Annotated in this window: 48 protein-coding genes and 2 pseudogenes (2 of these 50 only partly in view); 32 read left to right on the forward strand and 18 right to left on the reverse strand. The window is 67.0% G+C overall.

The window, feature by feature from the left end:
* On the reverse strand, positions 1-1,137 hold the 5' portion of the coding sequence (locus tag AC57B8_RS18215) for an Ig-like domain-containing protein (RefSeq protein WP_496480338.1). 3,600 nt of this gene lie to the left of the window's left edge; only the first 1,137 of its 4,737 coding nucleotides appear in the window; it begins with the start codon at positions 1,135-1,137; its stop codon lies off the left edge, out of view.
* Between the two features lie 228 nt (positions 1,138-1,365).
* On the opposite strand from AC57B8_RS18215, the gene AC57B8_RS18220 reads away from it, so the two are divergent.
* The 10 genes and pseudogenes from AC57B8_RS18220 (at position 1,366) to AC57B8_RS18265 (ending at position 11,057) form a co-directional block, all read left to right on the forward strand.
* Positions 1,366-2,946, forward strand: coding sequence for an ABC transporter substrate-binding protein (locus AC57B8_RS18220; RefSeq protein WP_496480339.1), 1,581 nt, complete (start codon positions 1,366-1,368; stop codon positions 2,944-2,946).
* 9 nt (positions 2,947-2,955) lie between these two features.
* Positions 2,956-3,174 (forward strand): annotated as a pseudogene (locus tag AC57B8_RS18225) (ABC transporter permease); the annotation flags it as partial.
* A complete protein-coding gene (locus tag AC57B8_RS18230) occupies positions 3,172-4,119 on the forward strand; it encodes an ABC transporter permease (protein WP_496480543.1) in 948 nt (315 codons plus the stop codon). The pseudogene AC57B8_RS18225 and the gene AC57B8_RS18230, both read left to right, overlap by 3 nt.
* 18 nt (positions 4,120-4,137) lie before the next feature.
* Positions 4,138-4,263: pseudogene (locus tag AC57B8_RS18235) on the forward strand (ABC transporter permease); the annotation flags it as partial.
* A gap of 112 nt (positions 4,264-4,375) precedes the next feature.
* Entirely contained in the window at positions 4,376-5,215 is an 840-nt protein-coding gene (locus tag AC57B8_RS18240) for an ABC transporter permease (RefSeq protein WP_095951032.1), read from the forward strand.
* Positions 5,215-6,252: an ABC transporter ATP-binding protein gene (locus tag AC57B8_RS18245; protein ID WP_496480340.1), complete on the forward strand. Its 1,038-nt coding sequence runs from the start codon at positions 5,215-5,217 to the stop codon at positions 6,250-6,252. Before AC57B8_RS18240 ends, AC57B8_RS18245 begins: the two co-directional genes overlap by 1 nt.
* The gene (locus AC57B8_RS18250) at positions 6,252-7,247 is read left to right on the forward strand and encodes an ABC transporter ATP-binding protein (protein WP_496480341.1); all 996 of its coding nucleotides are present in this window, start codon (positions 6,252-6,254) and stop codon (positions 7,245-7,247) included. The genes AC57B8_RS18245 and AC57B8_RS18250 overlap by 1 nt, the downstream gene beginning before the upstream one ends.
* Positions 7,244-8,551: an alanine racemase gene (locus AC57B8_RS18255; RefSeq protein WP_496480342.1), complete on the forward strand. Its 1,308-nt coding sequence runs from the start codon at positions 7,244-7,246 to the stop codon at positions 8,549-8,551. Before AC57B8_RS18250 ends, AC57B8_RS18255 begins: the two co-directional genes overlap by 4 nt.
* A 19-nt stretch (positions 8,552-8,570) precedes the next feature.
* Positions 8,571-10,055, forward strand: a complete 1,485-nt coding sequence (locus AC57B8_RS18260) for an N-acyl-D-amino-acid deacylase family protein (protein WP_496480343.1) — start codon at positions 8,571-8,573, stop codon at positions 10,053-10,055.
* 42 nt (positions 10,056-10,097) lie between these two features.
* Positions 10,098-11,057 carry a LysR family transcriptional regulator gene (locus AC57B8_RS18265; protein WP_062481526.1) on the forward strand — a complete coding sequence of 320 codons (960 nt, stop codon included), beginning with the start codon at positions 10,098-10,100 and terminating at the stop codon, positions 11,055-11,057.
* Between the two features lie 33 nt (positions 11,058-11,090).
* Here AC57B8_RS18265 and AC57B8_RS18270 read toward each other — a convergent pair whose 3' ends face one another.
* The 3 genes from AC57B8_RS18270 to AC57B8_RS18280 are packed head-to-tail and all read right to left on the reverse strand — an operon-like array spanning position 11,091 to position 14,573.
* Positions 11,091-12,533, reverse strand: a complete 1,443-nt coding sequence (locus tag AC57B8_RS18270; RefSeq protein WP_496480344.1) for an aldehyde dehydrogenase family protein — start codon at positions 12,531-12,533, stop codon at positions 11,091-11,093.
* 18 nt (positions 12,534-12,551) lie between these two features.
* The gene (locus AC57B8_RS18275) at positions 12,552-13,748 is read right to left on the reverse strand and encodes an ABC transporter ATP-binding protein (RefSeq protein ID WP_496480345.1); all 1,197 of its coding nucleotides are present in this window, start codon (positions 13,746-13,748) and stop codon (positions 12,552-12,554) included.
* Between the two features lie 36 nt (positions 13,749-13,784).
* A complete protein-coding gene (locus AC57B8_RS18280; protein ID WP_370681988.1) occupies positions 13,785-14,573 on the reverse strand; it encodes an SDR family oxidoreductase in 789 nt (262 codons plus the stop codon).
* Positions 14,574-14,903: 330 nt separating this feature from the next.
* Between AC57B8_RS18280 and AC57B8_RS18285 the strand changes: the two genes are divergently transcribed.
* The 5 genes from AC57B8_RS18285 to AC57B8_RS18305 all read left to right on the forward strand — a co-directional run bounded on the left by AC57B8_RS18285 (position 14,904) and on the right by AC57B8_RS18305 (position 19,167).
* Complete coding sequence (locus tag AC57B8_RS18285; protein ID WP_496480544.1) at positions 14,904-16,127, forward strand: ABC transporter substrate-binding protein; 1,224 nt, start codon at positions 14,904-14,906, stop codon at positions 16,125-16,127.
* Between the two features lie 87 nt (positions 16,128-16,214).
* Positions 16,215-17,105 carry a carbohydrate ABC transporter permease gene (locus tag AC57B8_RS18290; protein WP_062481532.1) on the forward strand — a complete coding sequence of 297 codons (891 nt, stop codon included), beginning with the start codon at positions 16,215-16,217 and terminating at the stop codon, positions 17,103-17,105.
* Positions 17,102-17,956: a carbohydrate ABC transporter permease gene (locus AC57B8_RS18295; protein ID WP_496480346.1), complete on the forward strand. Its 855-nt coding sequence runs from the start codon at positions 17,102-17,104 to the stop codon at positions 17,954-17,956. Before AC57B8_RS18290 ends, AC57B8_RS18295 begins: the two co-directional genes overlap by 4 nt.
* A 134-nt stretch (positions 17,957-18,090) precedes the next feature.
* Positions 18,091-18,669 (forward strand): DJ-1/PfpI family protein, encoded by a 579-nt coding sequence (locus tag AC57B8_RS18300; protein ID WP_070062656.1) that lies wholly within the window; start codon positions 18,091-18,093, stop codon positions 18,667-18,669.
* Between the two features lie 75 nt (positions 18,670-18,744).
* Positions 18,745-19,167 (forward strand): ribbon-helix-helix domain-containing protein, encoded by a 423-nt coding sequence (locus AC57B8_RS18305; RefSeq protein WP_369645131.1) that lies wholly within the window; start codon positions 18,745-18,747, stop codon positions 19,165-19,167.
* 20 nt (positions 19,168-19,187) lie between these two features.
* On the opposite strand, the gene AC57B8_RS18310 is transcribed toward AC57B8_RS18305, so the two are convergent.
* From AC57B8_RS18310 to AC57B8_RS18335, 6 genes are all read right to left on the reverse strand, one after another.
* On the reverse strand, positions 19,188-22,289 hold the full coding sequence (locus AC57B8_RS18310; protein WP_496480347.1) for an autotransporter outer membrane beta-barrel domain-containing protein: 3,102 nt from the start codon (positions 22,287-22,289) through the stop codon (positions 19,188-19,190).
* Positions 22,290-22,641: 352 nt separating this feature from the next.
* Entirely contained in the window at positions 22,642-23,655 is a 1,014-nt protein-coding gene (locus AC57B8_RS18315; protein WP_095948087.1) for a Bug family tripartite tricarboxylate transporter substrate binding protein, read from the reverse strand.
* 56 nt (positions 23,656-23,711) lie between these two features.
* Positions 23,712-24,692: a Bug family tripartite tricarboxylate transporter substrate binding protein gene (locus AC57B8_RS18320; RefSeq protein ID WP_496480348.1), complete on the reverse strand. Its 981-nt coding sequence runs from the start codon at positions 24,690-24,692 to the stop codon at positions 23,712-23,714.
* A complete protein-coding gene (pcaF, locus tag AC57B8_RS18325) occupies positions 24,692-25,897 on the reverse strand; it encodes a 3-oxoadipyl-CoA thiolase (protein WP_062482451.1) in 1,206 nt (401 codons plus the stop codon). The genes AC57B8_RS18320 and pcaF overlap by 1 nt, the downstream gene beginning before the upstream one ends.
* Before the next feature lie 30 nt (positions 25,898-25,927).
* Complete coding sequence (locus tag AC57B8_RS18330; RefSeq protein WP_139704866.1) at positions 25,928-26,575, reverse strand: 3-oxoacid CoA-transferase subunit B; 648 nt, start codon at positions 26,573-26,575, stop codon at positions 25,928-25,930.
* Entirely contained in the window at positions 26,572-27,273 is a 702-nt protein-coding gene (locus tag AC57B8_RS18335) for a 3-oxoacid CoA-transferase subunit A (RefSeq protein WP_496480349.1), read from the reverse strand. Before AC57B8_RS18335 ends, AC57B8_RS18330 begins: the two co-directional genes overlap by 4 nt.
* 137 nt (positions 27,274-27,410) lie before the next feature.
* Here AC57B8_RS18335 and AC57B8_RS18340 point away from each other — a divergent pair, with 137 nt between their 5' ends.
* On the forward strand, positions 27,411-28,208 hold the full coding sequence (locus AC57B8_RS18340) for an IclR family transcriptional regulator domain-containing protein (RefSeq protein ID WP_496480350.1): 798 nt from the start codon (positions 27,411-27,413) through the stop codon (positions 28,206-28,208).
* Between the two features lie 27 nt (positions 28,209-28,235).
* Here the strand turns inward: AC57B8_RS18340 and AC57B8_RS18345 are convergent, their stop codons facing one another.
* The gene (locus AC57B8_RS18345; protein ID WP_307589290.1) at positions 28,236-29,240 is read right to left on the reverse strand and encodes a Bug family tripartite tricarboxylate transporter substrate binding protein; all 1,005 of its coding nucleotides are present in this window, start codon (positions 29,238-29,240) and stop codon (positions 28,236-28,238) included.
* A gap of 205 nt (positions 29,241-29,445) precedes the next feature.
* Here AC57B8_RS18345 and AC57B8_RS18350 point away from each other — a divergent pair, with 205 nt between their 5' ends.
* The 16 genes from AC57B8_RS18350 (at position 29,446) to AC57B8_RS18425 (ending at position 46,255) form a co-directional block, all read left to right on the forward strand.
* Positions 29,446-30,612, forward strand: a complete 1,167-nt coding sequence (locus AC57B8_RS18350; protein WP_496480351.1) for a nuclear transport factor 2 family protein — start codon at positions 29,446-29,448, stop codon at positions 30,610-30,612.
* Complete coding sequence (locus tag AC57B8_RS18355) at positions 30,612-32,084, forward strand: L,D-transpeptidase family protein (protein ID WP_496480352.1); 1,473 nt, start codon at positions 30,612-30,614, stop codon at positions 32,082-32,084. Before AC57B8_RS18350 ends, AC57B8_RS18355 begins: the two co-directional genes overlap by 1 nt.
* A 412-nt stretch (positions 32,085-32,496) precedes the next feature.
* Complete coding sequence (locus AC57B8_RS18360; protein ID WP_390349681.1) at positions 32,497-32,679, forward strand: Flp family type IVb pilin; 183 nt, start codon at positions 32,497-32,499, stop codon at positions 32,677-32,679.
* Positions 32,676-33,179 (forward strand): A24 family peptidase, encoded by a 504-nt coding sequence (locus AC57B8_RS18365; RefSeq protein WP_496480353.1) that lies wholly within the window; start codon positions 32,676-32,678, stop codon positions 33,177-33,179. The genes AC57B8_RS18360 and AC57B8_RS18365 overlap by 4 nt, the downstream gene beginning before the upstream one ends.
* Before the next feature lie 82 nt (positions 33,180-33,261).
* Positions 33,262-34,245, forward strand: a complete 984-nt coding sequence (cpaB, locus tag AC57B8_RS18370; protein WP_496480354.1) for a Flp pilus assembly protein CpaB — start codon at positions 33,262-33,264, stop codon at positions 34,243-34,245.
* Between the two features lie 41 nt (positions 34,246-34,286).
* Positions 34,287-35,651, forward strand: coding sequence for a type II and III secretion system protein family protein (locus tag AC57B8_RS18375; protein ID WP_390348660.1), 1,365 nt, complete (start codon positions 34,287-34,289; stop codon positions 35,649-35,651).
* A complete protein-coding gene (locus AC57B8_RS18380; RefSeq protein ID WP_496480355.1) occupies positions 35,651-36,982 on the forward strand; it encodes a CpaE/TadZ family protein in 1,332 nt (443 codons plus the stop codon). Before AC57B8_RS18375 ends, AC57B8_RS18380 begins: the two co-directional genes overlap by 1 nt.
* A 7-nt stretch (positions 36,983-36,989) precedes the next feature.
* Positions 36,990-38,306 carry a TadA family conjugal transfer-associated ATPase gene (locus AC57B8_RS18385; RefSeq protein WP_369645142.1) on the forward strand — a complete coding sequence of 439 codons (1,317 nt, stop codon included), beginning with the start codon at positions 36,990-36,992 and terminating at the stop codon, positions 38,304-38,306.
* Entirely contained in the window at positions 38,299-39,312 is a 1,014-nt protein-coding gene (locus AC57B8_RS18390) for a type II secretion system F family protein (protein WP_496480356.1), read from the forward strand. The genes AC57B8_RS18385 and AC57B8_RS18390 overlap by 8 nt, the downstream gene beginning before the upstream one ends.
* A complete protein-coding gene (locus AC57B8_RS18395; protein WP_496480357.1) occupies positions 39,309-40,268 on the forward strand; it encodes a type II secretion system F family protein in 960 nt (319 codons plus the stop codon). The genes AC57B8_RS18390 and AC57B8_RS18395 overlap by 4 nt, the downstream gene beginning before the upstream one ends.
* Positions 40,265-41,224, forward strand: a complete 960-nt coding sequence (locus AC57B8_RS18400) for a tetratricopeptide repeat protein (protein ID WP_496480358.1) — start codon at positions 40,265-40,267, stop codon at positions 41,222-41,224. The genes AC57B8_RS18395 and AC57B8_RS18400 overlap by 4 nt, the downstream gene beginning before the upstream one ends.
* Complete coding sequence (locus tag AC57B8_RS18405; RefSeq protein ID WP_496480359.1) at positions 41,221-41,673, forward strand: DUF3613 domain-containing protein; 453 nt, start codon at positions 41,221-41,223, stop codon at positions 41,671-41,673. The genes AC57B8_RS18400 and AC57B8_RS18405 overlap by 4 nt, the downstream gene beginning before the upstream one ends.
* Positions 41,674-41,713: 40 nt before the next feature.
* A complete protein-coding gene (locus AC57B8_RS18410) occupies positions 41,714-42,229 on the forward strand; it encodes a TadE/TadG family type IV pilus assembly protein (RefSeq protein WP_390348649.1) in 516 nt (171 codons plus the stop codon).
* Complete coding sequence (locus tag AC57B8_RS18415) at positions 42,226-42,681, forward strand: TadE/TadG family type IV pilus assembly protein (RefSeq protein WP_390348647.1); 456 nt, start codon at positions 42,226-42,228, stop codon at positions 42,679-42,681. The genes AC57B8_RS18410 and AC57B8_RS18415 overlap by 4 nt, the downstream gene beginning before the upstream one ends.
* Positions 42,682-42,692: 11 nt before the next feature.
* Entirely contained in the window at positions 42,693-44,792 is a 2,100-nt protein-coding gene (locus tag AC57B8_RS18420) for a TadG family pilus assembly protein (protein ID WP_496480360.1), read from the forward strand.
* A gap of 50 nt (positions 44,793-44,842) precedes the next feature.
* On the forward strand, positions 44,843-46,255 hold the full coding sequence (locus tag AC57B8_RS18425) for a sigma 54-interacting transcriptional regulator (RefSeq protein ID WP_062479678.1): 1,413 nt from the start codon (positions 44,843-44,845) through the stop codon (positions 46,253-46,255).
* A 129-nt stretch (positions 46,256-46,384) separates the two neighbouring features.
* Here AC57B8_RS18425 and AC57B8_RS18430 read toward each other — a convergent pair whose 3' ends face one another.
* From AC57B8_RS18430 to AC57B8_RS18460, 7 genes are all read right to left on the reverse strand, one after another.
* Positions 46,385-47,959, reverse strand: coding sequence for a TolC family protein (locus tag AC57B8_RS18430; RefSeq protein ID WP_492697649.1), 1,575 nt, complete (start codon positions 47,957-47,959; stop codon positions 46,385-46,387).
* Positions 47,956-49,272, reverse strand: a complete 1,317-nt coding sequence (locus tag AC57B8_RS18435) for an HlyD family type I secretion periplasmic adaptor subunit (protein ID WP_369630121.1) — start codon at positions 49,270-49,272, stop codon at positions 47,956-47,958. The genes AC57B8_RS18430 and AC57B8_RS18435 overlap by 4 nt, the downstream gene beginning before the upstream one ends.
* A gap of 78 nt (positions 49,273-49,350) precedes the next feature.
* Positions 49,351-51,195, reverse strand: coding sequence for a peptidase domain-containing ABC transporter (locus AC57B8_RS18440; RefSeq protein WP_496480361.1), 1,845 nt, complete (start codon positions 51,193-51,195; stop codon positions 49,351-49,353).
* A 91-nt stretch (positions 51,196-51,286) separates the two neighbouring features.
* The gene (locus AC57B8_RS18445) at positions 51,287-51,580 is read right to left on the reverse strand and encodes a hypothetical protein (protein ID WP_496480362.1); all 294 of its coding nucleotides are present in this window, start codon (positions 51,578-51,580) and stop codon (positions 51,287-51,289) included.
* Positions 51,577-54,672, reverse strand: a complete 3,096-nt coding sequence (locus AC57B8_RS18450; protein ID WP_496480363.1) for a glutamate ligase domain-containing protein — start codon at positions 54,670-54,672, stop codon at positions 51,577-51,579. The genes AC57B8_RS18445 and AC57B8_RS18450 overlap by 4 nt, the downstream gene beginning before the upstream one ends.
* Before the next feature lie 111 nt (positions 54,673-54,783).
* Positions 54,784-55,281 (reverse strand): OmpA family protein, encoded by a 498-nt coding sequence (locus AC57B8_RS18455; protein WP_062479666.1) that lies wholly within the window; start codon positions 55,279-55,281, stop codon positions 54,784-54,786.
* Between the two features lie 89 nt (positions 55,282-55,370).
* Positions 55,371-57,671: the 3' portion of a hypothetical protein gene (locus AC57B8_RS18460; protein ID WP_496480364.1), read on the reverse strand. Its footprint extends 2,199 nt past the window's final position; the window shows 2,301 of its 4,500 coding nt (coding positions 2,200-4,500); its start codon lies off the right edge, out of view; its stop codon occupies positions 55,371-55,373.

Consider the following 57,671-nt stretch of genomic DNA (forward strand, 5'->3'; position numbering starts at 1 on the left):
GTTCTGCGCGCCCTGGAACACGAAGTTGTCCTGCGTGCTGCAGTACAGCTGCTGGTTGATCACCAGCCGGTTATCCTCGGCCACGAAGCGCGAGCGGTCGCTCAGGTCGTAGCCGTACATCTTGCCGCCGCTCTCCTGTGCGGACGCGTAGACCTTCTTGCCGTCGAAGCAGGTGGAGTAGTAGCTGGCGGTGGACCCGGAGACGGTGTCGAGCACCTTGGGATTCAGCGGGTCCGAGATGTCCAGGCTGGCGAAGCCGCTGGTGTTGGTCATGGACGTCAGCACCATGTGGTTGCCCATGGTGAAGATCGGCCCCACGCGAAAGCCGCCGAGCTCGCCCGTCGGTATCGGGTTGGGCTTGCCGGCGCCGCGGTTCGCGAGCACTGCGTTCGCGGGGTCGGTGGCGTCGATGACGAACACGCCCTGCTCCGCCGCCGCCACGTACAGGTAGGGCGCCTGCCACCACAGCTGCCAGCTCACGTTGTTGTAGTCGCCCTTGTTGACGTTGGGCAGCACCAGCTTCTTCACTTGCTTGACGTCGTTGATGTCGGTGAAGTCCCAGAACTCCACGCCGAAGACGCTGGGCACGGCGACGTACTGCTTGCCGCCGATGGTGGCGATGCCGATGGAATGCGGCTCCCTCAGTTCCTTGGTGCGGCCGTCCGGCTCGTAGATGCGCTTGACGAGCCGCAGGTTGCGCGGATCGGAGACGTCGTAGAGCAGGAAGCCGCCAGGGCCCAGCCCGCCATCGGGCGTGAACGTCGTCAGGAAGTAGCCGTTGATCATGAGGCCCACGTTCTGGCCGTAGTGGTACTTGGTGTACCCGGCGGTGGGGTGCGTCACGCTGCCCCCGGGGATCTTCGGCACGTCGGCACCGGTGCCCGCGCCGACGCCGGTGTCGACCTCCTCCTTGATCATCGAGATGGGCTTGAACAGCTCCGCCTGCGTGTAGGTCAGGTTGCCCAGTCCGGGTCCCTGCAGCGGCAAGGGGTCGGCCACCAGGTCAGCGGCCGCGGAGGCCATGCTGGTGGCGGCCTTCCTGATCGTGTCGAGGGGATTCACCCCGGTGATCGCCGCATGCGTCAGCAACGCACAGCCGAACAGAAAACCTACCGCAAGAACTTTCTTGGTGCTCATTTTCATCCTCGCAAATTCGATCGGACGCCATCTTTCGGTGGGAAAAGATTCGACCGGAATCTAGCAGCGGATGCGTGCGCGAACGGCATTGAATTTCGAAGGGAGGATTCGAATATTTAGATCATTGCTCAGGGTAAATGGTGATGTTTTGGCATAGGTTGTGCTTCAAAGTTCGGGCCTGAAAAAAGTGAATTCATTGCCCACCGATCGCCCATGAAGGAACACCCCATGTCTCACGCCGGTCTTGTTGTCCAGCGCCTGCCTCGTCTGTCCAAGCGCAGCCTGCTGGGCGCTTCGCTGCTCGCGGTGCTGTGCGCCACGCTGCCCCACCATCCAGCGCATGCGCAGGGCCCGCGCAACTTCGCCACATTGGCGATGGTGGCCGAGCCGCAGACGCTCGACCCGATGGCCTCCACGGCCGACCTGGTCGGAACCATCATGCAGCACGTGTACGAGACGCTGTACACCTTCGACGCCAAGTGGAATGTGGTGCCGATGCTGGCCGAGGGCATGCCGAAAATTTCGGCCGACGGCAAGACCTACGCGATCACACTGCGCAAGGGCGTGGCGCTGCACAACGGGCGCGAGCTCACGGCGGACGACGTGGTCGCCAGCCTGCAGCGCTGGATGGACCAGTCGCCGCGCGGCAAGGCCGTGGGCAAGGAAATCGAGAGCCTCAAGGCCAAGGGCCCGCTGGGCGTGGAGATCGTGCTGAAGGCGCCGTATGCACCGCTGCTGTCGCAACTGGCTTTGCCCAGCAATGGCACCGCCGCGATGATGGCCAAGGAATCGATGGCCTCGCCGCTGAAGGACTTCGTCGGCACCGGCCCCTACAAGTTCAAGGAACGCCGCCCCGACCAGTTCGTGCTGCTCTCGCGCTTCGACAAGTACGCCGCGCGCAAGGAACCTGCGAGCGGCTACGGCGGCAAGCGCGAAGCGGTCATCGAAGAGCTTCGCTTCGTGCCCGTGCCCAACGCCAGCACGCGCGTCGAAGGTGCACTCGCGGGCCAGTACGACTTTGCCGACCTGCTGCCGGTGGAGGCGCTGCCGCGGCTGGAGAAGGCCGGTGGCAAGACGCTGCCGATCATCACGCCCGCCTTCGGCTTTCCGCTGGTGGTCTTCAACACCAAGGAAGGCCCGCTCGCCAGCCAGGCCGTGCGCCAGGCCCTGCAGACGGCGATGGGCCAGGGCGAGATGCTCGCGGCCGGCTTCGGCGACACGCGCTTCTTCATCGCGGAAGCGAACCACTTCCCCAAGAGTTCGCCGTTCTACTCGGCGGCGGGCACCGACCAGTACAACCAGCGCAACGCCACCAAGGCGAAAGACGCCGCCGCCAAGGCTGGCTACAAGGGCGAGCCGATCCGCGTGCTCACCAGCCGCCAGTACGACTTCCACTACAACATGTCGCTGCTGATGGCCGAGCAGCTCAAGCGCGCCGGCTTCAAGGTCGACCTCAACGTGGTCGACTGGGCCACGCTCACCCAGCGCCGCAACGACCCGCGGCTGTGGGAAATCTTCATCACCCATTCGGGGCTGTTCCCCGAGCCCATGCTGTCGCCGCCGCAACTGGGCGACGGTGCACCAGGCTGGTGGGACTCGCCCGCCAAGAAGGCCTCGCTCAGTGCGTTCAACACCGAGAGCGATCCTGCCAAGCGCGGCGCGCTGTGGGGCAAGGTGCAGCAGGTGGTGTACGACGAGGTGCCGTACATCAGCGTCGGCAAGTTCAACGCCCTCTCGGCCAAGAGCCCGGCACTGGACAACTACCAACCCACGAACTGGCCCTTCTTCTGGAATGTGAAGATCAAGTAGGAGGCGCGCTTGTTCCGTTTCATTGCCTCGCGCTTCGCCGGCATGCTCATCGTGCTGGCGCTGGTGGCCGTGCTGGTCTTCGTGCTCACGCGCGCGGCTTCGGGCGACCCCATCTCCGTGCTGTTGGGCGACCAGGCCACCGCCGCCGACATCGCCCGCGTGCAGAAGGACTACGGCCTGGATAAACCCCTGCCCGTGCAGTTCGGCTACTGGCTGCGCGAAGTGCTGNCATCGCTTCGCTACATCGCCTCGCGCGCGGGCGGCATGCTCATCGTGCTGGCGCTGGTGGCCGTGCTGGTCTTCGTGCTCACGCGCGCGGCTTCGGGCGACCCCATCTCCGTGCTGTTGGGCGACCAGGCCACCGCCGCCGACATCGCCCGCGTGCAGAAGGACTACGGCCTGGATAAACCCCTGCCCGTGCAGTTCGGCTACTGGCTGCGCGAAGTGCTGCAGGGCAACCTGGGCACCTCGATCTTCCTGCAGCGCCCGGTCACGCAGGCGCTGTGGGAGCGCGCCGAGCCCACCACCTTGCTGGCGCTGCTGGCCGTGGCCATCGCGGCGCTCATCGGCGTGCCCTGCGGCATCGTCTCGGCCGTGTTCCGCGGGCGCGTGGTCGACCAGTTCTTCACCGGCATCGCGATGCTGGGCGCCAGCATTCCCAGCTTCTGGCTGGGCATCGTGCTGATCCAGATCTTTGCGGTGTCCTTCGGGTGGTTCCCGGTGTCGGGCTACGGCGCGCCCGATGCACCGTTTGCCGAGAGATTGCACGCGCTGGTGCTGCCGGCCACCGTGCTGGGCCTCTTGAACTCTGCGCTCATCATCCGTTTCACGCGCGCCTCGATGCTCGACGTGCTCGGCGAGGACTACGTGCGCACCGCACGCTCCAAGGGCCTGAGCGAGAAGGTCGTCGTCTTGAAGCACGCACTGCGCAACGCGCTGGTGCCCATCGTCACGGTGATCGGCCTGACGGTCGCGCTCATGATCGGCGGCGCCGTCATCACCGAGACCGTGTTCGGCCTGCCGGGCGTGGGCAACCTCGTGGTCAACGCCGTGCTGCGGCGCGACTACCCCGTCATCCAGGGCGCGCTGCTCGTGATTGCCGCGATCTATGTGCTCATCAATTTCTCGATCGACCTGCTGTATGCCGTCGTCGATCCGCGCGTGAAGGTCTGAACGATGCGCATGCCTCGAATGCTCCGCCAGCTGATGCACCGCCGCATCGTGATGGTCTCTGCCCTGGTGCTGCTGGTGATTGCCGTGCTCGCTGTCGGTGCGCCGTTGTTTGCTTCGGCCGACCCCAACGACACAGNTCATCGAAGATCGCCACCGCGCGCGTCCAGCCCGCCGAGGCGCCGCGATCTATGTGCTCATCAATTTCTCGATCGACCTGCTGTATGCCGTCGTCGATCCGCGCGTGAAGGTCTGAACGATGCGCATGCCTCGAATGCTCCGCCAGCTGATGCACCGCCGCATCGTGATGGTCTCTGCCCTGGTGCTGCTGGTGATTGCCGTGCTCGCTGTCGGTGCGCCGCTGTTCGCGTCGGCCGACCCCAACGACACGGCTGTTTTGCAGCGCCTGAAGGCGCCCAGCGCCGAACACCTGCTCGGAACCGATGAACTCGGGCGCGACATGTACTCGCGCATCGTGCACGGCGCCCGTTACTCGCTGGCCATCGCCGCGCTCACGGCGCTGGGCGCGGTGATCGCCGGCACGGTGCTGGGCCTCATGGCCGGGTTCTTCCGCCGGCTCGATGCACCTTTGATGCGCGTGGTCGACGCCATGATGTCCTTCCCCGACATCCTGCTGGCCATCGCGCTGGTGGCCATCCTCGGGCCGTCGCTGATGAACACCGTGCTCGCGCTGGTGCTGGTGTACACCCCTCGCGTGGCGCGGGTGGTGAGGGCTTCGACGCTGGTGGTGCGCGAACTGCTGTTCGTGGAGGCCGTACGTGCCTTGGGCGTGCGCACCTCGCGCATCCTGTGGCGCCACATCCTGCCGAACCTGATGTCGCCGATCCTCGTGCAGGTGTCGTTCATCTTCGCCTACGCCATCCTGGCGGAAGCGGGCCTGTCGTTCCTCGGTGTCGGCGTGCCCCCCGAGATCCCCACCTGGGGCACCATGGTCGCGGGCAGCCAGCAGTATGCGCACCAGGCCTTCTGGGTCGTGCTGTTCCCGGGCCTGGCGATCATCTTCACGGCGCTGTCGCTGCAATTGCTGGGCGATGGTGTGCGCGACCTGCTCGATCCGAAGCTCAAGAAGACCTCGTGATGACGAACGCGAACAACACCCCACGCCTCACGGTCACCAACCTGAGCACGAGCTTCCCCACCGAAGACGGATTGATCCGTTCGGTGGCCGACGTGAGTTTCTCGATCCAGCCCGGCAAGACCACCGCGCTGGTCGGCGAGTCGGGCTCGGGCAAGTCGGTCACCAGCCTCACGCTGATGCGCCTCTTGCCCAAGACTGCCAACGCGCAGGTCAGCGGCAGCGCCTCGTTCGTCACCCGCGAAGGCAAGACGCTCGACCTGCTGCAGATCGGCGAACGCGAGATGCGCTCGCTGCGCGGCAACCAGCTGTCGATGATCTTCCAGGAGCCCATGACCAGCCTGAACCCGGTGTTCACCATCGGCGAGCAGATTGCCGAGAGCGTTCGCCTGCACAAGGGGCTCGATCGCAAGGCCGCGCTGGCCCATGCACTGCGCATGCTGGAGCTGGTGGAGATTCCGGCTGCCGCCCAACGCATCCACGAGTACCCGCACCAGCTGTCGGGCGGCATGCGCCAGCGGGTGATGATCGCGCTGGCCATGGCCTGCGATCCGACGCTGCTGATCGCCGACGAGCCCACCACGGCGCTGGACGTGACCATCCAGGCGCAGATCCTGGAATTGATGCGCCGGCTGCAGGCCGAGACGGGCATGAGCATCCTGTTCATCACGCACAACCTGGGCGTGGTGGCGCACCATGCCGACGACGTGGTGGTCATGTACTCGGGCCGTGTGGTCGAGCGTGCGCCCGTGCGCCCGCTCTTCGCGCAGCCTGAGCACCCGTACACGCAGGGCTTGTTGGCCTGCCTGCCGGGCAAGGCGCGGGTTCCTGGGCAACCCAAGCCCAAGCGTCTGTTCGCCATTCGCGGGCAGGTGTCGAGCCCGCTGGCGCCGCCACCCGGCTGTGCCTTCGAGCCGCGCTGCGACCAGGCGCTGGCGAGCTGCAAGGACGCGATGCCGCCGCTGATCGACATCCGGCAAGACCGCCAGGCGCGCTGCGTGCGCGTGCAGCCTGACCAACCGCTCGCGAGGGCTGCATGATGACCACCGCTGTTTCTTCCTCTCCCCTCATCGAAGTCCGCGGCCTCAAGAAATACTTCGGCAGCAGCGAGCGCCCCGTGCGCGCGGTCGACGACGTGTCCTTCGCGATCCACCCCGGCGAGACGCTGGGCCTGGTCGGCGAATCGGGCTCGGGCAAGAGCACCATCGGGCGCACCGTGCTGCGCCTGGTCGAGCGCACCGAGGGCCAGGTGCTGTACCGGGGCGACGACATCGGCGATCTTTCGGGCGAGCGCATGCGCAAGCTGCGCAGCAAGCTGCAGATCATCTTCCAGGACCCGTACGCCAGCCTGAACCCGAAGATGCGCATCAGCGCCATCCTGGGCGAGGCGCTGTCCACGCACGGGCTGCACAAGGGCGCGGCGGCACGCGACAAGCGCATTGCCGAGCTGCTGGAGACCGTGGGCTTGCGCCCCGAGCATGCGAGCCGCTTCCCGCACGAGTTCTCGGGCGGCCAGCGCCAGCGCATAGGCGTGGCGCGCGCGCTGGCCGTGGAGCCCGAGTTCATCGTGGCCGACGAGCCGCTGTCTGCCCTCGACGTGTCCATTCAATCGCAGGTCATCAATCTGCTGGCGGACCTGCGCGAGCGCCTGGGCCTGACGATGCTCTTCATCTCGCACGACCTGGACGTGGTCGAGTACCTGTGCGACCGCGTGGTGGTGTTGTACCTGGGCAAGGTGATGGAAGTGGCCACCACCGAGGAGCTGTTCGCGAACCCCTCGCACCCCTACACCCAGGCGCTGCTGGCCGCGAGCCCGAAGCCTGATCCCGAGATGGCCACCGAGCGCATCGCCTTGAAGGGCGACATTCCCAGCCCGATCTCGCCGCCCTCGGGCTGCGTGTTCCGCACGCGTTGTCCGCATGCCATCGAGGCCTGCGCGCAGACGGTACCCAGCCTGGATGAGGTTTCCCCCGCACACTACAGCGCCTGCATCCGCAAAGAACTGCTCTCCAACACCGCCGTTGCACGACCATGACCGACATTTCTTCCTCGACACACGATTTCATCGACCCGCTGCTGAGCGACCGTTTCAAGGGCTACCCGCGCACCCAGCCGCCGCGCCTGCGCAGCGAAGTCGGTGCCGCCGGCTGGAACGTGCTGGCCGGCGATCTGCCGCTGCCGCTGGCCGTGCTCAAGCGCGAGGCGCTCGAGCACAACCTCCAATGGATGCAGGCGCGCGTGCGCGAATGGGGCATCGACCTGGCGCCCCATGGCAAGACCACCATGTCGCCGCAGCTGTTCCAGCGCCAGCTCGATGCCGGCGCCTGGGGCCTGACCTTTGCCACCGTCACGCAGCTGGCCGTGGGCGTGGCTGCCGGCGCGCGCCGCACGCTGATCGCCAACCAGGTCGTGAGCGACGAAGACCTCGCGGGCATCCAGCTGCTGCTGGCCGACCATGCGGACCTGCGTGTGGTGTTCCTGGTCGACTCGCTGGCGCAGCTGGCGCTCATCGAAGACTGGTCGAAGCGCCATCCCGCGAGCGTGCCTTTTGAAGTGATGCTCGAGATCGGCATCGACGGCGGACGTACCGGTTGCCGCACGCATGCAGAGGCAGTCGCCGTGGCGAGCGCGGTGCGTGCCAGCAGCGCCGCGAAGCTGGTGGGCATCGAGAGCTACGAAGGCCTGAATGCCACCGGGTCCACCGAACAGGACACCGCCTTCGCCAAGGCCCTGATGGACCGGATCGAAGCCGTCGCGCGTCATTGCGACACGCAGCAGCTCTTCGAGACCGACGAGGTGCTGGTCTCGGCCGGTGGCTCGGCCATCTTCGACCTCGTGGCCGGGCGCCTGAAGCCCGCGCTGGGCTCGCCGGTGCGCGGCCTGCTGCGTTCGGGCTGCTACGTCACGCACGACCACGGCTTCTACAAGCGCATGGTGAATGTGGCGGATGAGCGCATGGGTTGCGAGTGCGGCGAAGGGCTGACGCCGGCGATGGAGGTCTGGGCCAACGTGCAGTCGCGGCCCGAGCCAGGCCTGGCGATTCTCTCGGTGGGCAAGCGCGACATCTCTTTCGACATGTCGATGCCCATTCCCATTGCGCTCGCAGCACGCGGTGCATTGCAATCGCACGCTGTGCCCGCCAGCTGGAAAGTCACGGCACTGAACGACCAGCACGCCTACCTGCGCTGGGACGCGAACGACGAAGCGCAAGCCCCGGTCGTCGGCGACCGCGTGGGCCTGGGCATCTCGCACCCCTGCACCACCTTCGACAAGTGGCACTGGATGCCCGTGGTCGAGAACGACTACCGCGTGAGCGATGCGGTCGTGATCCATTTCTGAGCAAGGCACGCATCCCTCCATGAACACACAGAAGAACAGCGCGACGCTGCTCGAAGGCGGCCTCGTGGTCGACGGCTCGGGCGGCCCTTCGTGGCCCGGCGACGTGCTGCTGCAGGGCGATCGCATCCTGGCGCTGGGCGACGGCCTGCGCACGCGGCTGCCTGCAGGGTTGAACATCGCCGACGTCGACGTGGTCGACTGCCGCGGCAAGGTGATCGCGCCCGGCTTCATCGACGCGCACACGCACGACGACGCCATCGTGCTGCGCGACCCGCTGTGCCTGCCGAAGGTGTCGCAGGGCATCACCACCGTGGTCACGGGCAACTGCGGCATTTCGCTGGCGCCGTACCGCACGCCGCAGTCGAAGCCGCCGCTCACGCTGCTGGGCGCGGACTCGTTCAAGCACGCAACCATGGCCGAGTACCGCGCCGCCGTCGATGCGACGCAGCCCGCGCTCAACGTGGCCGCACTCGTAGGCCACACCACGTTGCGCTTCGCGGCAATGCAGGCACTCGACCGGCCCGCGAACGGCGATGAACTGGCTCACATGGCCGCATTGCTCGACGACTGCATGGCCGCCGGCGCACACGGCCTGTCGTCGGGGCTGTTTTACGAAGAAGCGTTTGCAGCACCGGCCGAAGAAGTCACCGCGCTCGCGCGCGTCGTGGCGCGCCATGGCGGCGTGTACGCCACGCACCTGCGCAGCGAGATGCAGCAGATCATCGAAGCGATGCACGAGGCCGGCGACTCGGCGTTCGAGGCCGGCGTGCCCTTGATCATCTCGCACCACAAATGCGCAAGCCCCGCCAACTGGGGCCGCACCAAGGAGACCCTGCCGCTGATCGATGCCCTGTCGCAGCGCCAGGAGATCGCGATGGATGTCTATCCCTACGTGGCCGGTTCCACCGTGCTGCGCGAGGACATGGTGGATGGCGTCATCGACGTGCTGCTGACCTGGTCCGAGCCCCACCCGGAGATGACCGGGCGCCTCATCGCCGACATCGCACGCGAATGGGGCACCACCGAGAAGGAGGCAAGCCTGCGCCTGAAGCCCGGCGGTGCGTGCTATTTCCTGATGCAGGAAGAAGATGTGGAGCGCGTCATCGCGCATCCGCGCACCATGATCGGCAGCGACGGCCTGCCGCACGACCGCCATCCGCATCCGCGCCTGTGGGGTGCGTTCCCGCGCGTGTTCGCGCGCTACTGGCGCCAGCGCAAGCTCTTCACGCTGGAGCAGGCGGTGCACAAGATGACGGGCATGACGGCGCGCAACCTGCGCATCGCCGATCGCGGCCTGCTGCGCGTCGGCACGATGGCCGACGTGGTGGTGTTCGACCCCGAGACCATCACCGACACCGCCACCTACGACCAGCCGCTGGGCGTGAGCGAAGGGATCGAACGCGTGTTCGTGAACGGCGTGCTCGCATATCGTGGGGCGAACGAGGCGCGCGTGCTCGCGCGCGCGGGGCGCATGCTGACACGGCAGCCACGCGCCGCGAACTGAGCGTCGCCGCGCCCCTTCCCCGCCATCCCGTAGAGTGCACGCATGATCGAATCCACCACCCTTCGGTACTTCTACGAGGTCGCGGCCTTTGGCTCCGTGCGCGTGGCGGCGGAAAAGCTCTTCGTCGCCCAGAGCGCCGTGAGCCGGCAGATCGCGCTGCTGGAAGACGAACTGGGCGTGCCCGTCTTCGAGCGCCACGCGCGCGGCATGGCGCTGACCGCAGCCGGCGAACTGCTGCTGCGCTATGCGCAGGACAACAAGACGCAGCTGGCCGACCTGAAGGGCCAGATCCACGAGTACGAGACGCTGGCCAAGGGCCATGTACGGGTGGGCTGCGTGGAAGGCATCCTGCACGGCCTGCTCACCAGCTTCATGCCGAGCTTCATCCGCACGCACCCGGGCATCACCTTCTCGCTCGATCTCATGGGCTCGCATGCGGTGGGCGAGTCGGTGGCGGAGCACAAGTACGACCTGGGCATCCTGTTCGGCGCCTCGCCGCGCCCCGACCTCATCGAGCTGCAGAAGATCGAACAGCCGCTGTGCGTGATCGCTTCGACGCAGCATCCTCTTGCACAACAGCGCAGTTGCACGCTCGCGGAAGTCGCCGACGCGCCCCTGGCGTTGCCCGACCGCTCCTTCGGCCTGCGCCAGCTGGTCGACCGCGTCAGCTCCAAGGGCAAGTTCAAGCTGAACATCGCGGTCGAGACGAATTCGCTGTCCTTCGCGAGCCGGCTGGTGGCGGAGTCGGACCTCATCACCTTCCAGCCGAGCGACGTGGTCGCGCCGCTGATCGAGGCCGGCAAGGTGGTGGCCATTCCGCTCACCGATGCGTCGCTGCGCTCGGCGCGCGCCACGCTGGTGGCGAGCTATTCCCGGCGGCTGTCGCTCGCGGCCAATCACCTGTCGCAGTCGCTGATCGCCTACATGCAGGGGTGGCAGCGACCCGTGAAGCCGGGGCGCGCCACCGCCGCTCGCACACCCGCCAGGGGAAAGCCGGAATAGTTCCGGCGCGCGGGATCGTCGGCATCGAAAGGTTCAACCCGGCAGCGTGACCGTGATCATCTTGATCTCGGTCATCGCCTCCAGCGTGTGCATGCCGCCCAGCCGACCGATGCCGCTCTTCTTGCCGCAGCCGCCGCCAAAGGGCAGGTGGATTTCCCACCAGGTGGTGCCCGCGTTGATGTTGACGATGCCGGCGGGAATCGCCTTGGCCATGGCGATGCCGCGGCCGATGTCTTGCGTGAAGACGCCCACCGAGAGGCCGTAGTCGTTCTGCAGGGCCAACGCCAGGGCTTGCGCTTCGTCCTGGAAGGCGATGACCGGCACGACGGGGCCGAAGGTTTCCTCCCGGCACAGCCGCATGTCGGGCGTGACGTCGCGCACCACAGTCGGCTCGAAGAAGAGGTCGCTGCCCAGGTCCGGCCGCGCCCGGCCGCCGTGCAGCACGCGCGCACCTTGCTCAACGGCATCGTCCACATGCGCGCGCACCTTGGCTGCCACCTGGGCGTTGTTGAGTGGCCCCATGGTCGTGGTGGGATGCAAGGGATCGCCCAGCACCTGCTCGGCGGCCCGGGCGACCAGCTTGTCGCAGAGGCGGTCCACCACACTGGCATGGGCCAGCACGCACCCTGTCGCCGCGCACACCTGCCCTGCATTGAAGAACGCGCCGCCCGCTGCTGCAGTGGCTACGGCATCGAGGTCGGCATCTTCAAAGACGATCACGGGCCCATTGCCCCCGAGCTCGAGCAGCAGGGGCTTTCCGGCGCCCCGCTCGGCGATGCGCTGGCCCGTCGCAGTGCTGCCGGTGAAGGCGATGGCGGTCACGTCCGGGTGCACGACCACCGCATCGCCCACGGTCGCGCCCTCGCCGATCACCAGGTTGAGAACGCCGGCGGGCAGGCCGGCCTTTTCGATGACTGCCATCAGCGCGCAGGCCACGAGCGCGGTGGACGGCGCAGGCACCCAGACGAGGGTGTTGCCAGTGGCGATGCCGGGGGCGATGTACTCCACCGGAATGTTGACCGGGAAGTTCCAGGGCGTGATGACGCCGTACACGCCGCGCGGCTGCCGCAGCGTCATGACGAGCTTGTCCGGGTCTTCCGCCGGCAGCGTCTTGCCGCCCATCTGCTTGACGAGTTCGGCGGCGAGCCGGAAGCCGTCGGCGGCCTTGGCGACCTCGCCGAGCGCCTCGGCCAGGACCTTGCCCTGCTCGCACGACAGCGTGTGCGCGAGGGCCTCGCGCGCGGCATCGATCTCGGCCGCGATCGCCATGCACATCGCGGCGCGCTCGAACACAGGCGTGGCGGCCCACGCGGTGGCCGCGGCCTTGGCGGCGGCAACCGCCTCGCCCGCCGTCTCGCGGCCCGAACGGGGCACCGTGGCGAGGGTGTCGCCGTTGGCCGGGTTGACCACCGGCAGGGTGTCGGCGGTGGTCGACCAGCGCCCGCCGATGTGGTTGCCCGTTTCGACTTCGGACATGCAGTGGTTGCGCATGGCCTAGCCGTACGAATACGCGATCGACGCGGCGTGGCGCTGGCCCTCGCTGCCACCGGCACGCGAATCCACGGTGGACGCGGACGGCCTGTACCCGGCCGGCGCCGGGGCTGCGACGCCCACATGGCGCTCGGTCTGCGCATCGAAGCAATGGGTCGATGCAGCCTCGCGGACCTGCAGGTGCACGAGGTCGCCGGGCTTGAGGGCCACGCGGTCGTGCACGGACACGCACCAGGGCGTCTCGCTGCCCGCCACCGTGCCGTAGATCTGCGTCTTGTCGCCCGTCGACTCCGTGAGGATCACGCGCAGTGCCAGGCCTTCCGGGGCCAGCTGCAGGTGCTCGGGCCGCAGCCCGAGCAGCACGTGCTGTCCATCGGCCAGCAGCGGCGTGCACCCGGACGTGGGCAGGTCCCAGGCCTGGCCGTCGGGCAGTGCGAGCCAGGTGCGGCCGTGTGCGCGATGCACCTGCCCCTGCGTGAAGTTCATGGCGGGCGAGCCGATGAAGCCCGCCACGAAGCGGTTGACCGGGCGGTCGTAGAGCTCGAGCGGCGCGCCGACCTGCTCCACCCGGCCCGCGCGCATCACGACGATGCGGTCGGCCATGGTCATGGCTTCCACCTGGTCGTGCGTGACGTAGACCATGGTGTTGCCCAGGCGCTGGTGCAGGGCCTTGATCTCGGCGCGCATCTGCACGCGCAGCTGCGCATCCAGGTTGGACAGCGGCTCGTCGAAGAGGAACAGCGCGGGCTCGCGCACCACGGCGCGGCCCATGGCGACGCGCTGGCGCTGTCCACCCGAGAGCGCGCGCGGCAGGCGGTCCAGGTAGGGCGTGAGGTTGAGCAGGCCGGCGGCTTTTTCGATGCGCGGGCGGAAGTCGCTTTCGGCCTCGCCGCGCGTGCGCGGGCCGAAGGCGATGTTCTCGTAGACCGACAGGTGCGGGTAGAGCGCATAGCTCTGGAACACCATCGAGATGTTGCGCTTTTGCGGCGACAGGTCGTTGGCCCGTGCACCGCCGATGCGCAGCTCGCCGCCGCTGATGGGCTCCAGCCCCGCGATCATGCGCAGCAGCGTCGACTTGCCGCAGCCCGAGGGGCCGACCAGCACGACGAACTCGCCGTGGGCAATGTCCAGGTCGATGCCGTGCACGACGGGCACGCCCGCGAAATCCTTGCGCAGTTGCTTGAGTTGAACCTGAGCCATGGGGTCTCCTTGTCTTTGTGGAAGTGAGTCGCTGGCTCAGTAGTCTTCGACGGTGATCTCGCGGGCCATGGGCAGGATGCCCGCCATGAGGCCCGCATCCACCGGCAGCGCCACGCCCGTGATGACGCGCGCGGCGGGCGACGCCAGGAAGAGCACGGCATCGGCCACGTCGTCGGGTGTCGCGAAGTCGCCCAGCGGGTACCACTTCTTCAGCTGCTCGAACACCTGCGGGTTCTTGTCGGCCCGTGCCTGCCAGGCCGGCGTCTTGACGGTGCCCGGCAGCACGATGTTGGCGCGGATGCCGTAGGCGCCCAGTTCCATCGCGAGCGAGCGGGTGTAGCTGACCAAAGCGGCCTTGGCCGCGCTGTAGGCCGGGTGGCCGAGCGTGGTCAGCGCGTTGACCGAGCCGATGAGCACCAGCTGCCCGCTGCGGCGCTCGACCATGGCGTGGCGCACCGCCTCCACGCAATGGAACGCGCCATTCAGGTTGAGCTGGATGTCGGCCTGCCAGTCCTGCGGGGTGGTCTTGCGCACCGTCGGCCCACGCGCGGCGCCCACGTTCGACACCAGCACATCCACCGGGCCGACAGCCGCAACGGCTGTGGCCACCTTGTCGCACAGGCCTGCGCAGTCGGTGACGTCCGCCACCAAAGGATGCAGCCGCGCCAGATCGTCGGCACTCACGCCCTGCCCGGCCAACACGGCCGCCAGGCCTTCCAGCGCGCCCGCGTCGTGGTCCAGCGCGATCAGCCGGTCGCCGGCCTGCAGCACGCGGCGGCACAGGGCCTGGCCGATGCCGCCCGCGGCGCCCGTGACCAGCGTCACGCGCCGGGACGGCGCGTGGGGATGAACAGGAGACGGAGTCGAAATTGATGTGTCCACGCAATGCGCCCTGTGAATTGCCAATACCTCTCCCGACCGGGCGGCAATGAATTACCGCGCGCAATTCGAGCTCGAATTTTGAAGCGTACAGGAGGCCACGGGAATTTGGCCTTCAATATTTCGCAGGCAGGGTTCTGTTTTTTAGAAATCGAGGGTTAGCTCTATCTATGGCGCCATTCGACCGACTCGTAAGATAAAAAAGCGCAAGCATTGATCGCAGCAGATCCCGACGTGTATTCAATTAATTTTCAATCACTTCACGAGGAATTAAATATGAAAAACCGAAATACAACTCTATTGGCAGGCGCAATTCTTCTGGGTCTTTCCTCCCTCACGGCCCAGGCGGGGAATATCCGCATCGCCATGTCCAGCTACAGCGACAACACGCGCCCCTGGCTGGAGGCGCTGGCCCGGGACTACGAAAAGGCCAACCCGGGAGACAAGGTCAAGGTCGAGGTGGGAAGCTGGGAGAACATGCAGCAGAAACTGCAGGCGGAAATCGCCAGCAACAACCCGCCCGACCTGGCTCACGTCGCGACCCGCTGGGTCGGTGATTTCGTGAACGACGGCCTGGTGGAGCCGGTCGACAATTACGCCAATGCGGCGTTCAAGGACCAATTCATTCCGGCCTTCCTGAAAGCCGGAAATATCAATGGCAAGCCTTATGCGCTGCCTATTGCGGCCAGCGTGCGCGCCATGTTCTATAACAAGGAAATGCTGAGCAAAGCAGGCTTTCCCAATGGCCCCAAGACCTGGGACGACGTGATTGCCGCCGCGAAAAAGATCAAGGCCACGGGGGCCTACGGCTATGGCATCCAGGGCAAGGACCTGGATACCGACACTTATTTCTACTACGCGCTGTGGAGCATGGGGGGCGACGTGCTCGATGCGGGCAACAAGGCCGCCTTCAATTCGCCGACCGGTGTGAAAGCCGCCACGCTCTACAAAAGCATGATCGACCAGGGCCTGACCGAGCCCGGCGTGGCCGGCAACACGCGCTACGACCTGCACAACCTGTTCAAGCAGGGGCGCCTGGGCATGGTCATTTCGCTGCCGCCGCTGGCCAAGGAAATCGCCAAGGACGCGCCGCAACTGAAATACGGCATCACCGGCGTGCCCAATGGCGGCAAGGACATCACCTTCGGCGTGACCGACTCGATCATGATGTTCAAGACATCGAAGAACAAGGAAACCGCCCAGAAATTCCTGAGCTTCATGTTCTCGAAAACCGCGCGGCTGAAGTTCGACCAGGGCGAAGGCTTCATGCCGGTGACGCGCGAGGTGGCCAACGACCCCGTGTTCAAGGACGACCCGGTGCTGTCCGAGTTCGTGACCCTGCTGCCCAACGCGCGCTTCGCCCCGCTGGTCGCCGGCTGGGAAGACTCGGCGCAGGCCGTCACCAACGCGCTGCAGGCCATCTACCAGGGCAAGGCGGAACCGAAGGCGGCGCTGGACAAGGCCGCGGCCGAAGCCAACACCAAGCTCAACAAGAAGTAAGCAAGCCCTGGGGCGCAGCCGCCGGGCTGCGCCAGCTTCCCGCGTGTCGCACCACGCCCAACCACGCCTATCCGATCGAATTGCCCTATGCAGAATCCCGTTCGAGGCCCTGCCCTGGCTTGGGGGCTGATTGCGCCGAGCCTGTTGCTCACCCTCTTCATCCTGGCCTATCCGCTGTCCACCCTGGTGTTCCAGTCGGTGCACGACATCTCGCGCTTCGGCCTGCTGCGGGCCTTCAACGGCCTGGACAACTTTCGCACCGTGTTCACCGACCCGGTGTTCGCCCATGTGGTGTGGCGCACGGTGCAGTGGACGGTGTGCGTGGTCGGCGGCGCGGTGCTGTGCGCTGTGCCGATCGCGCTCATCCTGCAGCAGGATTTCTATGGTCGGGGCGTGGCGCGCACGATCGTGATGCTGCCCTGGGCGGTGTCGCTGACCATGACGGCCATCGTCTGGACCTGGTCCTTCAACGGCCAGTACGGCATGGTCAATGCGAGCCTCGCGATGGTCGGGATCATCCGGGAGCCGATCAACTGGCTGGCCGATGGACAGCTGGCGTTCTGGGTCGAAGTGGGCGTGGGCATCCTGGTGTCCATCCCCTTCACCGTCACCATCTTCCTGGGCGGCCTGTCGTCGGTGTCGCAGGACATCTACGAAGCGGCCGGCATCGAAGGCGCGTCGCGCTGGCAGCAGTTTCGCCGGCTCACGCTGCCGCTGCTCAAGCCCTTCATCCACATGGCGATCGTGCTGAACGTGATCTACGTCTTCAACTCGTTCCCCATCATCTGGATCATGACGCAGGGCGGGCCGGACAACGCCACGCACATCCTCGTCACCTGGCTGTACCAGCTGGGCTTCCGCCTGGGCCGCCCCGGCGAGGCAGCCGCCATTTCGCTCGTGATGCTGGCCTTGCTGCTGGCCTTCACCGTGTTCTACCTGCGCCTGCAAAAGCGCCAGTCCGCGAAGGCCGCCGCATGATCCGCCCCGACAAGCTCCTGCGCAGCCTCTGGTGCTGGCTGCTGCTCGCGCCGCTGGTGGCCGTGGTCGTCTTTCCGCTCGCGGTGATGTTCTTCACGGCGCTCAAGCCGGCGTCCGAGATCTACGTCTATCCGGCGCGCTGGTTGCCGCAGCAGTGGCAGTGGAGCAACTTCTCCGCCATGTGGACGCAGACCGGCTTCGGGCGCGCGCTGCTGAACAGCCTGCTGGTGTCGCTCTCTGCGACGGTGCTGACGATTGCCGTCAGCGTGCCTTCCGCCTATGCGTTGGCGCGCCTGAAGTTTCGCGGCCAGGGCGGCTACCGGCAGTTCCTGCTCATCACGCAGATGATCTCGCCCGTGCTGCTGGTGGTGGGCCTGTTCAAGATGGCGGCCAGCCTGCCCTGGTTCGAGGGCGGCAACATGACCGACTCGCGCCTGTCCGTGGTGGTGGCCTATGGCGCCTTCGGCATTGCCTTCGCCGTCTGGATGATGACCTCCTACTTCGAGACCATTCCGCGCGACCTGGAGGAGTCGGCCTGGCTCGAGGGATCGGGCCCGGTGCGCACGGTCTGCAAGGTGTTCCTGCCGCTGGCGCTGCCGGCCATGGCGGTCACGGCACTGGTCACCTTCGTCAATGCGTGGAACGAGTTCGCGGTGGTCTACACGCTGATCCGCTCCACGGAGAAGCAGACGCTGACCGTGCTCGTCACCAACATGGTCGCGGGCCAGTACGTGGTGCAGTGGGAGCTGGTGATGGCCGCCGCCATCTGCGCCGTGGTCCCGGTCGCCATCCTGTTTGCGTGGATGCAGCGCTACATGGTGCAGGGCTTGACCGCGGGCTCGGTCAAGTAGCAAGCCGTGGCCGCAGCGGCATCACAGCCCGCTGCTACCCGCTGCGCCCGCCCCCTTCGAATAATGCGGCGACGGCCGGCGCGCCCCCTGCGCCGGCCGGTTTCGCTACACCTCATCCGAAGGAGACAAACCCGATGGCTCGCAAGATCCTGATGCTCTGCGGCGACTACGCCGAAGACTACGAAACCATGGTGCCGTTCCAGACCCTGCTGGCCGTCGGCCACACCGTGCATGCGGTGGCGCCCGACAAGAAGGCCGGCGACTGGGTTCACACCGCCATCCACGACTTCGAGGGCGCGCAGACCTACAGCGAGAAGCCGGGCCACCGCTTCACGCTGAACGCAACCTTCGACGAGGTGCGCCCCGAGGCCTACGACGCGCTCGTGATCCCCGGCGGCCGCGCGCCCGAGTACCTGCGCATGCACAGCCGCGTGGTGGAGATCGCACGCCACTTCCTGGCCACCGACAAGCCGGTGGCCGCCGTCTGCCACGGCGCGCAGCTGCTCGCGGCCACGGGCCTCATCAAGGGCCGCAAGGTGTCGGCGTATCCGGCCTGCCAGGTCGAGGTGGAACTGGCCGGCGCCGAGTACATGGGCATTCCGGTCGACCAGGCCGTGACCGACCGCAACCTCGTCACGGCACCGGCCTGGCCGGCGCATCCGGCGTGGCTCTCGCAGTTCCTCGCGGTGCTCGGCACGCGCATCGAACACTGACCTGAACGGATGGACGCGGGCGGCGCTACAGTGCGGCGTCGCCCCGATTCACCCTGCCTCTCGAGGAGATGGCCCATGTGCGAAGTCTTCATCAGCGCCGATCCGCAAAGCTACGACGCGCGCACGCGCTCGGTGCGGCTGCACGGCGTGGTCACCAGCATCCGGCTCGAGAACCTGTTCTGGCAGGTGCTCGAAGAGATCGCGCAGCGCGACGGCATGGCCGTGGTGCAGCTCATCGAGCGGCTGTACGACGAGCTGGTGGCGGCGCGCGGCGAGGTCGGCAACTTCGCGTCGTTCCTGCGCGTGTGTGCGCTGCGCTACGAGGCGATGGTGGCGCAGGGGCGGATTCCGGCCGACACGTCGGTCGCGATCCGCTCGCTCGATGCCAACGCCGTGCTGCATGAACTGCCGCAGGGCTGGGGACGGCCATCGCCCGTGCCGCAGCCGGGCGAGGCCCGCGTGCACACGCTCCACACCGCCGCGCGGCGACATGCGTAGACGTCGCACGGCGCACGAGATCACCAGCGCATCTTCACGCCGACGCTCGCATTGACCCCGCTCTTGATGCGCGAGTCGCCGCCGGAGCCCGACCACAGCTTGCCCAGCTCCACATACACGCTCGTGTTCTCGGCCACCTGCAGCGTGGCCCCCGCCGCCAGCTCGGTGCTGCTGCCGCCGGTGCGCGTCGCAATGTCGGTGAAGCCGGCCGGGCCGACGAAGCGGGTGACGTCGGTGCCGCGGCTGCTGCGGTGGAAATTGACCCGCACATAGGGCTGCAGCACCCCGGCGCGGGTGACGAACTCGCCCTTCACGCGCACGCCGGCGCGTGCCCGCCAGCCGTTGTGGCTGTTCTGCTGCACGAGCGCGCCGGAGATGCCCGTGTCGCCCAGGCTCACCCGCTGGTGCACCAATTGCACCTGCGGCTCGACGGTCCAGTTCTGCGCGATGGGAATCGACTGCCCCACCTCGATGGACGCCAGCAGGCTGTTGCCCTTGCCGCCCCGGGAGAAGCCCAGCGTGGGTCTGGCGGTGTAGCGGTGGCGCCCGGCCTGCAGCACGCCGTCGACGTACACGCCGCTGGCGTGCTTCCAGGTGGCATAGGCGCCCAGGTACTCGCTCTTCTGGTTGTTGGTGCCCACGCCGAGGTTCGCCAGGCCGCTGGCAAAGCCGTTCACGCGCATGTCGCCGTCGAGCTGGCCGACGTACACGCCCGCGTGCCAGTCGGGGTTGGCCCACAGGTCGGTGCCGGCCTGGAAGCCCGTGAGGCGCCCCTTGCTCGTGGGGCTCACGGTGCCGCCCTGCGCGATGGTGCGCTCGGTGCTGATGATGCGCCCCCACGCCTCGCGGTAGCCCTGCGTGGGCTTGGCCGGGTTTGCGCCCGCTACAAGGTCCTCACCCATGCGCAGGCGCCTGTTGCCGAGCATCGCGAAGCTGGACTGGCGCAGCTGCTCGGGCAGCGCGGCGTACAGCGGCACTTCGGCGCGGTAGGTGGGCACGGCGAGCACGGGCACGACACCGGTGCCGCCAGTGCCCGAGCCGCCACCGCCGGCAGGCGGCGTGACGGGCGGGACAGGCGTCACGGGTGCGGCGGTCGAGCGCAGGTACCAGTTTTCGCCCGCGCCGGCGGCGTCGGCCGCATGCAGCCGGTACTCGTAGGCGCCCGCATCGACGTGCGTGCCGGCCAGCACGAACGCGCTCTTGGTCGTCTGCGCGGTGGTGGTCGCGCCGTTGAGGGCACTGATCACCTCGATGCCGTTGCCCGTGGTGAGCGCGCCCAGGCCGCCCAGGTTGGTGATCTGCACATTCGTCGTGCCGCTGGCGACGGCGGTGGCGCCGCTCAGGATGAGCCGGTCGCTCGCGCTCGCGCTGCCGCCCAGCGCGGTACCCAGCCGCAGCGTGCCGCCGTTGCCCACCCAGGGACCGTTGACGGTGAGCGTGGTGCCCGGCACCGCGCCCACCAGCGAGACGGTGCCGCTGTGGGCCATCGATGCAAGGGTCTGGCTGTTGCCGGCCAGGTCGAGCGTCGCGCCGGTGGCCACGGTGAAGGGACTCGCACTGCTGAGCACGTTGGCGGCGCCCGCGCGCAGGGTGCCCGCCGCGACGTTGGTGGCGCCCGAGTGGGTGTCCGCACCGCTCAGCGTCAGCACGCCCGCGCCGATCTTCACGAGATCGCTGGCGCCGGAGATCGCGCCGGTCCACGTCAGGGCGTTCCCGTTGGTGTCGATGGTGCCCGTGCCGCCCAGCAGCAGGGCGTTGCTGACGCTGAGGCCGCCGGCGCCCGCGATGACGCTGGCGGTCGCGCCCGCGCCGATCGAAATCGCGCCCGTCATCGACGAGCCGGTGTTCAGCGTGAGGCTGTTGGTGCCGCCCGTGAATGCGACCGCCGCGGCGCGCGTGACGCCGTCGCCGCCCAGGCCGCCCGAGATGGTTCCGCCGTTGGTCAGCGCGAGGTTCGCGCCCGTCACCCCGACGCCGCCCACGCCGTTGGCACCGCTCGGTCCGCCGTTGCTGTTGGCCCCGCCGACGCCGCCCGCCCCACCGGCGATGGTGCCGGTGTTGGTGACGGTTGCGCCCGCGCCGATCGATGCGAGGCCCGCCCCGCCGTCGCCGCCAGCGCCTGGTGAACCGGTGCCGCCCGCACCGCCGCCGGCCGCGCCGCCTGCGCCCCCGGCACCGCCCGTGATCGCGCCGGAGTTGTTGACGGTGACGGCGACACCCGCCAACGTCGCACCGATGCCCCCTGCGCCGCCGCCGCCGCCCGAAGCGTTGGAACGGGCGGGCGCCAATTCGGCCCCGCCGGCGCCGCCCGCCCCGCCCGTGAGGGGGCCGGTGTTGGTGAAGCTGAGCCCCGGGTTGGTCGCGTTCAGGTAGAACCCGCCGCCCCCACTGCCACCGCCGCCGCCCTGCGAGAAGGCGTCGCCGCCCTTGCCGCCGGCGCCGCCCGTGGAAGATCCCGTGGCCGTGTAGCTGCCGAGCGGGCCGCTGAGGATCGAACCGTAGCCGCCCGCGCCGCCACCACCCGCTGCCCAGTACCCGTTGCCGCCCGCGCCCCCGATACCACCGGTGTAGCTGTCGGACGAATTGGCCACGTTGTTGGCGATCGACGCGCCCTGGAAGCCGCCGCCACCGCCCCCGCCATAGCCGTTGCCGTTGGCCGCGTCACCGGTCTGCGCCTGGCCCGCGCCACCCGCGTCGCCCTGGAACGCACCAGGACCGGTGGGCGTGCTGGCCGCGCCGGCCGCGCCGCCGGTGCCCGGCGTGGCACCGCCGAAGCCGCCGATGCTGGCGTTGGCCCCCGCCGTGACGCCGCCCGGCGTGGACGATCCGCCCGCGCCGCCGAAGGCGTTGACCGTGGTGTCGTTGAGCCCGCCGCTGCCGCCCGTGCCGTCGCTGCCGCCGGCGCCCGCGTTCAGCGACGCGTCACCGACCGGCTGGCCGCCCGCGCCGCCGGCCGCGAGCACCGGCACGACGCAAACCCACAGCGCCGCCGTTGCCGCCGCCGCCGCCACCGCGCGCACGCCGCCCCCGCTGCACGATCGCGCGCGGCCGCGCGCGATTTCCGGCGCGGCCACCCAGGTGCCGGCGGTGGGACTCCACAGGGTTCGGAAGATCTTGTTCATGACTCAACTCCCTCTTCGTTCACTGACTGGGCAGGTGGACCTCCGTGTGCAGCAGCAATGGCTTGCTCCTCCCCACGGCGACGATTTCGGATGTGCAAGTCAAAAATGTAAGAACGCGTGCCAGTTACGCGTATCCCTGCAAGGGGCTACCCTGAAACGGGAGCGACCGGCCCCATGCGGGGCCACTCCGCCTCTGTCAGGCCCTTCGGTAGACGGTCTACCCTGTCGCGTATCCATACGTAACATGTGACTTTTGGACAGCACAATCTCTCGCCCTGGGCGCAGCGCCCAAAAGAAAAGGCACCCTCGCGGGTGCCTTGTTCGTTGCGGATGCGCCCCGGGGCGCGCGCTGTCAGTCCAGCGACACGTTCGCCTTGCGGATCACGTCCGTGAAGCGCTTCGTTTCCGTCGCCACGAACTGGTCGAACTGCGGGCGCGTGGTCGGGAACGGCTCGTAGCCGAAGCTCTTGAACTTCTCCAGCACGTCGGGTTCGGCCAGACCCTTCTCGATGTCGCGCTTGATCTTGTCGGTCACCGAAGCCGGCAGGCCCTTGGGCACGGCGATGGCGTTCCAGCCGATGACCTCGAAGCCCTTCGGGCCGCCCGATTCGCTCACGGTGGGCACGTCGGGGAAGGCGGCCACGCGCTGGGGCGCGGCCGCGGCCAGGAAGCGCAGCTTGTTGGCGCGCTGCAGCGGGCCGGCGGTGGCGCTGCTGCCCAGCGCAAAGGCCAGCTCGCCGGTGGCGACCGAGGTGTACAGCTGCGTGGTCTCCTTGTAGATCACGTGCTCCATCTGCGTGCCGGTGGCCGACTCGAACAGCTCCGAGCCCAGGTGCACCGGGTTGCCGACCGACCACGAGCCGTAGTCGAGCTTGCCGGGGTTGGCCTTGGCGTCGGCGATCAGGTCGCCCACGGTCTTGTACTTGCTGTTGGTCGCGACAGTGAAGAAGAAATACGTCTTGAACAGCGGCAGCAGTGCGTCGAAGTCCTTCGATGCGTCGTAGGGCAGCTTCTTGAACAGCGCCGGATACGCGGCCAGGTGCACGTTGTCGAGCACGATGATGTCGTGGCCGTCCTTGGCACCGCGCTTGAAGGCGTCGATGGCGATGAAGCCGTTGCCGCCCGGGCGGTTCTCGACCACCACCGGCTGGCCCCAGGCGCGCGAGAGCTTGTCGGCCACGAGGCGGGCCACGCCGTCCGGACCACCGCCGACCGGGAACGGCGTGATGATGCGCACGGGCTTGGTCGGGAAGGCTGCGGGCTGCTGTTGTGCCGAAGCGGTCAGCGGCAGCAGGCCGCCGGCGGTCAGGGCCAGCACGGCTGCAGCGATGGCGCGGCGCGAAAGCGACGAACGGAAGAAGGACATGAGGGAAGTCTCCGGTTTGATGAATCGTTGATGGGTTGGAAGCGGTGCGCCGCCGCTCAGTCGACCGACGCGCCCGAGGCCTTGACGATGCCGGCCCACAGCGCGCTTTCCTTCGCGATGAGCGCGGCGTACTCCGCCGGCCCGCCGAGCAGCGGCACGGCGCCTTCCACGTCCAGGCGCGACTGGAACTCGGCGCCGCCCGCCACCTGCAGCATCTGCGCCGACAGCGTCTTCACGAACGCGTCGGGCGTGCCGCGCGGCGCGAGGATGCCGTAGGTGAGCGTGCTCTCGAAGCCCGCGAGTTCGCGCAGGCCCGACTCGGCCACGGTGGGCACGTCGGGCAGCGACGGCAGGCGTTTGGCGCCCGTGACGGCAATGGCGCGCAGCCGCCCGCCCTTGACCAGCGCGAGCGCGGGCGGGATGACGCTGAACATCATCTGCACCTGGCCGCCCGCGAGGTCGGTGAGCGCGGGGTTGGTGCCCTTGTAGGGGATGTGATTGATCTTGGTGCCGGTGCGCTGCGCGAAGAGTTCGCCCGTGAGGTGGCCACCCGTGCCGCTGCCGCTCGAGGCGTAGTCGAGCAGGCCCGGGCGCACCTTGGCCTCCTTGACGAGGTCGGCCACGCTGCGCACCTTCGAGGCGGCGGGCACCACGAGCACGAGCGCGGACGACGCGAACATGGCCACGGGCACGAGGTCCTTGCGGGCGTCGAACTTCAGGCCCTTGTACAGCGCCGGGTTGATCGACACGGTGCCCGTGTGGCCCAGCAGCAGCGTGCTGCCGTCGGGCGTGCTGCGCACCACCTGCTCGGTGCCGAGGTTGCCGCCCGCGCCGGGCTTGTTGTCGACGATGACGCCCGACTTGCGCACCTCGCCCAGGCCCTTGGCCATCTGGCGCGCGAACACGTCGTTGCCGCCGCCGGCCGCGAAGGGCACGACGATGCGGATCGGCTTGCCGTCGGCCTGCTGCTGCGCATGCGCAGGCAGGCCCGCTGCTGCCAGCAGGCCCAGCAGCAGCTCGCGTCGGGCGAGCGCCATCAGACGCGTTCCAGGATCACGGCAATGCCCTGCCCCACGCCGATGCACATCGTGCACAGCGCGTAGCGGCCGCCGCCCTTGTGCAGCTGGTTCACCGCGGTGGTGGCCAGGCGTGCGCCGCTGGCGCCGAGCGGGTGGCCCAGGGCGATGGCGCCGCCATTGATGTTCACGCGCGCGTCGTCGTCCTTCAGGCCCAGGAGGCGCAGCACGGCGAGGCCTTGTGCGGCGAAGGCTTCGTTGAGTTCGATGACGTCGATCTGGTCGAGCGTGAGGCCGGTGAGCGCCAGCACCTTCTGCGTGGCGGGCGCCGGGCCGATGCCCATGATGCGCGGCGCGACGCCGGCCGTGGCCATGCCGACCACGCGGGCGCGCGGCGTGAGGCCGTGCTTGGCGGCGCTGGCTTCGTCGGCCAGCAGCAGCGCGCAGGCGCCGTCGTTCACGCCGCTGGCATTGCCGGCGGTGACGGTGCCGTCGGGGCGCACGATGGGCTTGAGCTTGGCCAGCGCCTCCAGCGTGGTGTCACGCGGATGCTCGTCCTTGTTGACGATGAGGGCGTCGCCCTTCTTCTGGGGCACGCTCACGGGCACGATCTCGGCGTCGAAGAAGCCGGACTTCTGCGAGGCCACGGCGCGCAGCTGCGAGTTGAGCGCCATCAGGTCTTGCGCTTCGCGCTCGATCTTGTAGTCGGTGGCCACGTTCTCGGCCGTCTCGGGCATCGAGTCGACGCCGTACTGCGCCTTCATGAGCTTGTTGACGAAACGCCAGCCGATGGTGGTGTCGTACACCGCGTTGTTGCGGCTGAAGGCGCTCTCGGCCTTGGGCATGACGAAGGGCGCGCGGCTCATGCTTTCCACACCGCCGGCGATCATGAGGCCGGCTTCACCGGCACGGATGGCGCGCGCGGCGGTGCCCAGGGCATCGAGGCCCGAACCGCACAGGCGGTTGATGGTGCCGCCACCCACCTCGATCGGCAGGCCCGCGAGCAGCGCCGACATGCGCGCGACGTTGCGGTTGTCTTCGCCGGCCTGGTTGGCGCAGCCGTAGAGCACGTCGCTCACGGCCTGCCAGTCGACGTTCTTGTTGCGCTCGATGAGTGCGCGCAGGGGCACGGCGCCGAGGTCGTCGGTGCGCACGCTGCTGAGCGAACCGCCGTAGCGGCCGAAGGGGGTGCGGACGGCGTCGCAGATGAAGGCTTGGGTGGTCATGTGAGTTGTCTCTTGAATGGGTGGAACGGATCAGGCGGCGATCGGAAGGCCGACCAGCGTCTCGAGTTCTTCGCGGCTCAGGCCCTCGACGGTGTCGACGAGCTTCAGGCCCTGCGGCGTGCACTCGAGCGTGGCGAGGTCGGAGTACACGCGCTTGACGCAGCCGATGCCGGTGAGCGGATAGGTGCACTCTTGCACCAGCTTGCTCGCGCCCTGCTTGGTGAGCAGATCCATCATGACCCACGTCTGCTTGGCGCCGATGGCCAGGTCCATCGCGCCGCCGACCGCGGGAATGGCGTCTTTCTCGCCCGTGTGCCAGTTGGCCAGGTCGCCGGTGGCCGACACCTGGAACGCGCCGAGCACGCAGATGTCGAGGTGGCCGCCGCGCATCATCGCGAAGCTGTCCGAGTGGTGAAAGAACGAGCCGCCCGGCAGCAACGTGACGGGCTGCTTGCCGGCGTTGATGAGGTCGTAGTCTTCTTCGCCGGCCTCGGGCGCGGGGCCCATGCCGAGGATGCCGTTCTCGCTTTGCAGGATGACCTCGCGGCCCTGCGGCAGGTGGTTGGCCACCAGCGTGGGCTGGCCGATGCCGAGGTTGACGACGGCGCCGTCGAAGATGTCCTGTGCGACGCGGGCTGCCAACTGATCTTTGGTGCGACGGGTGTATGCCATGGTCATGCTGCCTTCTTGAAGCCGCCGGCCTGCGTGGCCACGCGTTCGATGCGCACCACCTGGTGCACGAAGATGCCCGGGGTCACGATGCTCTCGGGGTCGAGGGTGCCGAGTTCGGCGATGTCGTGCACGGTGGCGATGGTCTTCTTCGCGGCCATGGCCATCACCGGGCCGAAGTTGCGCGCGGCCTTGCGGTAGACCAGGTTGCCCCAGCGGTCGCCGCGCTCGGCCTTGATGAGCGCCACGTCGCCGTGGATGGGGTACTCGAGCACGTACTGCACGCCGTCGATCTCGCGCGTTTCGCGGTCGCCGGCCAGTTGCGTGCCGTAGCCCGTGGGGCAGTAGAAGGCGCCGATGCCGGCACCCGCCGCGCGGATGCGCTCGGCCAGGTTGCCCTGGGGCACGAGCTCGAGTTCGATCTTGCCGCTGCGGTACAGGCCGTCGAACACCTGGCTGTCGGCCTGGCGCGGAAAGCTGCAGATGATCTTGCGCACGCGCCCGGCCTTGAGCAGCGCCGCCAGACCCGTCTCTCCATTGCCTGCGTTGTTGTTGACGACCGTGAGGTCCTTGGCGCCCTGCTCGACGAGACCGTCGATGAGTTCGCCTGGAATGCCGGCGGTGCCGAAACCGCCGATGAGCACCGTGGCGCCGTCTTGGATGCCTGCCAGGGCATCGGCGACCGAGCGCGCGATCTTGTTGATCATGAAGCCTGTCTCCGGGAGTGAAGGAAGAAACCGAACGGTGCGAACACCCTGCCGAATTCACGAACCCTCGCAAACCGCAATTTGTTCGCCTAAAGAACTTTTGTTCGTATAATGAATTTTAGAGAGGATCGCTCGCCATGGCAACCCACCCCGTTTCCGCTACGTCCACCACCGACACGCCCGCCCCCGGCGACAGCTACGTGCAATCTTTTGCGCGCGGCCTGCAGGTGATCCGCTCGTTCAGCGCGAGCGCACCGCACCAGACCCTGAGCGAAGTGGCGGCCGGCAGCGGCCTCACGCGTGCGGGGGCACGGCGCATTCTTCTCACGCTGCAGACGCTGGGCTACGTGGTGAGCGACGGCAAGCTCTTCACGCTCACGCCGCGCATCCTCGACCTGGGCTTTGCCTACCTGTCGTCGATGCCGATCTGGAACCGCGCCGAGCCCGTGATGGAGGCGCTGGTGCAGCAGGTGCAGGAGTCGTGCTCGGCCGCCGTGCTCGACGCGACCGACATCGTCTACGTGCTGCGCGTGCCGACGCAGAAGATCATGCGCATCAGCCTGGGCGTGGGCTCGCGGCTGCCGGCGTACTGCACGTCGCTGGGCCGCCTGCTGCTGGCCGACCTGGACGACAACGAGGTGCGCGCGCGGCTCGAGGCCTCGAACCTCGAGGCGCTGACCAAGCACACCGTGACCGACATCGACGCGCTCATGGCCAAGGTGGCCCAGGCGCGCAAGCAGCAGTGGTGCCTGGTGAACCAGGAACTGGAAGAAGGCCTGATCTCGGTGGCCGCGCCCATCGTGAACCGGCAGGGCCGCATGGTGGCCGCGCTCAACATCAGCGGGCAGGCGAACCGCACCAGCGCGAAGGTGATGCAGGAGACGATGCTGCCGGCGCTGATCGATGCGGCACGGCAGGTGTCGGCGCTGCTGTAGCCGCAGCGCGATCGCTCCGGCGCTGGCTCAGGCCTCCGAACGGATGCCTTTCATGAGGATCACGCCGCCCAGACGCGTGGTGTCGGCGCGCATGCGCTTGGCCAGCGTGTCGGGCGAACCGGGCTGCGCCTGCCAGCCGGTCTTGAGCAGCTCGCCGCTCACCTCGGGCGAACTGATCACCTCGACCAGCGCGGCGTTCAGCCTGGCCACGGCGGCCGGCTTCATGCTCGCGGGCGCTGCAAGCGCGGTCCAGATCTCGAGGTCGGCGCCGCGCACGTCGGCGTCGCGGATCGTCGGCAGCTCGTTGACCAGTGGGCTGCGCTCGGGCGAGGTCACGCCGATGGCCTTGAGCTTGCCCGACTTCACGTGCGGCATCGCCAGGCCCGGCGGCAGCAGCGCCAGCTGGATCTCGCCCGCGAGGATGCCGGCGATCACCTGCGGGTTGCCCGTGTAGGGCTTGTGCTGCGCGGTGATGGCCGCGCGGCTCTTGAGCAGCTCCATGCCCAGGTGGCCCACGGTGCCCACGCCCGGCGTGCCGTACTTGCCGGCGCTGCCCAGGTTGCGCACCCACAGCAGCAGGTCGGCCGCGGTCTTGCCCGTGGCGCCGCCCGACACCACCAGCACCAGCGGCGCGGTGCCGATCAGGCCGACGGGTGCGAAGTCTTTCTCGGGGTCGAAGTCGAGCGAGGGGTTCAGCAGCTTGGCGATCGTGAGGTTGCCGTTGATGAGCGCGCCGATCGTGTGGTCGTCCGTGGCCTTGGCCACTTCGGCGGCCACGAGGTTGCCGCTGGCGCCGGGCTTGTTCTCCACCGTCACCGGCTGGCGCAGGAGCTTCGAGAGCGGCTCCGCGATGGCGCGCGCCGCCAGGTCGGGCGAGGCACCCGCCGGAAAGCCCACGAGGATGCGCACGGGCTTGGTTGGCCAGGCGGCATCGCCGCCTGCTGCGCGCTGGGCCCACGAGGCCGGCGTGAACAGCGAGGTGGCAATGGCTGCAGCGCCGCCTTCGAGCAGGCGGCGTTTGGTGATCTTCAAAACGGACTCCGGAGGGTTGGAAAAATCAGGGTAAACACGTGCATTTTGCTTACGAGACGTTACATGATGATGCTGCAGCGCACAAGTTCGGCACAACTGTGAATAGGGCCATCGCAGGGCTCCGTCAGCTTGGTATCCAGAGGTGACGGGCGCATTTACAATGCCTGCCGCATTCCCCTTCCCCACCAACGAGGTCTTGTCCGCAATGCCCAAGAGCCCCCGGCCTCGCGCCCGCTTCAGCTTCTCCCCCACCGTGCGCGCCCTGTTCCTGGCCGTTGCGGCCTGCGGCGCCGCGCTTCCCGCGCTGGCCGCGACCGAGCACGAAGAGGTCGACCGCCTGATGCAGTCCGGCAAGCTCGACGAAGCCATGACCAAGGCCGAGGCCTTCCTCAAGGACAAGCCGCGCGATCCGCAGATGCGCTTCCTGAAGGGCGTGATCCAGCTCGACACCGGCAAGCGCACCGAGGCCATCGCCGCCTTCACCCAGCTCACGCAAGACGCGCCCGAGCTGCCCGAACCGTTCAACAACCTCGCCGTCATCTACGCGAGCCAGAACCAGTTCGACAAGGCCCGCAACGCCCTCGAAAGCGCCATTCGCACCAACCCCAGCTACGCCACCGCCCAGGAAAACCTCGGCGACGTGTACGCGCGGCTGGCCAGCCAGGCCTACAGCAAGGCGCTGCAGCTCGACCAGAACAACACCGCGGTACAGCCCAAGCTGGCCGTGATCCGCACGCTCTTCACCGCCCCGCCGGCGGCCGGCTCCAAGGGCTCGACCCTCGTGGCTTCGGCCACGACGACGCCCGCGCCGGCACCGGCTGCAAAGCCCGCCCCGGCGCCTGCGCCCGCACCGGTCGCCAAGGCACCTGCTCCGGCACCCGTGCCCGCTCCTGCGCCTGTCGCCAAGGCACCGCCTGCGCCCGCGCCGGCACCCGCCGCCGCGCCCGTCGCCCCCCCCGTCAAGGTGGCCGCAGCCCCCGCGCCGGTCGCCAAGACGCCTGAACCGGCACCAGCCCCTGCCGCAGCCCCGGCGTCCACCTCCGAGATCGAATCCGTCGTGCGCGGCTGGGCCTCGGCCTGGGCCAGCCAGGACATGGACCGCTACCTCGCCGCCTACGGCAGCGACTTCGTGCCCGCCGGCGGCCAGAGCCGCAAGGCCTGGGAAGAAGACCGCCGCGCGCGCATCGTCGGCAAGTCCAGCATCAGCGTGAACCTCGAGAACCTCGCGATCAAGGTCGACGGACAGACCGCCACCGCCAAGTTCCGCCAGATCTACCGCGCCGACAACCTCAACATCGCGAGCCGTAAGACGCTCGAGCTGCAACGCTCCGGCAACCAGTGGCACATTCGCAAGGAAAGCGTCGGCGGCTAGTGGCAGACATCGTCCGGCACGGCCGGCTTCAGACCCTCCCGTTCCCGCTGCGGAGCGGGAAGCTGCTCGCGGCCTTGACGGCCGCTTCTGCGCTCCTGCTGGCCACGCCCGGCGCCGCGCTCGCAGCCAACAACAGCAACAGTTCCAGCAAGTCGGCCACCGCCAAGACCAGCGGCACCAAGGCCGCCAAGGCGGGCGGCAGCCGTACGTCTGCCAAGGAAGCCAAAGCAGGCAAGGCCGGCAGCGGCGCCAGCAAGACGCAGTTGCAAGCCAAGGGCAAGCGGTCCGCCGTCGCGGCAGACAATGCGGGCGCCACGCGCCCGGTCCGCAAGACCGCCAGAACCGCCGCGCCGCTGCAGGAAGCCAGCGGCGCCGAGGCCCGCCTGATCGGCGTCTACGAACTGTTCGGCCGCGGCAAGACCCGCGAGGCCTTGGCGAAGGCCCAGACCCTCGTGCGCGACCATCCGAACTTCCAGCTCGCGCAGCTCGTGTACGGCGACCTGCTCGCGGCGCAGGTGCCGCCGTCGAACGCCATGCCCGACACCGCTGGCATCGCGCGCCTGCGCGGCAACCCGGCCATGGTCGAGCTGCACGAGGAATCGCGCCGCCGCCTGCAGGCCCTGCGCGAACGCCCGCCCGCCGGCACCGTGCCCTCGCAGTTCCTCACCCTCTCGACCCGCAGCCACTTCGCCATTGCCGTCGACGCCTCGCGCTCGCGGCTGTACCTGTTCGAGAACTCCGACAAGGGCCTGAAGCTCGTCGCCGACTACTACATCTCCGTCGGCAAGTCGGGCACCGACAAGGCCGTCGAAGGCGACGCGCGCACCCCGCTGGGCGTGTACTACATCACCAGCAGCCTCGACCCGCGCTCGCTGAAAGACTTCTACGGCGCCGGCGCCCTGCCCATCAACTACCCCAACCCGTACGACGTGCGGCGCGGCAAGACCGGCAGCGGCATCTGGCTGCACGGCACCCCGCCCCAGCAGTTCGCGCGGGCGCCGCTGGCCAGCGACGGCTGCGTCGTCATGGCCAACCCCGACCTCAAGCAGCTGCTGCGCAAGGTCCAGATCGGCGCCACCCCCGTCGTCACCGCGCGCAGCCTGCAATGGATTTCGCAGCCGCAGGCCGAAAAAGAAACAAAGAAATTCGCCGATTCAATTGCCGCCTGGAAAGACGCGCGCGCCAGCGGCAATGAAGCGCAATTGAAAAAATTCTATTTGCCGGATTTCCAGCGTGCCAGCCGCAAGCCCGTCGATGCCGATGCGGTACTCCGCGACGAATTGACCTACGCACAAGGTAAACGAGTGCAAATCAAGGACACGTCGTACCTGCACTGGCGCGACACCGAGGACACCATGGTCGCCACCTTCGGCGAGGTGTTCGAGGGCGAGAAGAACGGCCGCACCCGCCGCCAGTACTGGCTCCGCCAGGGCGGCGAGTGGAAGCTCTTCCACGAAGAAATCCTCGGCTGAGCCCACATCACCGAAGGGGTCTCGGCCCCAAAAGTGTGATTTATTGCCCAAACGGAGCCGCCTTGTCGAGTGTTACAAATTGCACTCCTAGGTACCGCGCTACGTAACACGTAACGGGCATGTTCCCGTAACGCTCAACTTTCGGACGTTCCCGCGCCCGTAACGCGTTCCCCTCGTCCATGCCAGTGTGCATGCGGTTTACAGAGGGAAACGAACATCTCCAGACTGTGAATAAGTGACCTTTTCTGCCCCGTTGTGGGGGCCGAACGAGGCTGGCCGCCTTCCTGCTTTACCCCTCCGAGTAGCACATCCGGGACTCGATCCGGTGTGTTTCTCCTGTTGATACACGGAGTTACGCTGTATAACATCCACCGTGCCAGCCTTTGTTAACACTTCCTTTCAGGAGATCACCATGCTTAGTTCTATTACTCGGTTTCTGCGCGATGAAGAAGGTGCTACTGCAATTGAATATGGAATTATTGCGGGGCTGATGGCCGTTGTTCTCGTGGCTGCATTTAGCGCAGACAGCGGCATTGGCCTTGCACTTACAACTCTGTTTACCAACATCGCCGCCGCGCTGCCCTCCACCATTTGAGTTTGAAAGTCGCTTTTCTCCTGTGGCTGCTTCTTGTTGTCGTCTATGACTTCCGAATGCGCCGCGTTCCGAACTGGCTTGTGGTTGCAGGCGCCGGCCTTGCGATCACGGCCTTGGGGTTGGGGGCGGGGCCTCTTGGACACGATTGGCGTGCAGCACTTTTCGGTGCAGGAGCAGGGTTTGGTTTTCTCTTGCTGTTCTATGCCACCGGCCTCATGGGAGCGGGCGACGTGAAATTCGCTAGCGCCCTGGGGTTGTGGGTCGGTTTGCCAGCGTTGGCGCCGATCTGGATCGGAGCCAGTCTGATAGCAGGCATTCACAGCGTTCTCTGGCTCGCCCTCAGGCGCTGGCCCTTTTTTCCGCGGCTCGCCCTGATGTTGGCTGGCCCGTCGCGCGCAGCCGAACCCGGCACCTCAACTCGCCGGATACGCGTCATTCCTTACGCGGCCTACCTCGCCTTGGTCGCAGCGGCATGGATGGTTTGGGGGCGACAGAGTTAGCCACGGCCGACTCTGTTTTGTCTCGCAGGCCTTTCATCTCTTTTCCCATGATCGCTTGCTCCCCTCCCTCAGTTCGCCGCCCATGATCAATCTCACCAAAATCATCGCCGCTATCCTCGTGCTTCTGGCCCTCGCGCTCGGTGGCTACGCATGGGTTCTCAGCCGCAAGGCGCCGCCTCCGCCGCCTGCAGCCGCAACCTCAAGCGCAGCGCCTGCAAAGACCGCACAAGTGCAGACCTTCCCCGTGGTCGTCGCAACCAAACCATTGCCAGCCGGCCAGACGATCCCGGCCGATGCCCTGCGCGTGGAACAACTGACGATCAATCCAGCGGGGGCTTTCAAAGAAACCGCGCTACTCGCTGGCCGCGTCCCGGTGATCGACCTGGGCGAGGGCTCTCCCCTACTCGAAGGCCAGTTGGTTTCCGGCCTCGCCCTGCGCGTTGCAGAAGGCGAACGCGCCGTAGCGGTCAAGGCCGACGAAGTCATGGGTGTGGGAAACAAGGTCCAGCCCGGCGACTTCGTCGACGTTTTCCTGATGCTGAAATCTGACAGCAAGGACATCGACCGCAGCCAAGCGCGCCTGCTGCTGTCGCGCAAGCGGGTGCTCGCATTCGGCAGCGCATCAGTCGATGGCTTGGCTTCCAAAGCCGACAAGAACGGCAATTCGCCGCAACGCTCCGAAGCCGCGCGCACAGCCGTGCTTGCCGTACCGGTGGACGATGTCAATCGTCTGGCCCTCGCGGAAAACAGTGGCCGCCTGCTGTTGGCCCTGCGCAATCCCACTGACATGTCAGAGCCTGATCCGAAGCTGTTCGCTGAATTACCCACGGCTCTGCAGCCGACACCGCCGAAACCCGGCGAACCACGGCGCGCACCGCTTGAGGGCCTGGACCGCGCCCAAGCCGGCATGACAACCGCCGATTTCGTGACCGGTGGTAAGCCTGGCGTATTGCGCGCGCCTACCGTCGCAGCACGCCCCGCTGCGGGAACCGGCACTGGCGGTAACCGCGGTGGGCTTCAAGTCGAAGTCATCCGCGGCGACCGCAGTGAAACCATCCGCTATTGATCGGCATCACGCCCATGCATGCCCCGCACGAAAAACACACCATGACGCACCCCCCTCGCGCGAAACCCAACGCTTCGGTCCACGCCCTGCGCCCGACCTTTGTGGCGCTGTGCTTGCTGACCCTGAGCGTTTGGCCTGTTGCGTCCTCGGTAGCCAATGCGCAAGCCATCGCTCCGGGCGCGCCGATCCAGTTCCGCGTTGATGCCGGCTCGCAGAAGGAACTGTTGATCCCGAAAGGCATCGACCGCATGGCCATTGCCGACGAAGCGGTGGCCGGGGTGGCACTCACACGCCAGACGCCGAACCTGCCAGCAGCCCGCCTGATCGTGACAGGCAAGGCCGCAGGACGGACCACGCTGATGATCTGGGAAAAAGGCCAATCGACCGCGACGGTGTACGCGCTCGAAGTGCGCCGGCGTGCCTCGACGCTCACTGGCTCGCTCGACAGCATGACCGCGCATCAGGAAGCGCGAGAAACCGCACTGGCCGCCGGCGGAGAGAAATCCCCACTGGTCGATCGCTCCATCGTCAATGTGCGCAGCAATACCGTGCAGGTCGAGGTCAAGGTCGTCGAGTTCAACCGCAGCGTTCTCAAGCAGGCGGGCCTCAACATCTTCAGCACGCGTGCCAACTCCAATGGATTCAGCTTTGGCTCCTTCACGCCATCGTCACTGAAGTCCGCGACGTTCGCGTCGGATGGAAGCATCAGTGGCGACTACAACAACCCTCTCGCACAAGCCTTCAGTCTGCTGTTCAACTTCGGCAAAGCCGGCATCGGGCTGAACGTCGGCTTCCTCGAGGGCAATGGCATGGCGCGCGTGCTCGCCGAGCCCACGCTGGTGGCACTGTCGGGCCAGAGCGCAAGCTTCCTGGCCGGCGGCGAACTGCCAGTGCCCGTACCCCAGGGTCTGGGTACAACAAGCATCGAATACAAGCCTTTCGGCATCGGCCTTACTCTCACGCCCACGGTGCTGTCAAACGAGCGCATCGTGCTCAAGGTCGCCCCCGAAGCCAGTGACCTCGATTACACGAACTCGCTGAGCATCAACGGCGTGGCCGTGCCGGCCATCACCACGCGCCGTGCCGATACTACGGTCGAGCTCGGCGATGGCGAGAGCTTCATCATCGGCGGCCTGGTGAGCCGCACCACCACCTCGAATGCAGACAAGGTGCCGCTGCTCGGCGACATCCCGGTGCTGGGTACCTTCTTCAAACAGAACAGGTACCAGATGAGTGAGAAGGAGCTTGTCATTCTTGTCACACCGCACCTGGTGAAGCCGATTGCGCGCAACACCGACCTCACCCCGTACATGCCTGGCGGCGCCGAGCAGCGCGATGGCCCGGTGTGGCGCGCGCACCTCCTGGGACCAGCCTCTGGCACAACAGTGCCTGGCTTCTCCCGCTGATGGAAACCAGCCATTCACGACCCGTGGCCGACGCCATGAACGCCCCTCGCGACCACCTTCCCGAAACCGGCGCAGAGACCTATCTCTTCGCCTCGCCCAACGGGGGCCACATTACGTGGTTGACTGATGCTCTTTCCAGGCAGGGCGCCGTGGTGATGCTGTCGCCCGACATCAAGTCGCTTGATGAGCGCGTCGCCCTGCTCAGCCCGGCGGCCGTCTTTCTCGACTTCGCCGGTGACCACGCCGAGGCCGCGAGCGAGCTGCACGAGCGCCTCAAGCGTGACTGGCCAACGCTGCCTGTGCTGGCAACGGGCATCTCGGCCGAACCGGCTTCGATGCTGGCCGCACTGCGTGCTGGCGTGGACGATTTCATCGACATGGCCGCACCGCAGACCGATGCGGCCAACACGCTGCGCAAGTTGCTTGAGCGACGCAGCACCCTGTCGAGCGGCACGCGCGGAAGCACCATCGCCCTGCTCGGTGCCCGGCCGGGCATCGGCGTGACCACGCTCGCGGCCAGCTTGTCGCTCGTGATCAACGATCAACTGGCCCAGCCCGCGCAAGCTCCGGCAAGAACACCCGGCCGCAGCGCGCGACATGGCGTGGCCCTTCTCGACCTGGGCCTGCCTGCGCGCGACGGCCTGCTCTACCTCGACACGCAGAGCAGTTTCAGCTTCGTCGACGGCGTGCGCAACCTGCGCCGCCTCGACCAGACGCTGTTGCAGACAGCTCTCGCGCATCACGCCAGCGGCATCGCCGTGCTGCCACTGCCGGCAAGCCTCGCGCAGGTGCGCGAAATCTCGCACGCCGACTCGGTCGCGCTGATCAAGCGCCTGGGCGACTTCTTCGATTTCCAGATTGCCGATCTGGGCGGCTTCTCGACCATCGACTTCGTGGCGCAGACGGTAAAGGAAGCCCAGCGCTCCTGGGTCGTGTGCGATCAAAGCATCGGTGCGATCGTGTCCACCGCAACCATGCTCAAGGAGCTGCGTACGCGCGGCATCGAGACCGATCAGCTGTCGCTCGTTGTCAACAAGTTCGACAGCCACGTAGGGCTTGCGGCCAAGGACATCGCCGAGCGGCTCGAACTGCCGCTTCGCCACGTGGTGCCAGCGCGCAGCGCCCAATTGCTCGGAGCCGCGAGCCGCGGCGAGATGCTGGTTCGCATCGCACGCAACGACCCCTATTCACAGGCAGTGGCCGACCTCGCACGCAGCCTGCACCAAGAGTGCACGACAGGTTCAGTGCCGGCGCCGGTCGGGGCCACGCGCTGGACCTCGACGTTGATGTCGAAGGTCATCGGCTTCCGGAAGAGCTCTACCCAAGGTTGAACAGTCCATGTCCACCGATATCGAATTTGCCGACGACGACCAGACGTTCATCAACTCCCAGCAGTTCCAGGACATCAAGAGCTGGACGCACGATCACCTGCTGAGTCGCATCGAGGAACTGGGCGCGGAGTTCGGCCGCTGGTCGCGCGCCTCGATCCAGCAGTTCGTCGAACTGGAGGTCGACAGCTTCGTGCGCTTGCGCCGCGTGCCGATCAACGACCGCGAGATGCAGCTCATTGCCGATGCGCTGACGAAGGAGCTGGCCGGCTTCGGGCCGCTGGAGGATCTGCTCAACGATCCTGCGGTCGAAGACATCCTGATCAATGGCTACCAGAACGTCTATGTGTCGCGGCATGGCATGCTGGAGCGCGAAACGCTGCGCTTTGCCGATTCCGAGCACGTGATGCGCATCGTGCGCCGCATCCTCGCGCCGCTGGGCCGCCGGCTCGACGAGGCCAACCCCATGGTCGATGCGCGGTTGCCCGACGGTGGCCGTATCAACGTGATCATCGAACCACTGGCCATCGATGGCTTATCGGTCTCGATTCGGAAGTTCCGCAAGGAACCGCTCACGCCAGCCGACCTGGTGAAGCTTGGCACCTTCGATGCCGGCATGGCACAGCTGCTGGAGATCGCGGTGCGCGCACGCTGCAACGTCCTCGTGAGCGGTGGTACCAGCTCGGGCAAGACCTCGCTGCTCAACGCGTTGGCCAGCTTCATTCCAGCACGCGAGCGTGTAATCACCATCGAAGACACGGCCGAGCTCTCGCTCAGTACCAGTCACGTGGTGCGACTGGAAAGCCGCCCCGGCGGGTTCGACGGTACGGGCGTGGTCTCGATCCGCGACCTGCTCCGCAACAGCCTGCGCATGCGGCCCGACCGCATCATCGTGGGCGAAGTGCGCGGCGCCGAAGTCATCGAGATGCTGCAGGCGATGAACACCGGTCACGAAGGCTCGATGGGGACGATCCACGCGAGCTCGCCGCGTGAGTGCCTCTATCGTCTCGAAATGCTCGCAGGCTTTGCCGGTTATCAGGGCAGTGAAGTGAGCCTGCGGCGCCAGATCGCCAGCGCGATCGACTTCATCGTGCAGATCGGACGGATGTCGAACGGCCAGCGCCGCATCATCTCGCTGAGCGAAGTGACCGGCGTGAACGACAACGTGGTGGCGATGCAGGAGCTCTATCGCTACGATCCGATCGTTTCTCCCGACGGCGAGGAGCGCGACCGTTGGGTGTCGCTCGGCATCGCGCCGCACTCACCGAAGATCACGAGATTCAGGCAGTCGTTCGCACGCGCGCAGCAGGGAGAGCATCGTGCGTGAAAGCGGTCTGCTCGGCATTGCCGTGACAGCGCTACTACTGGCGGCGTGCGGGCTGTTTCTGTGGCAGTGGGCAAAGAAACGGCAGGCACGAGACACCGTCGGGCGACATCTCGATCATCAAATTCAGGCTGGTACGGCCACATCCACTCCGGCACCCTTCTCTGCTCAGCCGCCCGCGCGGGCCGCTGAACCGATCAGCAGCCTCGTCTCCGGACTGACCACTGACCCATGGCTCGAGACCGAGGCCACCGCCGCAGCGGCCACTCGCCCCAAGCGCTGGCTCGACCGGGCTGTGCCCGCATGGCTGGTGGGCGCGGTAGCCCCTCGGGTGCTCGTTTTGGGCGTCGTCATCGTTGCCGCGCTGTCGTTGGCTGTCGGCCTCCTCGGCGGCTGGCTCCCCGCATTCGGGGTCCTCTTGCTGCTCGCGTTGGCCGGCATTTTCGCGGTCTGGCTGCGGTTGCAAAAGATGCGCCGCAAACTGGTTGCCCAACTGCCGGGCTACATCGATGCCATGGTTCGCCTGATCACCATCGGCAATTCGACGCAGGCCGCCTTCCAGCTTGCAATCGGAAGCACACAGGAGCCGCTGCACGGCCACCTGGAACGCTCGGCCGCCCTGGTCCGTGCGGGCGTGGATTTGGACAAGGCTCTGCACCAGACGGCCACCAATGTGCGTGTAGAGGAGATGTTCCTTCTTTCCTCAATCCTCGGGCTGGGCGTGCGCTACGGTGGACGCGCCGACCTGCTGCTCGAACGCGTGAGCAACTTCATGCGTGATCGCGAACAGGCTGAGCACGAACTGGTGGCGATGTCATCAGAGACGCGGCTGTCAGCCTGGATTCTGGGACTTCTGCCCGTGGGGGTGGGCGCTTTCATGATCATGAACAACCCCAGCTATTTTCTTGGGATGTGGAACGACGGCACCGGCAGGATGCTCGTCTTCACAGGTATTGGACTTCAGGCACTCGGTGGCCTGCTGTTGTACCGCCTTGCGAGGATCGCATGATGCTGACACCCGGCGTGTTGACCGCCATCAGCCTGGGATTGCTGGCGCTAGGTCTGCTTCTGGCGGGCGGTACGCTGATTGCATCGGAGCTGCGCCGTGCGCGTAGCGGCCACGCGATCGGCAAGGCAATTCACCAAGGCACGGTGTCATCGCCCGCAGACACCTCCGAAGTCAACACGGAGTTTGGGGCGCAATACAAGTCCGACGTCGAACTGCCGTTCCATTGGTTGGATTCGCGCCTCGGCCATGCTCTTGTTGCCGACGAGGACCGCAATCTCATCGATCAGTGCGGGCTGCCGTCTCAACGTACTCAGTTGATATTCCTCGTCACTCGCATCTTGCTGGCGATCTTGTTGCCATTGCTGGCACTTGTCTTCTGGAGCGCAGGGCACAAGCAAGGCACGGTCATTGCCGTTCTTGCCGGACTTTTCGTGATCGGCTTCATGGGGCCGAAATGGCTGTTGGGTCGAATCGCCGCCGGTCGGCGAATGCAGGTCGCCAAAGAGTTACCGCTCTTCGTGGATCTCTTGCGATTGCTCCAAGGCGTGGGCATGAGCCTGGACCAGGGTCTGCAGGTCATGGCAAGCGACTTTTCGCACGTGCTGCGCGTTCTTGGGTACGAACTGACGCTGGCCAATCGGCAGTACGCCCAGGGTCGCACGCGTGAGCACTCTTTGCACCGCCTTGCCACGCTGCACAAGAACGAGAACCTGCGCAGCTTGGTTGCATTGCTGGTGCAAGTCGATCGTCATGGGGGCGCGGTTCAGGAACCGTTGCGTGCTTTCAGTGACCGCCTTCGCGAGCATCGTCGCTCCGAAATGAAGGAACGCATCGGCAAGATCACCGTGAAGATGACCGGAGTCATGGTGATTACGCTGCTGCCCGCATTGCTGATCGTGACAGCAGGCCCCGGCTTTCTCGCCATCCTCCGGGCATTGGGGAGCGTCGGAAAATGAGAGTCCTCTTCAACCCTCTTGCACGCATCACGTGGCCATCGATGGTGGTGGGACTGGCTCTGGCAGTTTCCGGATGCGCCGCAACCAAGGATCGCTATGCGGCTGGCGAAGATGCCCAGCAACGACAAGCCTTCGAGGCCGCCAGTGACACGAAGACCGGCGCCAACATCGACACCCAGGCGACCTACCTCAAGGTCGTCGACCAAATGCAGCAACAGGGCCTGTGGTTCGCATCACTGGCACACATCGATGCCCTGGAACAGCGCTGGGGCATCACGCCCGATTCGACGCGCGCGCGCGCCGACGCGCTGCGTCAGACCGATCAGGCTGAACTCGCTGAAACCGCCTACAAGCGCTTGCTGACCACGCCGCAGGAGAGTGCGGGCTACAGGGGCCTAGGCCTGCTGGCGGGCGCGCACGGCAACTACGCGCAGGCGGTACAACTGTTCAAGCAGGCGCAGCGCCGAACACCCACCGATGCATTGCTTCTGAGCGATCTGGGTTATGCGAGCCTGCGCGCCGGCCAGCTGGAGGAGGCACGCCTGCCTCTGATGCAAGCCTTGCAGCTGCGGCCTGACAGCAAGCAAGCGCAGGCCAATGTTGCGCTCTATCTTGAGGTCACGAATCAGCAGGAGCAAGCCACAGCCCTGATGAATGCGAACCGCATGTCCGACACCACACGCGCTGCCGTGCGTGAAGCGGCAATGCAGATGCGAGCCGCAGGAAGCTCAGCCCCCCCCCCCGCATCCATGAACACCACGGGATCTGCGTCCGCTAGTACATCGCCCAGGGTGTCCACGAGGCCGCATGATGACTCGGCCGCCGTACCGCTCGCACTCAAGCCAACCCGCTGGGCCGGAATGGGCGGCATGCGCACCGCCACTCAGATGAACCCGTCGACTGCAACAACAGAGTTGCCTCTTTCGACAAATCCGAATTCACGAGGTACACCATGAACAACCATGAGCCTTTCAACCGGCTTTTCACGCTGTCCGCTTGTGCGCTGGCCACGACCCTCTGCTTCGTGTCGACAGTAGCCTTTGCGCAAACAACCCAAGCAGGCCCCGGTCAAGGGGGCGCCAACACCGCAGCATCAGCAATCGATGCCGCGCAACCCAGGAAAGAATCTGCTGCGCACCCGACAACGGAGACCCAGGCAGTTGCAGAAGAGGAAGAGACCTTCGATCTTCCTCTTCAGGTTGGCGATTCGACGCTGAACCTTTTCGCTTGGCAACGAAGCGGAGAGGTCGCTTCGAAAACGCCTCGACCTATTGCGGGAAGTGTCGCCAGTCGGAGCTACGAACGCTACCTCAAGAGCTTCGAGCACCCCATTCCAGAGCGACTGGGCTCAAGCGTGACCAACGCCAAGAATGGCGGCGGAGCATCGGGCACAGGTTCTCGGTAAGAGAACGGCCGCTTCTACCGCGTAGATTTTCCCAAGACACATGCGCAAGCGAGTCAACTCTCTGCATGCACAGCGCGGCCTCTACGCGCTTGAGTACGCGCTCGTCTTCCCTCTCGTCTTCGTGGTGCTCTATGCCATCCTGAGTTACGGGATTCTCTTCGCCATCCGCCTGGGTATGCAAAACGCGGCCGAAGAAGGAGCGAGGGCCGCACTACGCTACCAATCAGTGGACACCGCAGTCTGCGCGAATCAACTTGCATGTCGCCGGCTCGCAGCAGCGAATACCGCCCAAGCGGGCGTCGGCTGGCTGGGCAATGCAACCGTCGATGCCAAGGTCTGCCTCGTTGATGGCGACGATGGTTGCACGAGCGTCGTAATTCCCAGTTGCGGCTCATCCCTCGCGACGCGCTGCCAGATGATCGTGACTGTCAACTACGACTACGAAGCCTACCCTTTGGCTCCGTCGCTTCCCGGCTTCGGATTTCTGATGCCAAGCAGGGTTCAAGGCAGAGCGAGCATGCTGATGAGTGATCCCGTTGCAGGGGCTGGGGCATGAGCGCGCGTCTTCCTCGAGGGTTCACGCGCGAGCTGCAGCGAGGCATTGCCGCCATCGAGTTCGCATTCGTACTTTCGACGTTGCTGCTGTTTCTCTACGGCCTTGTTTCCTTTGGTGCCGTGCTGTACGCGCAGCAGGCTATCTCACGCGCGGCCGAAGACGGCGCGCGCGCCTTCGCTGGCGTCAATGATCCGACGGAGGCCGCCAACATTGCGCTGATCAGGAACATTGTCTATGCCTCCCTGGCTACGTCGCTCGTGACTCCAGCAAATGTCGGCAACACAACCGCGCAGCGGAAGACCTGGTTGCAAACCAATCCGAACGTCTCTGTCACCGTCGGCACTTCCGGCCTCGTGACCGTTTCGTACCCCTATCGGGAAAATCCAATCATCGCGCTACCCGCTGTCCTGACGCCTTCCAAAATTTCCGGCTCCGCCAAATTTTCCATGTAGGGCTGAATGACATGAGCATCTTCGTCAACGAAAAAAAATACCGGCGATCGCAGCGCGGCTCCGTGGTGATTCATGTCGCTATCTTCCTGAGCTTCGCAGTCATCCTGTTCATCGGCACTGAATTGGGCTACCTCTTCTATCTGAAAAGAGAGTTCCAAAAAACTGCCGACTTGGCAGCTCTGGCTGGAGCGCAAGCGCTCAATGCCAACAACTGCACTACGGCTTACGGCGCAGCCAGATCCAATGCAAACGATGGCACCAGCCGCAACATGCCCGCAGGTTTTTCGCTTGCGGACAGCGACATGGCTTGCGGGCAATGGAACATCCAGGACACGACCAATCCAAATCACTTCAACGCGACTTCCGCTGCAAAGAACGCGATACGGGTAAGCATCACGCGTACGCCTCCTCCCCTGTTCATTTTCTTCACTGGTAATCGAACGATCTCAGTACAGGCTATCGCGGCGCGCGCACTGCCCAAGGCGGCCTTGAGCATCAACAGCACTCTGCTGACTCTGCAAACCGGGCAATCGCCGATCCTCGACGCGCTCGTCGGCGGTCTGCTTGGAGGAAGCATCAATCTGGGAGCTGTTGGTTGGCAAGGCTTGGTGACTTCGCAGATCAACCTGCTTAGCTTTCTAGATGTCTTGGCTCCCGCGATCAATCTCACCGTCGGAGACTATGACGGCGTTCTCAACGCGAACGTGACGGTGGCGAAGCTTCTCGAGGTGATGGCGAGCGTGCTTGAGCGAAATGGCGCCCTGCTCACTACCCAGCTCAATGAGTACAAGAAACTTGCCATCTTGGCGGCAGCGCTCGATCTCCCACCAATAAGGGTCGGTGATGCTTTGGGCGTGATTACCGGCACTGCAGCCAGTGCTCTGGACCTTTCGCTGCAGGCGGCCCAGTTGACACAGGCAATGGTGCAACTCGCCAACAGCCAAGTCGCAAATCCATCAGCGGTTCTCGCCGACGTTGCACTCCCGATCGCCGGTGTCACAGCCACAGTGAAGATCGTTGAACCGCCGCAGTTCTCCGCAACTGGCAATCCAGAGCTCGCCAAGGCGGCGCCACTGGGCCCCGACAAGATCTATGTTCGAACTGCGCAGATTCGAACATTGATTTCGGTCAACCTTGGGGTGCCGGGTCAATTGTTGACAAACTTGGTGAGCGGTTTGCTCAACGCCCTGACATCGCTGACATCGGCTTTGATCTCGATTCTGACCTCGGTGATCGACCTGACGCCGCCTGGAGATTGTTCAATCATCGCCATCCCCTGCCACACAACGCCGAAGGCTGTCATCTCTGACGTCACTGCGCTTCCACTGCCTATCCGCATTGATATCAACCTCGATATTGCCCCCGCATCGGCGTACGTCACCGATTTTGATTGCACCAACAACGCCGACAGGAAATTGTGGGCCGCGTCGAAATCCAATGTGGCGACTTTGCGCATCGGAAAAATGGGGACAAGCTCCGCAGATGCGAAGTCGAAAGTTTTTTCCTCTTCCACACTGCCTCCGGTCGTTGACCCCATTCCGTTGGTGGATATCGGGACTGTGCAGTCCAGAAAAACTTGCACCGTCGCCGCCCTGGGATTGTGCGTCTTGAGCTTTCAAGAGTACCTGAAGGCCAACGGCACATGGACCACACAGAAGTCAGACGCCAAGAGAACAGCTTTTGGCGGCGGTGGAATAGGGCTCTCGATCAACCCAGACCCCGTCAGCAGCGGGGCCCCAACACTGCCCTTCCGCTCAAGTACTGCGGGCCTCCTCAAAGAGCTCAATGACACGTCGGCCCCTGCTCAGACATATCTTTCAACGTCAGCCACCGGCAATACGGCCGGAGTTTTGATCGATACGGTGAACGGACTCCAACTTAATCTGTACGCCCCCAGCGCATCGACCGGCCTCTTGGGCGCGATCCTGCAAACAACGGATGCCGCAGCGACTCTTGTTTTCAATCTTCTGAAGACTGTGGTCGCCCCGTTGCTCGCTTCCGTTGTCAATCCACTCATTGAGCTGCTTCTGAAGGCATTGGGAATTGATCTTGCAAATGCCGAAGTCGGCGCCCGCATGACGTGCAGAGCAGGCGCAGAGCTGGTGTATTAACGCGAATCGAAAACAAGAAATTGAATGCTGAGTCCCGGGCTATTGCTTCTATGAGTGCCTCCAACTTCGACGAACTCGACCTCTTTGTCTGGGAAGGCAAAGCCGACATCCTCGACCGCATTGCGCGGTGCATGGCGAGCTTCGACGTGGAAGTCATCCGGGCCGATGGCCTGCCGCCGCCCCAGCAGGACCGCGGTGTCGCACTGCGTCCTTCCGTCGCGATCATCAGCGTCACCGTCATCGATGGCGGCGGTCTTCCGCACGCGACCGAGCTGCTGCAAGGCATGCCCGTGATCTGGGTCGCTGCGGCCTCGCGCGAGCGCGACTCGCGCACGTATCCGCCCGAGTACCTGCACGTCCTGCCCTACGACTTCACCTGCGCCGAGTTGCGCACGATGGTGGCCAAGCTGGTGCGCCAGCTGCGTGCGCGCGATGTCGCGCCGCAGGCGCCCGACGTGCTGGTGGCGCATTCCGATGCGATGAAGGGGCTGCTCGCCGAAGTGGGCGCCTTTGCGGACTGCAACCATCCGGTGCTGGTGCGCGGCGAGACCGGCGTGGGCAAGGAGCGCATCGCGCAGCAACTTCACATCGGCCACCAGCAGTACGGCAAGGGCGCGTTCGTGGCGGTGAACTGCGGTGCGATTCCCGACGGGCTGTTCGAGTCGCTGTTCTTCGGCCACACGAAGGGCTCGTTCACGGGTGCCGTGCATGCGCACCGTGGGTACTTCGAGCAGGCCACGGGCGGCACGTTGTTCCTCGACGAGATCGGTGACTTGCCGCGCTATCAGCAGGTGAAGCTGCTGCGCGTGCTTGAAGACAGCGCGGTCACGCGGCTGGGTGCAACGTCGCCGATCCGTGTCGACTTCCGGCTCGTGGCGGCGACGAACCGCAACCTGCGCGAGATGGTGGCGAGCGGCGAGTTTCGGGCCGACCTGTTCTACCGGCTCGCGGTCATCGAGCTGCATGTGCCGAGCCTCGAAGAGCGCGGCGAGATCGACAAGATCGCGATCTTCAAGGCGCTGCTGGCGAACGTGCTCGGCGACGAGCTCGAAGCCCTGGGCGAAACGCCGCACTGGCTCAGCGATGCGGTGGCCGAAACCTACTTTCCCGGCAACGTGCGGCAGCTGCGCAACCTCGCGGAGCGCGTGGGCGTGATCGCGCGGCAGTTGCACAGCTGGGACCAGAACCTGATCCAGCGCGCGATCGCGCTCACGCGCGGCACGCCGGCGCCCGCTGCGCTGGCCACCGACCGCAACGGCACGGGGGTCCCGCTCGATGCGAACGGCGATCGCAAGGGCTGGAACAGCAGCGAGCGCAACCGCATCATCGCGGCGCTCGAGATCAACGACTGGAAGCGCCAGGACACGGCGCAGCACCTGGGTATCAGCCGCAAGGTGCTGTGGGAGAAGATGCGCAAGTACCAGATCCTCGACGGCGAGCCCGGCATCCCCGAAGAGACTTAGCTCGCCCCCAGGCTGCGCGGCACTTCGTGTCCGCTTCTCCTTCCCCCTACCGGGGGCAACACCTGAGGCCCGGCAAAGCCGGTTCCTCGGTGTTTCACCAACGGGCTTCGCTGCGCTTGCCTCGAAGGGCTATTGGGTTCCGAGGCGCGTCGCTCTGCGCAGCGGCGGGTTCGCAATCGATGCGCCCGGTGCGCGGTCGACCAACGGTTCGCTCGCGCAGGTCGTGTTGCTCGAGATGCACAGCGCGCCCAGCAGGCCGTCTTCGGTCAAAACGTTCCGGCTCGGGGGGCCGAAGATGCGGTCGATCCAGTTGTTGGCGCCGATGGGGTCGATGCGCAGTTCGCCGGTGGTGCGCGCCAGGCGCAGTTCCGAAATGCGCAGGTCGAACACGCCGTCGATGTAGTCGAACAGCAGGGTGTAGTAGTCGAGCTGCGCGTCGAGCACCTGGGGCAGGGTCTCGCGGCCGAATTCCATGAGGCGGCGGCGGCCGCGGAAGGCCTGGCCCGAGGTGCTGACGGCTTCCATCAACTGGCGCTCGCGTTCGCGGCCGGCCACGGTGCGGGACCACGACGACGCGGTGAGCTCCATCAGGTTGAGCTTCACGCCCTCCATCTTGGCTTCCTGGTTCGCCACTTCGGCCAGGGCACCCTTGAGCTTGAGCTGGCGGTCGAAGCCGTTGCCGAAGTTCCAGTTGAGTTCGAAGGCGGCGCGCGTGGGATCTTGCGGCGACACGCCGCGCGGGTCCTTGCTCTTCACGACGACGGCGTCGAGCGTGGGGTACAGGCTGGCTTCGGTCTGGTCGACCAGCGCACGCGCACGCGCCACGCGGCCCTGGGCTTCGGCCAGTTCGGTGCTGCGCGCTTCGGCGCGGCGCAGCGCTTCTTCCTGCGAGCCGATGCGCCAGTGCGCCGGCGCGGCGAGCACGGGCAACGATTCGGGCGCGGGCGAGAACTTGAAGTAGTTGCGGAACTTGGCCAGGGCCTCGTCGCGCTGGGCCTCGAAGTCGGACTCGCGCGCAGCCACGAGGGCGCGGCGCGAGGCGGCCATGTTGAGGTCGTTGTCGCCGCTCACGCCGAGGGCCACGCGGCGCGCCTCGGCCTTCGACAGGTCGGCCACCACTTCGGTGGCGCGGTGTGCGATCTGTTTCTTCAGGTCGAAGCGCTGCACCTGCAGGTAGGCGGTGAGCGCGTCGAGCACCACTTTCTGCGAGGTGGTGGTGACAGCTTCGTCGTCGGCCTGGTTGCCGAATTCGGCGGCGCGCTGCGCCGCGCTCATGGCGCCGCCGTCGATCAGGCTCACGCGCGCTTCGGCGGTGAGCACGGTGTAGTTCTCGCTCTTCGCGTCCTTGGCGCCGCTGCTGTAGGTGCCTGACGACGTGCCGACCTTGAAGCGCGGGTAGCGCGCCATGCGGGCCGCGTCGACGCCGAAGCTGCTGGTGTTGGCCGCGGCCTGCGCGGTCAGCACTTCGGGGTATTCCTGCGACAGCGCGATGAGCGCCTGCTTCACGCGCTGCGCGTAGCTCGCGGCGCCGAGGGACGGCGACGACAGGCGGCGCGACAGTGCCAGCGCTGCAGGCGGCCCCTCCTGCTCCGGCGACGGTTGGGCATACGCGGTGGGCGGCAGCGCCATGCTGACGCACAAGGTCGCGCAGAGCACACCAGGGGCGATGCGCGCGCGCCGGCCCGGCAACACGGGCTTGCTCATGGTTCGCGGAAGGCTTCGCGCCGCAGTTTGAGCACAGGCCGCAGGATGTACCAGATGAACGGATCGGTCCCCACGCGCAGGTCGACTTCGGACTCCATGCCGGCGGTGATGCGGTTTTCCGGCCGCCCCACGTGCGACTGCGACATGCTGATGAGCAGGCGGTAGTACGGCGCGCCGCTGGCAATGGCGGCATCGCGGTCGGCGTCGGCCGCCACGAGCTTGACCTTGCCGTCGACGGCGCCGTAGCGCAGGTAGTCGTAGGCGGTGATCTTCACGCGCGCCTCCTGCCCCACTTCGACAAAGCCGCGGTCGTTCGGGTTGAGGCGCGCCTCGACCATGATCTCGTCCTCGTCGGGCACCACCTCCAGGATGGATTCGCCGGGCTTCACGACCCAGCCGGCGCTGGAGCTGCGCAGGCCCTTCACGATGCCGTCGGCCGGCGCCTTCACCACCGTGCGCGAGCGCTGGGTGCGGGCGCGCGCGAGGTCTTCGCTCAGGCTGGCGAACTGGCGCTCGACGGTGGCCAGTTCGTCCGATGCGCGGCGGCGAAAGCGGCCTTCGGCCTCGGCCATCTTGGCTTGCGCCTCGGTGATGGCGGCCTGCGCCGAGATCACGCCCTGGCGCGCCACGGCGAGTTCGCTGCGCACGCCTTCGGCCTGGCGGCGCTTCTCGAGCACCTCGACCTGGCCGACGAGTTTTTCGCTCAACAGCTGTTCGGAGATCTCCAGCTCTTTCTGCATCAGCGCGAGCCGGTCGTTCAGGCCCTTGGCCTTGGCCTGCTGCTCGAGCTGCTTGCTGCGCGCCTGCTCCAGGCCGGACACGGCGCCGGCCATGACGCCGCGCTGTTCGAGCGCGCGCGCCTGATAGGCACCGACCTCGCCTTCGAGCACGGCTTCGTCGATGTCGGCATCGAACGAATCGCGCTTGAGCGGTTGGCCGCGGCTCTCGGCAATGAGTCGCACGCGCGTGGCCTGCGTGGCGGCGTAGCGCGCGGTGAGCTCCTCGAAGTTCAGGCCGCTGCCGCCCAGGTCGATCTCGACCAGCGACTGGCCCTGCTTGACCTTGTCGCCTTCTTTCACGAGCACGTTGCTGACGATGCCGCCTTCCAGATGCTGGATCGATTTCACGCGGTCGGAGGGGATCACGCGGCCCGGTGCGACGACGACGGTTTCCATCGGAAAGCCGAGCCCCACCGCTGCCAGCACCGCGACCGCGCCGCCGATGATCCACTGGCGCCGCCGGCCTTGCGGCGTGGTCTGCGCCGCCTGTTTCTCGCTCTCGCCCTGAAGCACCTGCGGCAAGTCTGGTTTCAAAATCCCGTTCCCCTGTCTCTGTCTGTCAGTCGGTCGATCCGTGTCAACCACGAATCACGCATCGCGTGGCCTGCTTGCTCACGCCATCGAGCGCGAGGCGGCCGGGACGCCTGCATTGTTGTTGCTGCTGCCACTGCCGTCGTCGGTGGTGTCGCCCAGCGCCACCAGCGGCTTCTTCACGCCGAAGAGCTTGGGCACCATGACGGCGGCGGAGCCGATTTCCACGTTGCCCTGGCCGGTGACGTGATAGACGGCGGAGGCCGCCGACACGATGCGCAGCGAGTGCGTGACCACGACCACGGTGCGCACCTTGGCCACCGCGAGCATGGTCGCGAGCAGGTTGCGCTCGCTTTGAAAGTCGAGGTCGTTGCTGGGCTCGTCGAGCACCAGCACCGAGGGCTTGCGCAGGAAGCTCATGGCCAGCGCGAGCTTGCGCCGCTCACCCACCGAGAAGCCGGTGCCGCCCTCGCCCACCACGGTGCGATAACCGTCGGGCAGGCGCGAGATGAAGTCGTGCGCGCCCGAGAGCTTGCAGGCCGCGACGATCTGCTCGTCGCTCTGGCCCGGCGCGCCGCGGCGCATGGTGTCGACCAGCGGGCCGCCGAACCAGTACACCTCCTGCGAGAGGTAGCTGATCCAGCGCGACAGCTCTTCGCGGCCGAACTGCGACAGGTCGTACTCGCCGATGCTCACCACGCCGTGCGTGGGCGTGTACAGGCCCGACAGCAGCTTCACGAGCGTCGACTTGCCCGCGCCGTTGCGCCCGACGATCACGTGCAGGCCGCCGGGGCCGATGTCGAGGTCGACGTTTTCCAGCACGGGCTGCGGTGCGTCTTCGGTGAAGCTGAAGCTCACGTCTTTCAGCGTGACGCGGCCCAGCGGCTGCGGCAGCGCCATGCCGGTGGGCGCCTTCTCGACCGGCTCGCCGAGCACGGTCTCCAGCCGCTTGGCGGCTTCCTTGGCGGTGGCCAGCGCGCGCCAGTTCGACACCAGCCCGGCCACCGGCTGCAGCGCCTTCAGCGCAAGCATGTTGGAGGCAACGAGGCCGCCCACCGTCATCCACTGCTGCATGACGGCGATGGCGCCGACGGTGACGACGATCACCGAGAACACGGTGAGCAGCACGGTGGTGCCGTCGCGCGCGGTTTCGATCTGGCCGTTCTTGCCGAAGCTCTCGCTGAGCCAGGCGTTGTAGGTCTGCTGCCAGACCTCGATGGTCGGGCCGTCGTTCGACTGCGCCTTGAGCGTCTCGCGCGCATGGCAGATCTCGGAGGTGATGCGATCGAGGCCGCGCCCGCGCAGCACTTCTTCGACGCGGCCGGCGCGCACTTCGTCGGCCCACCACCAGGCCAGGAACGCCATGATGGCCAGGAAGGCCGCCACCACGGGCAGCACCGGCAGCGCGACGATGCCGATCACGATCAGCGCGAAGATCGCCATCGGCAGGTCGAAGATCGATTGCGCGAGCCCGCCGGTGACGGTGCCGCGCACCGCGCCCACGTCGCGAAAGAACAGCTGCCAGGACGAGGCCGGCCGCGCCTCGAGCGCGCGCAGCGGCCGCCCGAGCATGGAGTGCAGCAGCGCGCCCGACACGCCGTGGTCGACGGTAGCGCCCGCGTTGCGCAGCAGGCGCGAACGCCGCGTGCGCAGCCAGAACTCGATGCACAGGAAGAACAGGATGCCGCTCACCAGCGCGGCGAGCGTGGAGACGCCGCTGCGCGAGAGCACGCGGTCATACACCTGCAGCAGGAAGATCGAAGGCAGCAGCCCGAACAGGCTGATCGGCAGCGACAGCCAGGCCGCGCTCTTGACGAGCGGGTAGGCCGCGCGAAACGCATCGTTCAGCGCACTGGCATACGGACTGGCGCCGGGGACTTCCGGCCTGTCGGCAACCAGCTGGCTGGGCAAGAGGAACTTGATCATGGAAAAAGACCGATCCGTCGGGCAACGACGCCTGCATTATTATCAACTGTTACCCGACTGTTACAAGGCAAAAATTCGCCTCTGACGCCTCTCAGCATCGGTGGGTGCGAACCTGCGCCGGACCGGTCGTTTCCGTACCGCGCGTTCCTTGCGGCGCGGCGTTTTCCCTGAGCGTGCAATTCATCGTTTTGTGGGCATGGCTGTGGGTCGCGGCGCGGCCGGATGAGCCCGGCAGGCCTTCGGCAAAAACGAGGGCGATGTTGGCGCACAGCAGCATCAGCAGCACCCAGGCGCACAGCAGCTGCAGCCAGCCCAGCCACCAGCGCCGCGGGGGTACCTCGCGTTCGGATTCATAGGGGATGTGGACCAGTGCGTTCCATCTCATGGCAGTGCTTTCAGGACCCGGGCCAGCCGGGAAAGACCGACACCCGCGGAGCTCTTGGCCAGCACCCAGTCGCCTGGTTGCAGCAGCCCGCCGAGTGCGGTGGAGAGGTCGGACACATCGACAAACCAATGGGAGCGGACCTTGGTGCGGATGCGCGTGTGAAGCGCCCGCATCAAAGGTCCGCACAGGAGCACGCGGTCAGGTTGCGACGCCAGCAACTCGGCCTCCAGATCGAGGTGATGGCGTTGCGCCGCGGGCCCCAGCTCCTGCATGTCGCCCAGGATGGCCACCCGGCGCGCAGGCTCGCAGGGGGCTTGTGACAGCAACTCAAGCGCCGCCCGCATCGAACTCGGGTTGGCGTCGTAGGTTTCATCGATCAGCTTGAAGCTCCCGCCGCCGATGTGAATGGTGTGCAGCGCACCGCGTCCGCCCGGCGGCTCGAAGTGCGCAAAGGGTTCGACCGCGGCGGCCAGCGGCAGGCGCAGCGCCTGCAGCGCGGCCAGCGCGGCCACGGCACTCGCGCCCATGTGGCGGCCCGGCGCGTTCAGGCGCAGCTGGAAGGGCTCGCCGGCCACCTCGGCCTGCACCTCGCCGTGGTCGAAGGCGAGCAGGCGCACGTCGGCGTCCTTGTGCTCGCCGTAGGTCACGATCTGCAGCTGGTGCGCCATCGCGGCTTCGGCGAAGGTGGCGAACTCGGGCATGTCGCGGTTGAGCACGACGCGGTCGCCCGCGGCCATGGCCTGGAACATGCGGCAATCGAGCCGTGCGGCGGCCTCCGACGGGCCGCGGTGCTTCTGCGACGCGGCCGACAGCCCCGTCACCACGATGAGCGACGGCCGCATCAGCTGCGCCGAGGCCGGCATGTGCGAGGTACCCATTTCGAGCACCCAGTAGGCGGCATGGCGCGGCATGCAGGTGAGGTTCCACGCGATGCCCGAGGGCAGGCTGATGTTGCCTTCGGGCTGCGCCACCTCGCCCCACACAGTGAGCGCGCCGGCCAGCATGGCGGCCACGGTGCTGCTGCCCGCGCCGCTGCCGAGCACGCCGCACACGCGGCCCGTGAACTCGGTGCGCGCATGGTCGCCCAGCTCGAGCACGGCCTGCAGCACATTGGGCACCTGCAGCACGGGCACGCGCTTGTCCAGGTGCGGCTTGGGGTCGGTGCACAGCACGGCCGCGGCCGGCTGCAGCACGCCCTTGAGCGTGACGGCGGCCAGCGGCGTCTTCGAGGGCCGGGCCTGGTGTTCGAACACGACGCGGCCCTTGCGCATGAAGGTGCGCTGGGTCACGCCGGTGGCGCGCCAGCCGTCCTCGGGCTTGACCACCCATTCGCCGCCGGTCACGCGGGCCATCTCGCTGGCCGTCCAGACCGCGCCGTCGTCGCGCACGCTGCCGCCACCGCCGCCCCCGGGGCCCGCGCCGCCGGGCTGGCTGCGCCGGTCGAGCAGGTAGCGGTGGTAGGCCGCGAAGCCGGTCACGTACTGCTCGACGTCGTCGATGCGCACGCGGAACGAGTGGTGCCGCACGAAGAAGGCGCCGACGACCGTGGACGGCCGGCGAAAGTACATCGCCATCTCGGGCCAGAAGAAGCCGTTGAGCAGGTAGTGCGCGCGGTAGTCGAGCGCGCGGTAGAACTTCTCGGTGTCCAGCTCGTCGAGCAGGTGCCGCATGGCGGGCATGCTCTCCAGCCGCTGCAGCATCTGCTGCGCCGCCAGCATGAGGCTGAGCAGCGTGGGAAAGGTGGTCTTGCGGTCGAGCACGAAGTCCAGGTAGCCCGCCACGTTCTGCAGCCCGAAGCGGAAGTAGCGCTCCTGCGGGCTCCACTGCGTGAGCTCGTTCACGCAGCCGCTGAGCCAGTGGTCGTGCGACTGCCAGTGCTGGCTGGCAATGAAGTGGTCGAAGGCTTTCTCGACCGCGGCCAGCCAGCGCGGATCGCGCGTGAGGCCATACAGGCGCATGAGGCCGAAGGCCGCCTCGCCGTCGTAGAAGATGACGCGCGAGGCCTGCTTGAGCGACAGGTCGGCCGCGTGCAGCACGTGGTCGAAGCGCCCGCTGGCCGGGTCCTGCAGCGCCACGATGCCCAGCGCCAGCTTCTCCAGCAGCGGCAGCCAGTGGCGCGTTTCCATCAGCTCGCAGTAGCGCACGAACATGCGCACGCAGGCCGCGTTGCCGCCCAGGCGGATCTCGCCGCCGGTGTCGACCAGGTAGGCCACCTCGCGGCCGTCGGGCAGCGTGTAGTCGCGGATCAGCGCGTCGGTGAGGTGGTCGATGGCGCGGTCGATGGCCGCGCGCAGCGTGTCGTCGCGCGTGAGCTCCCAGGCCTCGAGCATGGCGTGCACGGTGCCCGCATGGCGCATCGCGTCGTAGGTCGGGATGCGGCGGTCGAAGCACGGGAAGTAGCCGTACACGAACAGGCCGTCGCTCTGCATCTGGCGCGCCAGGTACGACGAGCCGCTGCGCACCAGCTCGAGCACCGCCTGCGGGTTGAGCGCCGGCAGCTGGCGGCGGCCCGCGTCGAGCCCCGTGCCCACGAGCTTGTGCACCACGCCGTCGGGCTGGCAGAACACGCCCACCGTGGCCAGCAGGTACACGGTGCGCTCCGACGACTCTTCCAGCGGCAAGGTGCGCTCGAAGCGGGCCTGCGCATAGACGTCGAAGTTGCGCACGTTCACCACCGAATGCGCGATGGTCGAATCGCCGCACAGCATGGCGTTGGCGTTGAGTTCCTGCTCGGTGAAGGCGAAGCCGAAGTCCTGGTCGAAGGCCAGGCCGAGCCGGAAGTAGTTGCGCTTGACCGCGGTGAGCTGGGTCTTGAACTGCGTCCAGTCCATGGGACTGGCGCCCTCGACCCAGTCGATGCGCAGCCAGGGCGAAACGATGCCGCGCTCGCGCACCCATCGCTCGACGAGGTCGGCGCCTTCGCGCCAGGCGGTCTCGAAGTCGTCGGCCCGCGCATGCACGACGTGCGCACGCTGGGAGCCGTCGCTCACCGAGAAGAAGAGCGTGAAGGCCGGGTACGGGGCAGGCAACGCCGCGCACACGGACACCAGGCGCTCGTGGCAGGCGTGGAGCTGGTCTGAGAAGGACATCATTCGGCCCCGGTCGAATGCGGGCGAAGGCCGGTCGCGTCCGTCATCTGCTCTCGCTTGAATGACGTGATCGCGGACCGGAAGCCGCCCGTGAAATCATCGCGTGCTCCCGATTCAGCGGTAGCTGAACTCGGCGCGACGATTGAGCTGATGGCCCTCCTCGGTGGTGGCAAGCGATGCGGGCTTTTCAATGCCCCAGCTGACGGCTTCGATGCGTTCGCCCGGCACGCCCATCTGCGTGAGCATGCGTTGCACGGCCTCGGCGCGGCGCTGGCCGAGCGCGAGGTTGTACTCGCGGCCGCCGCGCAGGTCGGTGTGGCCTTCGATCACGACCCGGCTCGCCGGCCGGTTGCGCATGTAGCCCGCGTGCGCCTCGACGATGCTGCGGTCGCCCGTTCTGACGTCGTACCGGTCGAAGTCGAAGTAGACGATCTTGGCCGGTGTGTTCGGCGGCGGCGGCGGGGGTGCCGGCTCCACCTTGGGCACTTCGCGCACACTCTTGTTGGAGTAGTAGTAGGTCGCGTCGTCGCGACCGCCCTTGGGAGGCACACCGCAGGCAGCGAGGCTTGCGCCCATTGCCACGAGGGCCAGTATCCGGAAATTCTTGTTCATGACGGTCCTTTCGCGGGACGGGCCGCTGACGGCCCGTCCCTGTCTGCTTGCTATCGAGGTTTCCCTTCCTCCTTCTTCGTGTCCTTGGATCAGCCCAGCAGGCCGTGCAGGATGTTCGTCACGGGTGCCAGGGCACCGCCGGCCGGGCTCTGGTCGAGCAGGCTGGTGATCGGGGTGAGCACGTTGTCGAGCACCGGGGCCACCGTGTGTTCGACGGTGTCCAGCACACCGGTCACGACCGCGGCCACCGGGGCTGCCGGGGTGCCGGCGAGGATGTCGGTCACCGGTTCGACTGCGTTGGTCACGGTTTCAACCACCGTCGAGACCACCGAGCCGGCCGAGCCGTCGAGGATGCTCGTCACCGGTTCCAGGATGCCGGCCACCGGTTCGGCGCCGCCCGTCAGGCCGCCGAGCAGGCCGCCCACGAGACCGTCCGCACCGAGCAGGCTGCCGACCAGGCCGTCGTCACCGAGGACGCCACCGAGCAGACCGCCTTCGCCGCCGCCGAGGACGCCGCCCAGGAGGCCGCCGTCACCGCCGAGGACGCCACCGAGCAGGCCGTCGTCACCCAGCACGCCGTCGAGCAGGCCGCCGGCGTCGCCACCGGTCACACCACCGAGGACACCGCCCAGCAGGCCGTCGTCGCCCAGCACGCCGTCGAGCAGGCCGCCAGCGTCGCCGCCGGTCACACCACCGAGCACACCGCCCAGCAGGCCGTCGTCGCCGAGGATGCCGTCGAGCAGGCCGCCAGCGTCGCCGCCGGTCACGCCGCCGAGCACACCGCCCAGCAGGCCGTCGTCACCGAGGATGCCGTCGAGCAGGCCGCCAGCGTCGCCGCCGGTCACGCCGCCGAGGACACCACCGAGCAGGCCGTCGTCGCCGAGGATGCCGTCGAGCAGGCCGCCGGCGTCGCCGCCGGTCACGCCGCCGAGGACGCCACCCAGAAGGCCGTCGTCGCCGAGGATGCCGCCGAGCAGGCCGCCGTCGCCACCGAGGACGCCGCCCAGGAGGCCGTCGTCACCCAGCACACCGCCGAGCAGACCACCGTCACCGCCGAGGACGCCGCCCAGGAGGCCGTCGTCACCCAGCACGCCGCCGAGCAGACCGCCTTCACCGCCGAGCAAGCCACCCAGAAGGCCGTCGTCACCCAGCACGCCACCGAGCAGACCACCGTCACCGCCGAGGACGCCACCCAGAAGGCCGTCGTCACCCAGCACGCCACCGAGCAGACCACCGTCACCGCCGAGGACGCCGCCCAGGAGGCCGTCATCACCCAGCACGCCGCCGAGCAGACCGCCATCGCCGCCGAGCAAGCCGCCCAGCAGGCCGTCGTCACCCAGCACGCCGCCAAGCAGACCACCTTCGCCACCGAGGACGCCGCCCAGGAGGCCGTCGTCACCCAGCACACCGCCGAGCAGACCACCGTCACCGCCGAGAACGCCGCCCAGGAGGCCGTCGTCGCCGAGCACGCCACCGAGCAGACCACCTTCACCGCCGAGCAAGCCGCCCAGCAGGCCGTCGTCGCCCAGCACGCCACCCAGCAGGCCACCTTCGCCGCCGAGGACGCCACCCAGGAGGCCGCCCTCGCCGAGCACGCCACCCAGCAGACCGCCTTCGCCGCCGAGCAAGCCGCCCAGCAGGCCGTCATCACCCAGCACGCCGCCGAGCAGACCGCCGTCGCCGCCGAGGACACCGCCCAGCAAGCCGCCGTCGCCACCCAGCACGCCACCCAGCAGGCCATCGCCACCGATCAGGTTGGCCACGCCGTCGGTCACGAAGTCGACCTGCGTGTCCACCGCGTTCAGCAGGCCGTTCGTCGCACCGGCGCCGAGCAGCTGGTCGACCACCGGGCTGACCAGGCCGCCCACGCCGTCCGTCACGTCGTCGACGAGGCTGTCGGCCGGGTCGAGCACATTCGGGTCGTTCGGCGTGAAGCTGGAACCGAGCACCGGGGCCAGCAGGCCGTCGACCGTGTCGGTCAGGCTGTCGGTCAGTTGCGAGACCGGGGCCAGCACGTCGCCCAGGCCGAGGTCGCCAAGCACGCCGTTGTTCAGGCCGTTCACCAGGCCGGCGACCACGCTGTCGGCCGGGTCGAGCAGGGCCGCGCCGGTGCCGGGGGTGCCGCCACCGCCGATGCCGCCGAGCACGCCGCCCAGCAGACCGCCGACAAGGCCTTCTTCACCGAGCAGGCCGCCCACGGGGCCGTCTTCGCCCAGCAGGCCACCGACCACGCCGTCCGGTCCGAGCAGGCCGCCGACACCGTCGCCACCGAGCAGGCCACCCAGCGGGCCGTTGTCGCCCAGCAGGCCGCCGAGCAGGCCGTCGTCACCGAGCAGGCCGCCGATGGGGCCGGTGCCGCCGAGCAGACCGCCGACCAGGCCGTTGTCGCC

The sequence above is a fragment of the Variovorax sp. BGA-UO-ETr-C22 genome, assembly GCF_059567965.1.

Coding starts and splice junctions, on each gene's coding strand:
- AC57B8_RS18240 (WP_095951032.1), top strand. CDS start 4,376: ATGCGCATGCCTCGAATGCTCCGCCAGCTGATGCACCGCCGCATCGTG.
- AC57B8_RS18310 (WP_496480347.1), bottom strand. CDS start 22,289: ATGAACAAGATCTTCCGAACCCTGTGGAGTCCCACCGCCGGCACCTGG.
- AC57B8_RS18380 (WP_496480355.1), top strand. CDS start 35,651: ATGGAAACCAGCCATTCACGACCCGTGGCCGACGCCATGAACGCCCCT.
- AC57B8_RS18335 (WP_496480349.1), bottom strand. CDS start 27,273: ATGATCAACAAGATCGCGCGCTCGGTCGCCGATGCCCTGGCAGGCATC.
- AC57B8_RS18350 (WP_496480351.1), top strand. CDS start 29,446: ATGCCCAAGAGCCCCCGGCCTCGCGCCCGCTTCAGCTTCTCCCCCACC.
- AC57B8_RS18295 (WP_496480346.1), top strand. CDS start 17,102: ATGATCCGCCCCGACAAGCTCCTGCGCAGCCTCTGGTGCTGGCTGCTG.
- AC57B8_RS18245 (WP_496480340.1), top strand. CDS start 5,215: ATGACGAACGCGAACAACACCCCACGCCTCACGGTCACCAACCTGAGC.
- AC57B8_RS18250 (WP_496480341.1), top strand. CDS start 6,252: ATGACCACCGCTGTTTCTTCCTCTCCCCTCATCGAAGTCCGCGGCCTC.
- AC57B8_RS18440 (WP_496480361.1), bottom strand. CDS start 51,195: ATGATCAAGTTCCTCTTGCCCAGCCAGCTGGTTGCCGACAGGCCGGAA.
- AC57B8_RS18330 (WP_139704866.1), bottom strand. CDS start 26,575: ATGACCATGGCATACACCCGTCGCACCAAAGATCAGTTGGCAGCCCGC.
- cpaB (WP_496480354.1), top strand. CDS start 33,262: ATGATCAATCTCACCAAAATCATCGCCGCTATCCTCGTGCTTCTGGCC.
- AC57B8_RS18415 (WP_390348647.1), top strand. CDS start 42,226: ATGAGCGCGCGTCTTCCTCGAGGGTTCACGCGCGAGCTGCAGCGAGGC.
- AC57B8_RS18285 (WP_496480544.1), top strand. CDS start 14,904: ATGAAAAACCGAAATACAACTCTATTGGCAGGCGCAATTCTTCTGGGT.
- AC57B8_RS18425 (WP_062479678.1), top strand. CDS start 44,843: ATGAGTGCCTCCAACTTCGACGAACTCGACCTCTTTGTCTGGGAAGGC.
- AC57B8_RS18220 (WP_496480339.1), top strand. CDS start 1,366: ATGTCTCACGCCGGTCTTGTTGTCCAGCGCCTGCCTCGTCTGTCCAAG.
- AC57B8_RS18360 (WP_390349681.1), top strand. CDS start 32,497: ATGCTTAGTTCTATTACTCGGTTTCTGCGCGATGAAGAAGGTGCTACT.
- AC57B8_RS18375 (WP_390348660.1), top strand. CDS start 34,287: ATGACGCACCCCCCTCGCGCGAAACCCAACGCTTCGGTCCACGCCCTG.
- AC57B8_RS18275 (WP_496480345.1), bottom strand. CDS start 13,748: ATGGCTCAGGTTCAACTCAAGCAACTGCGCAAGGATTTCGCGGGCGTG.
- AC57B8_RS18455 (WP_062479666.1), bottom strand. CDS start 55,281: ATGAACAAGAATTTCCGGATACTGGCCCTCGTGGCAATGGGCGCAAGC.
- AC57B8_RS18320 (WP_496480348.1), bottom strand. CDS start 24,692: ATGGCGCTCGCCCGACGCGAGCTGCTGCTGGGCCTGCTGGCAGCAGCG.
- AC57B8_RS18420 (WP_496480360.1), top strand. CDS start 42,693: ATGAGCATCTTCGTCAACGAAAAAAAATACCGGCGATCGCAGCGCGGC.
- AC57B8_RS18315 (WP_095948087.1), bottom strand. CDS start 23,655: ATGTCCTTCTTCCGTTCGTCGCTTTCGCGCCGCGCCATCGCTGCAGCC.
- AC57B8_RS18430 (WP_492697649.1), bottom strand. CDS start 47,959: ATGAGCAAGCCCGTGTTGCCGGGCCGGCGCGCGCGCATCGCCCCTGGT.
- pcaF (WP_062482451.1), bottom strand. CDS start 25,897: ATGACCACCCAAGCCTTCATCTGCGACGCCGTCCGCACCCCCTTCGGC.
- AC57B8_RS18305 (WP_369645131.1), top strand. CDS start 18,745: ATGTGCGAAGTCTTCATCAGCGCCGATCCGCAAAGCTACGACGCGCGC.
- AC57B8_RS18410 (WP_390348649.1), top strand. CDS start 41,714: ATGCGCAAGCGAGTCAACTCTCTGCATGCACAGCGCGGCCTCTACGCG.
- AC57B8_RS18405 (WP_496480359.1), top strand. CDS start 41,221: ATGAACAACCATGAGCCTTTCAACCGGCTTTTCACGCTGTCCGCTTGT.
- AC57B8_RS18260 (WP_496480343.1), top strand. CDS start 8,571: ATGAACACACAGAAGAACAGCGCGACGCTGCTCGAAGGCGGCCTCGTG.
- AC57B8_RS18255 (WP_496480342.1), top strand. CDS start 7,244: ATGACCGACATTTCTTCCTCGACACACGATTTCATCGACCCGCTGCTG.
- AC57B8_RS18450 (WP_496480363.1), bottom strand. CDS start 54,672: ATGATGTCCTTCTCAGACCAGCTCCACGCCTGCCACGAGCGCCTGGTG.
- AC57B8_RS18395 (WP_496480357.1), top strand. CDS start 39,309: ATGATGCTGACACCCGGCGTGTTGACCGCCATCAGCCTGGGATTGCTG.
- AC57B8_RS18385 (WP_369645142.1), top strand. CDS start 36,990: ATGTCCACCGATATCGAATTTGCCGACGACGACCAGACGTTCATCAAC.
- AC57B8_RS18445 (WP_496480362.1), bottom strand. CDS start 51,580: ATGAGATGGAACGCACTGGTCCACATCCCCTATGAATCCGAACGCGAG.
- AC57B8_RS18290 (WP_062481532.1), top strand. CDS start 16,215: ATGCAGAATCCCGTTCGAGGCCCTGCCCTGGCTTGGGGGCTGATTGCG.
- AC57B8_RS18300 (WP_070062656.1), top strand. CDS start 18,091: ATGGCTCGCAAGATCCTGATGCTCTGCGGCGACTACGCCGAAGACTAC.
- AC57B8_RS18340 (WP_496480350.1), top strand. CDS start 27,411: ATGGCAACCCACCCCGTTTCCGCTACGTCCACCACCGACACGCCCGCC.
- AC57B8_RS18400 (WP_496480358.1), top strand. CDS start 40,265: ATGAGAGTCCTCTTCAACCCTCTTGCACGCATCACGTGGCCATCGATG.
- AC57B8_RS18270 (WP_496480344.1), bottom strand. CDS start 12,533: ATGTCCGAAGTCGAAACGGGCAACCACATCGGCGGGCGCTGGTCGACC.
- AC57B8_RS18265 (WP_062481526.1), top strand. CDS start 10,098: ATGATCGAATCCACCACCCTTCGGTACTTCTACGAGGTCGCGGCCTTT.